This window comes from Acidovorax sp. SDU_ACID1 (assembly GCF_045291395.1).
Taxonomy (GTDB): domain Bacteria; phylum Pseudomonadota; class Gammaproteobacteria; order Burkholderiales; family Burkholderiaceae_C; genus MR-S7.
This window is the reverse complement of record NZ_CP152342.1, coordinates 4,648,552-4,705,064: the sequence shown is the minus strand read 5'-3', so window position 1 is coordinate 4,705,064 and position 56,513 is coordinate 4,648,552. Positions and strand designations below refer to the sequence as shown.

47 protein-coding genes and 2 pseudogenes (2 of these 49 only partly in view) are annotated in these 56,513 nt (G+C 71.4%); 15 read left to right on the top strand and 34 right to left on the bottom strand.

What is annotated here, in order from left to right:
- The 20 genes and pseudogenes from bcsA (AAG689_RS22940) to AAG689_RS22845 form a co-directional block, all read right to left on the bottom strand.
- A protein-coding gene (gene bcsA / locus AAG689_RS22940; RefSeq protein WP_020228840.1) for a UDP-forming cellulose synthase catalytic subunit crosses the window boundary here: on the bottom strand, positions 1-1,346 show its 5' portion. It extends 865 nt beyond the left edge of the window; only the first 1,346 of its 2,211 coding nucleotides appear in the window; it begins with the start codon at positions 1,344-1,346; its stop codon lies beyond the left edge, outside the window.
- 2 nt (positions 1,347-1,348) lie between these two features.
- Positions 1,349-2,128 carry a cellulose biosynthesis protein BcsQ gene (gene bcsQ / locus AAG689_RS22935; protein ID WP_406623933.1) on the bottom strand — a complete coding sequence of 260 codons (780 nt, stop codon included), beginning with the start codon at positions 2,126-2,128 and terminating at the stop codon, positions 1,349-1,351.
- Positions 2,125-2,700, bottom strand: coding sequence for a cellulose biosynthesis protein BcsP (gene bcsP / locus AAG689_RS22930; RefSeq protein WP_406623932.1), 576 nt, complete (start codon positions 2,698-2,700; stop codon positions 2,125-2,127). The genes bcsQ and bcsP overlap by 4 nt, the downstream gene beginning before the upstream one ends.
- 20 nt (positions 2,701-2,720) lie before the next feature.
- The gene (gene bcsD / locus AAG689_RS22925) at positions 2,721-3,212 is read right to left on the bottom strand and encodes a cellulose biosynthesis protein BcsD (protein ID WP_406623931.1); all 492 of its coding nucleotides are present in this window, start codon (positions 3,210-3,212) and stop codon (positions 2,721-2,723) included.
- Positions 3,213-3,410: 198 nt separating this feature from the next.
- Complete coding sequence (gene bcsG, locus AAG689_RS22920; protein ID WP_406623930.1) at positions 3,411-4,976, bottom strand: cellulose biosynthesis protein BcsG; 1,566 nt, start codon at positions 4,974-4,976, stop codon at positions 3,411-3,413.
- 77 nt (positions 4,977-5,053) lie between these two features.
- Positions 5,054-7,627, bottom strand: coding sequence for a UDP-forming cellulose synthase catalytic subunit (bcsA, locus tag AAG689_RS22915; protein ID WP_406623929.1), 2,574 nt, complete (start codon positions 7,625-7,627; stop codon positions 5,054-5,056).
- The gene (locus tag AAG689_RS22910) at positions 7,624-8,331 is read right to left on the bottom strand and encodes a cellulose synthase operon protein YhjQ/BcsQ (RefSeq protein WP_406623928.1); all 708 of its coding nucleotides are present in this window, start codon (positions 8,329-8,331) and stop codon (positions 7,624-7,626) included. Before AAG689_RS22910 ends, bcsA (AAG689_RS22915) begins: the two co-directional genes overlap by 4 nt.
- A gap of 36 nt (positions 8,332-8,367) precedes the next feature.
- Complete coding sequence (locus tag AAG689_RS22905) at positions 8,368-8,511, bottom strand: hypothetical protein (RefSeq protein ID WP_406623927.1); 144 nt, start codon at positions 8,509-8,511, stop codon at positions 8,368-8,370.
- Positions 8,508-10,265 carry a BcsE family c-di-GMP-binding protein gene (locus AAG689_RS22900; RefSeq protein WP_406623926.1) on the bottom strand — a complete coding sequence of 586 codons (1,758 nt, stop codon included), beginning with the start codon at positions 10,263-10,265 and terminating at the stop codon, positions 8,508-8,510. The genes AAG689_RS22905 and AAG689_RS22900 overlap by 4 nt, the downstream gene beginning before the upstream one ends.
- A gap of 52 nt (positions 10,266-10,317) precedes the next feature.
- Positions 10,318-11,244 carry a cellulose synthase subunit BcsC-related outer membrane protein gene (locus AAG689_RS22895; RefSeq protein WP_406623925.1) on the bottom strand — a complete coding sequence of 309 codons (927 nt, stop codon included), beginning with the start codon at positions 11,242-11,244 and terminating at the stop codon, positions 10,318-10,320.
- Positions 11,245-11,747: 503 nt separating this feature from the next.
- Positions 11,748-13,994 (bottom strand): annotated as a pseudogene (locus tag AAG689_RS22890) (tetratricopeptide repeat protein); the annotation flags it as partial.
- Positions 13,995-14,113: 119 nt separating this feature from the next.
- Complete coding sequence (bcsZ, locus tag AAG689_RS22885) at positions 14,114-15,262, bottom strand: cellulose synthase complex periplasmic endoglucanase BcsZ (RefSeq protein ID WP_406623924.1); 1,149 nt, start codon at positions 15,260-15,262, stop codon at positions 14,114-14,116.
- Positions 15,255-17,567 carry a cellulose biosynthesis cyclic di-GMP-binding regulatory protein BcsB gene (gene bcsB / locus AAG689_RS22880; RefSeq protein ID WP_406623923.1) on the bottom strand — a complete coding sequence of 771 codons (2,313 nt, stop codon included), beginning with the start codon at positions 17,565-17,567 and terminating at the stop codon, positions 15,255-15,257. Before bcsB ends, bcsZ begins: the two co-directional genes overlap by 8 nt.
- A 243-nt stretch (positions 17,568-17,810) precedes the next feature.
- Positions 17,811-19,472 (bottom strand): L-lactate permease, encoded by a 1,662-nt coding sequence (locus AAG689_RS22875; protein ID WP_024001285.1) that lies wholly within the window; start codon positions 19,470-19,472, stop codon positions 17,811-17,813.
- Positions 19,473-19,666: 194 nt separating this feature from the next.
- Positions 19,667-20,494: a LysR substrate-binding domain-containing protein gene (locus AAG689_RS22870; RefSeq protein ID WP_406623922.1), complete on the bottom strand. Its 828-nt coding sequence runs from the start codon at positions 20,492-20,494 to the stop codon at positions 19,667-19,669.
- Between the two features lie 77 nt (positions 20,495-20,571).
- Positions 20,572-21,693 (bottom strand): tRNA 2-thiouridine(34) synthase MnmA, encoded by a 1,122-nt coding sequence (gene mnmA, locus AAG689_RS22865; protein WP_406623921.1) that lies wholly within the window; start codon positions 21,691-21,693, stop codon positions 20,572-20,574.
- A 108-nt stretch (positions 21,694-21,801) separates the two neighbouring features.
- On the bottom strand, positions 21,802-22,614 hold the full coding sequence (locus AAG689_RS22860) for an SDR family NAD(P)-dependent oxidoreductase (RefSeq protein ID WP_406623920.1): 813 nt from the start codon (positions 22,612-22,614) through the stop codon (positions 21,802-21,804).
- Complete coding sequence (locus tag AAG689_RS22855; protein ID WP_406623919.1) at positions 22,611-23,393, bottom strand: citryl-CoA lyase; 783 nt, start codon at positions 23,391-23,393, stop codon at positions 22,611-22,613. The genes AAG689_RS22860 and AAG689_RS22855 overlap by 4 nt, the downstream gene beginning before the upstream one ends.
- Before the next feature lie 17 nt (positions 23,394-23,410).
- Positions 23,411-24,901, bottom strand: coding sequence for a class I adenylate-forming enzyme family protein (locus AAG689_RS22850; protein ID WP_406623918.1), 1,491 nt, complete (start codon positions 24,899-24,901; stop codon positions 23,411-23,413).
- A 16-nt stretch (positions 24,902-24,917) separates the two neighbouring features.
- Positions 24,918-25,913: a Bug family tripartite tricarboxylate transporter substrate binding protein gene (locus AAG689_RS22845; RefSeq protein ID WP_406623917.1), complete on the bottom strand. Its 996-nt coding sequence runs from the start codon at positions 25,911-25,913 to the stop codon at positions 24,918-24,920.
- An 83-nt stretch (positions 25,914-25,996) separates the two neighbouring features.
- Between AAG689_RS22845 and AAG689_RS22840 the strand changes: the two genes are divergently transcribed.
- From AAG689_RS22840 to AAG689_RS22820, 5 genes and pseudogenes are all read left to right on the top strand, one after another.
- Positions 25,997-26,803 carry an IclR family transcriptional regulator gene (locus AAG689_RS22840; RefSeq protein ID WP_406623916.1) on the top strand — a complete coding sequence of 269 codons (807 nt, stop codon included), beginning with the start codon at positions 25,997-25,999 and terminating at the stop codon, positions 26,801-26,803.
- Positions 26,804-26,818: 15 nt separating this feature from the next.
- On the top strand, positions 26,819-27,790 hold the full coding sequence (locus AAG689_RS22835) for a LysR substrate-binding domain-containing protein (protein ID WP_406623915.1): 972 nt from the start codon (positions 26,819-26,821) through the stop codon (positions 27,788-27,790).
- Between the two features lie 131 nt (positions 27,791-27,921).
- Positions 27,922-29,376, top strand: coding sequence for an FAD-dependent tricarballylate dehydrogenase TcuA (gene tcuA / locus AAG689_RS22830; RefSeq protein ID WP_406623914.1), 1,455 nt, complete (start codon positions 27,922-27,924; stop codon positions 29,374-29,376).
- Complete coding sequence (tcuB, locus tag AAG689_RS22825) at positions 29,363-30,535, top strand: tricarballylate utilization 4Fe-4S protein TcuB (protein ID WP_406623913.1); 1,173 nt, start codon at positions 29,363-29,365, stop codon at positions 30,533-30,535. Before tcuA ends, tcuB begins: the two co-directional genes overlap by 14 nt.
- Positions 30,536-30,621: 86 nt before the next feature.
- A pseudogene (locus AAG689_RS22820) lies at positions 30,622-31,598 on the top strand (Bug family tripartite tricarboxylate transporter substrate binding protein).
- Here the strand turns inward: AAG689_RS22820 and AAG689_RS22815 are convergent.
- A complete protein-coding gene (locus tag AAG689_RS22815) occupies positions 31,585-33,435 on the bottom strand; it encodes a CocE/NonD family hydrolase (RefSeq protein ID WP_406623912.1) in 1,851 nt (616 codons plus the stop codon). The pseudogene AAG689_RS22820 and the gene AAG689_RS22815 overlap by 14 nt on opposite strands.
- Before the next feature lie 3 nt (positions 33,436-33,438).
- Complete coding sequence (locus AAG689_RS22810; protein WP_406623911.1) at positions 33,439-34,416, bottom strand: Bug family tripartite tricarboxylate transporter substrate binding protein; 978 nt, start codon at positions 34,414-34,416, stop codon at positions 33,439-33,441.
- 186 nt (positions 34,417-34,602) lie between these two features.
- Here AAG689_RS22810 and AAG689_RS22805 point away from each other — a divergent pair, with 186 nt between their 5' ends.
- Positions 34,603-35,568 carry a LysR family transcriptional regulator gene (locus tag AAG689_RS22805; protein WP_406623910.1) on the top strand — a complete coding sequence of 322 codons (966 nt, stop codon included), beginning with the start codon at positions 34,603-34,605 and terminating at the stop codon, positions 35,566-35,568.
- On the opposite strand, the gene AAG689_RS22800 is transcribed toward AAG689_RS22805, so the two are convergent.
- Entirely contained in the window at positions 35,525-36,028 is a 504-nt protein-coding gene (locus tag AAG689_RS22800; protein ID WP_406623909.1) for an NUDIX hydrolase, read from the bottom strand. The two genes, AAG689_RS22805 and AAG689_RS22800, sit on opposite strands and share 44 nt — an antisense overlap.
- 149 nt (positions 36,029-36,177) lie before the next feature.
- Here AAG689_RS22800 and AAG689_RS22795 point away from each other — a divergent pair, with 149 nt between their 5' ends.
- The 7 genes from AAG689_RS22795 to AAG689_RS22765 all read left to right on the top strand — a co-directional run bounded on the left by AAG689_RS22795 (position 36,178) and on the right by AAG689_RS22765 (position 43,243).
- Positions 36,178-36,342, top strand: coding sequence for a hypothetical protein (locus AAG689_RS22795; protein ID WP_406623908.1), 165 nt, complete (start codon positions 36,178-36,180; stop codon positions 36,340-36,342).
- 5 nt (positions 36,343-36,347) lie between these two features.
- Positions 36,348-38,261 carry a ligand-gated channel protein gene (locus AAG689_RS22790; RefSeq protein ID WP_406623907.1) on the top strand — a complete coding sequence of 638 codons (1,914 nt, stop codon included), beginning with the start codon at positions 36,348-36,350 and terminating at the stop codon, positions 38,259-38,261.
- A gap of 4 nt (positions 38,262-38,265) precedes the next feature.
- Positions 38,266-39,162, top strand: coding sequence for an ABC transporter substrate-binding protein (locus AAG689_RS22785; RefSeq protein WP_406623906.1), 897 nt, complete (start codon positions 38,266-38,268; stop codon positions 39,160-39,162).
- A gap of 138 nt (positions 39,163-39,300) precedes the next feature.
- On the top strand, positions 39,301-39,672 hold the full coding sequence (locus AAG689_RS22780) for a hypothetical protein (protein ID WP_406623905.1): 372 nt from the start codon (positions 39,301-39,303) through the stop codon (positions 39,670-39,672).
- A 79-nt stretch (positions 39,673-39,751) separates the two neighbouring features.
- Entirely contained in the window at positions 39,752-41,794 is a 2,043-nt protein-coding gene (locus AAG689_RS22775; RefSeq protein ID WP_406623904.1) for a TonB-dependent copper receptor, read from the top strand.
- A gap of 110 nt (positions 41,795-41,904) precedes the next feature.
- Positions 41,905-42,315, top strand: coding sequence for a PaaI family thioesterase (locus AAG689_RS22770; RefSeq protein ID WP_406623903.1), 411 nt, complete (start codon positions 41,905-41,907; stop codon positions 42,313-42,315).
- Between the two features lie 49 nt (positions 42,316-42,364).
- Positions 42,365-43,243: an IclR family transcriptional regulator gene (locus tag AAG689_RS22765; RefSeq protein ID WP_406623902.1), complete on the top strand. Its 879-nt coding sequence runs from the start codon at positions 42,365-42,367 to the stop codon at positions 43,241-43,243.
- Between the two features lie 27 nt (positions 43,244-43,270).
- Here AAG689_RS22765 and AAG689_RS22760 read toward each other — a convergent pair whose 3' ends face one another.
- The 11 genes from AAG689_RS22760 to AAG689_RS22710 all read right to left on the bottom strand — a co-directional run bounded on the left by AAG689_RS22760 (position 43,271) and on the right by AAG689_RS22710 (position 54,712).
- On the bottom strand, positions 43,271-44,254 hold the full coding sequence (locus AAG689_RS22760; protein ID WP_406623901.1) for a Bug family tripartite tricarboxylate transporter substrate binding protein: 984 nt from the start codon (positions 44,252-44,254) through the stop codon (positions 43,271-43,273).
- Between the two features lie 20 nt (positions 44,255-44,274).
- A complete protein-coding gene (locus AAG689_RS22755) occupies positions 44,275-45,480 on the bottom strand; it encodes a CaiB/BaiF CoA transferase family protein (RefSeq protein ID WP_406623900.1) in 1,206 nt (401 codons plus the stop codon).
- Positions 45,480-46,619, bottom strand: a complete 1,140-nt coding sequence (locus AAG689_RS22750) for a MaoC family dehydratase N-terminal domain-containing protein (RefSeq protein WP_406623899.1) — start codon at positions 46,617-46,619, stop codon at positions 45,480-45,482. Before AAG689_RS22750 ends, AAG689_RS22755 begins: the two co-directional genes overlap by 1 nt.
- A 43-nt stretch (positions 46,620-46,662) precedes the next feature.
- On the bottom strand, positions 46,663-48,210 hold the full coding sequence (locus tag AAG689_RS22745; RefSeq protein WP_406623898.1) for an acyl-CoA synthetase: 1,548 nt from the start codon (positions 48,208-48,210) through the stop codon (positions 46,663-46,665).
- A 175-nt stretch (positions 48,211-48,385) separates the two neighbouring features.
- Positions 48,386-48,844, bottom strand: a complete 459-nt coding sequence (locus AAG689_RS22740) for a GNAT family N-acetyltransferase (protein WP_406626391.1) — start codon at positions 48,842-48,844, stop codon at positions 48,386-48,388.
- Positions 48,845-48,879: 35 nt separating this feature from the next.
- Positions 48,880-49,587 (bottom strand): riboflavin synthase subunit alpha, encoded by a 708-nt coding sequence (locus AAG689_RS22735; RefSeq protein WP_406623897.1) that lies wholly within the window; start codon positions 49,585-49,587, stop codon positions 48,880-48,882.
- Positions 49,588-49,634: 47 nt separating this feature from the next.
- Positions 49,635-50,480, bottom strand: a complete 846-nt coding sequence (locus AAG689_RS22730; protein ID WP_406623896.1) for an enoyl-CoA hydratase/isomerase family protein — start codon at positions 50,478-50,480, stop codon at positions 49,635-49,637.
- Complete coding sequence (locus AAG689_RS22725) at positions 50,477-51,568, bottom strand: NAD(P)H-dependent flavin oxidoreductase (RefSeq protein ID WP_406623895.1); 1,092 nt, start codon at positions 51,566-51,568, stop codon at positions 50,477-50,479. Before AAG689_RS22725 ends, AAG689_RS22730 begins: the two co-directional genes overlap by 4 nt.
- A 163-nt stretch (positions 51,569-51,731) precedes the next feature.
- Positions 51,732-52,703, bottom strand: coding sequence for a tripartite tricarboxylate transporter substrate binding protein (locus AAG689_RS22720; RefSeq protein WP_406623894.1), 972 nt, complete (start codon positions 52,701-52,703; stop codon positions 51,732-51,734).
- Positions 52,704-52,729: 26 nt separating this feature from the next.
- Entirely contained in the window at positions 52,730-53,884 is a 1,155-nt protein-coding gene (locus AAG689_RS22715) for an acyl-CoA dehydrogenase family protein (protein WP_020230496.1), read from the bottom strand.
- Positions 53,885-53,902: 18 nt separating this feature from the next.
- Positions 53,903-54,712, bottom strand: coding sequence for an IclR family transcriptional regulator (locus AAG689_RS22710; RefSeq protein ID WP_406623893.1), 810 nt, complete (start codon positions 54,710-54,712; stop codon positions 53,903-53,905).
- Positions 54,713-54,868: 156 nt separating this feature from the next.
- On the opposite strand from AAG689_RS22710, the gene AAG689_RS22705 reads away from it, so the two are divergent.
- A complete protein-coding gene (locus tag AAG689_RS22705) occupies positions 54,869-56,080 on the top strand; it encodes a CaiB/BaiF CoA transferase family protein (protein ID WP_406623892.1) in 1,212 nt (403 codons plus the stop codon).
- 179 nt (positions 56,081-56,259) lie between these two features.
- On the top strand, positions 56,260-56,513 hold the beginning of the coding sequence (locus tag AAG689_RS22700) for a YhdH/YhfP family quinone oxidoreductase (protein WP_406623891.1). Its footprint extends 748 nt past the window's final position; only the first 254 of its 1,002 coding nucleotides appear in the window; its start codon is at positions 56,260-56,262; its stop codon lies off the right edge, out of view.

The window sequence follows — 56,513 nt, the reverse complement described above, 5'->3', positions numbered from 1 at the left end:
GTGGCCTGGAACACGTGGGCGCTGAAGAACAGGTAGGCCAGCGGCGCCGTGAGGAACACCAGCCGCGGCAGCCCGTAGAAGAAGTGCAGCATGGCGTTGAAGTAGCACAGGCGCTGGCCCAGCTTCAGGCCCGGGCCGAACAGCGGGTTGTCCACGCGGCAGATCTGCGCCATGCCGCGCGCCCAGCGGATGCGCTGACCCACGTGGGCCGAGAGGCTTTCCGTGGCCAGGCCCGCGGCCTGGGGCAGCTCCAGGTAGGCGGTGTTGTAGCCGTGGCGGCTCAATTTCAGCGCGGTGTGCGCGTCCTCGGTCACGGTCTCCACGGCCACGCCGCCCACCTCCAGCAGCGGCGCGCGCTTAATGATGGCGCACGAGCCGCAGAAGAACGCGGCGTTCCACAGGTCGTTGCCGTCCTGCACGATGCCGTAGAACAGCTCGCCCTCGTTGGGCATGACGTGGAAGGTGTCCAGGTTCTTCTCGAACGGGTCGGGCGAGAAGAAGTGGTGCGGCGTCTGCAGCATCGCGAGCTTGGGATCGCGGATGAACCAGCCCATGCAGATCTGCAGGAAGGAGCGCGTGGGGATGTGGTCGCAGTCGAAGATGGCGACGTAGTCCGAGCCGGTCACGGCCAGCGCGGCGTTGATGTTGCCCGCCTTGGCGTGGGCGTTGTTGTCGCGCGTGAGGTAGCCCACGCCGAGTTCCTCGCAGAAGTCGCGGAATTCCTCGCGGCGGCCGTCGTCGAGCACGTACACGTGCAGCCGGTCCTCGGGCCAGTCCATCTGCATGGCCGAGAACACGGTCTGCTTGACCACTTCCAGCGGCTCGTTGTAGGTGGGGATGAACACGTCCACGCTGGGCCAGGTGTCCACGTCCTGCGGCATGGGCACGGGCCGGCGCTGCAGCGGCCAGGCGGTCTGGAAATAGCCGATGAGCAGCACCAGGAAGGCGTACAGCTCGGCCAGCAGCAGGCCGAAGCCGAAGCAGGCATCGACCCAGTTGGTGAAGCCCACCGTGTCGGTCACGCGCCAGTACATGTAGCGTGAAGAAGCGGAGATCGACAGCACGATCATGGCCAGCGTGGTCAGCCGCCCAGGCGTGCGAGACAGCAGCAGCGCGGCCCCGAAGCTGCCCGCCGAGAAGAGCAGCTGCCCCGTCAGGTCCAGCGGCACGCTCACCACCAGGGCGAACAGCAGCGCCGCGCCCACCACGGCCACCACCCGCGCCAGCGGGTGGTTCCACAGGGGCTGGTCGGCGATGCGGTGCACGCGCATGCGCCAGCGCGCCTCGAAGCTGCGCGGGTTGCGGTCCGCGATCTCGTCGGCGACGGTCTTGTGGTCGGTGGCCATGGCTACACCTCCGCGCCTGCCTGGGCGCGCATGCGCGCGGCCACGAAGGCGGCGCAGGCCAGGATGTCATGGCTGGCCTGGCTGTGCGCCCCGTGGTCCAGCACGCTCATGCCCAGCGCCAGCGACTCGGGCACGGCCTCGTCGGCATGGATGGAGCCCGCGAAGCGCGGCCCCACGGCCTCGCGCAGCACGCGCAGGATGTCCTGCGAGAGCTGGCGCGCGGAGTTCACCTGGTTCAGCAGGTAGAACGTGTCCACGAAGTCGGGGCGCGGCGCGCAGTGCGTCTGCACCAGCCGCTGCATGAGCGGCAGCGTGGCGTAGGAAGCGGCGTCCGCCAGCATCACCACCATCACCCAGTGGGCGATGCCCAGGGCCTGGCGGCCGTAGGCGGACGGGCCGGGCGGCGTGTCCAGCAGCACCAGCGCGTCGTCCGGCAACTGCAGCGCCTGCAGGTGGTCGAGCAGCCAGCGCGGGCGGGCGGCGATCTGCGCCTCCAGCGCCGCCAGGTCGTATTCGGTCACCGCGCCGAAGGGCAGCACGTACAGGCCCGGCTGGCGTTCGAAGCAGGCGTCGCGCCAGTCCTGCCCGGACAGGCTGGCGCGCGACAGGCCGCGCAGTTCCTGCGGGCCCAGGCCCAGGTGCAGCGCGAGGGCGTTCTGCGGGTCCAGGTCGACGGCGAGCACGGTGCGGCCCGTCTGCCGGGCCAGGGCCACGGCCAGGTTCTCGGTCACGGTGGTCTTGCCGACCCCGCCCTTGGCCGATGCGATGGTCAGGATCTTCATGGGCGGTTTCTCGTGCCCAGCAGCCGGGCGAAGACTTGCTGCAGGCCGGCCGACGGCGCAGCCTCGGGCTGGGCCGGCCGCGCCAGGCGCGACAGCGGCGACGGGTTCTGGAGCGCCGGGCCGCCCACGGGGGCTGCCGCAGCGGGCGGCTGCGCCGGCGCAGGTGGCGGGACGGGAACCGGCGCCACCACGGGCGCAGGCGCCGCGACGGGGGCGGGCGGTGCGGCATGGCCCCACAGCGGCGGGGCCGGGGGCGCGCTGGGCGCCACCACCGGCGGCACGGCCTGCACCGCGGCGTGCAGGGGGCCCGTGGGTTCCACGGGCCCGCGCGGCGGCTCGGGCTGCAGGAGCGGCGCGGGCCGCTGGGCGGCATGCCATTCCTGCGGCGCCGTTCCCGGCGCCTCGCCGGGGTGCACCGGCGGTACGCCGGCGGACAGGTCCCCCAGCGCGGAAATCAGCGGCCAGCGCTCGCGCGCCTGCTGGGCGTCGCGCGTGCGCGTGAGCTCGCGGTATGTATCGGGCCTGCCGCCGAACTCCTGGTACAGATGTGCGATGTCTTCAGGCTGTTGCATGAGATGCCCTTTCTTGCCGGTCACGCGGCCGCGGCCAGGCGCAGCCGGGCCGTGCCCAGGGCGTCGGCCGCGGCGGCGACCTCCACCCGCAGCCCGGCCCCGCCCGCCGCATCGAACCACTGCTGGTACGCCCCCTGCAGGAACCCCGTGGCCCAGGGCGCGTGCGGCTCGCCGAACGCGGCCGCCAGCGGCGAGAAGCGGTGGGTGATTTCCATGCCGGACGGGCTCTGCCCGAGCTCCGCCACGCCCCAGCCGAGCGCGTTCCACACATGGTTCATGGCGTCCTGCAGGCCCTGCACGGTGTCGCTCGCGGGCAACGGATGCTCGGCGGCGAAGCGCATGCCGATGCGCGCCATGAGCGTGGCCAGCTCCTGCGGCGGCAGGGCGGAGACGAATTCCTCCGCCAGCGCGGCCAGGAAACCGCGCCACTGGCGGGAGCACTGCAGGCGATGGATGTAGGCGGGCTCCATGGAGCTGGACAGCTCGCCCGCAACGGTGGATGAAGTGGTCATGACGGCGTTCGGCTGCAAATGGCACGCCTGGAAAGCCGGCGTGACCATGGTTTCCAATTACTTTAATTTAAACATACATGTAACAAAATAGTTTTTCCCTATTTAATCTTCAACAACCTTCAAGTAAATGCAGCTTGCAAAAAACGCAACAGGCGCCTTGGCGCCTGTTGCGTGCGGTGACTGTACGGGACGGGTCCGCTAGGGTGTGTAGGACACCCAGACACCCTTGTCCGTGCGCATGCGGTAGCGGCCCGCGGCGTCGCGCAGCACCACCATCTCGCCGTTCTCGGCCTCGAAGGCGGTGGTTTCCAGCCGGGCCATGCGCTCGGCCAGCGGACGGGCGCCGGGTGCATAGGGGCTGTCGCGCAGCAGGTCGCCCAGCAGGGCGTTGATGCCGAAGTAGCTCACGGGCTGGTCCACCACCACGGGATCGTGGCCGGCACCGGCGGGCAGGCCCACGATCTTCATGGCGGCGGGCGCGATGGTGATGCGCGGGCTGGGGATTTCGCGCATGCCCGAGATCTGCAGCTTGTCGCCGCGCAGCGCTGCGCCGTGCTCGGGCACGAGCAGCACGACCACGGGGCGGCCGGCGCGCTCCAGCCCGCTGATGAACTGGTCGAAGTCGGCCAGCAGCTTGGACAGGCGCGGCTTGTAGGTGTCTACGCTGGAGCGCGAGGCCAGGCCGGGCACGCGGTTGCCGTCGTGCAGGGAGATGGTGTTGTAGTACAGCGCCTCGGGCCTGGCGCCTGCCGGCGCGCTCTGGCGGGCGCGGCTCCAGCGCTCCAGCAGCGCGAGGTCGCTGTAAATGGGCGTGCCGTCGAAGCTGTGCATGTGGACGGGCGCGCCCTCGGGCGAGGCGATGCGCCCGGCCAGCCCGCCCTGGTTCTGCAGCATCTTGGCGAAGTCGTCGAAGTGCCCGTCGTGGTTGAGCAGCGCATGCGTCTCGTAGCCCAGCCGCTCCAGGCTGGGGAAGACGTAGCAGGCCGGGTCGGCGCCCTGGTAGAGCGCCTCGTGCGGCTCCTGGCCGCAGTTGCCGCGCAGCACGCGCAGCATGGCGGGGCCGCTGTAGCTGGCGGCGGTGTTGAACTGGGTGAAGACGGCGTCGAAGCGCTGCAGCAGCGGATGGTCGCGCATGCCGACCACGTCCAGGTCGTCCCACGACAGGGAGCACACATGCAGCATCACGATGTCGAACGCGGGCGGGGCGCCGGCAGGGGTCCAGTCCAGGCGGCGCTGGCGCTCGTGGGCGTAGAACGCCTGGAGCTGGGCATCGGGGTCCTGCGCGGCGGCGCCCGAGGCAACGGCGCCCGGCGTGGCCGCGGATGCAGCCGGCGGCGCGCCGCCGGCCTGGGGCGCGAGCGCCGCCGCCAGCGGCACGCTGAGGATGCCGCCCAGCGCGAAGGTGGAAAACCGGATGCGCCGCGCCAGTACGGCATAGGCGGCCACCAGCGCGGCCAGGCCCAGCACGGCCTGCCAGTTCCACAGGCGCGCGAGCAGCTCGCCCATGTAGTCCAGGCTGAAGGCCGCCAGGCCCTGGGAGAGCGAGAGCACCCGGCCCAGGGAGGGCAGGTAGGAGTCGTAGTACAGCAGCCCGATGGCCGCCGACCACGCCGCCGCATGCCGCAGCGCACGCAGGCCGCGCGCCGCGGGCGGTGGCGCCAGCAGCGCCAGGGCCAGCAGCAGGTTGGGCAGCCAGTGGAAGCCGATGTAGCCGGCGTAGTGCAGCCCGACCTTGGCGAGAAAGTAGAAGCTCCAGTAACTCATGGTTCTATGGTTTTGATAGCTGCTTGCGCTTGCTTTGCATGGATTTCGCTATGTTTTCTCTATGAGACCGGCTTGCATCAAGCGCTGGCAGCTATGGTTTTCTTGCGTCGCATTGCCCGCTCGCGCACCGCCTGCAGCAGGGCGCGGCCCAGCGTGCGGTAGCCGCGCAGGCCCAGGCTGGCGATCTCCTGCAGGCCCAGCAGGGGGCGGTCCACGTCCTGCGTGCGGTTCCAGTGCGTCCAGGAATCGGGCCGCGCGAAGGTGCACTGGACCATCTCGATCTGCTGGTCGCGCGTGAGCGGGCCGTACTGCACGCCGATGGCGCCCTGCCCCTTGTCGAGCACGATTTCGGCGGGCAGGGCGCATTCGGTGCCGTCCCACCACAGGCCCACGTGCACCGGCTGCCCCGCCGCCAGGGGCGCCGCCCCGTCCACCTGCAGGCCCAGGCCGTTCATGGAGAAGTCGGTGCAGGTGGCGCGCAGCACGCGGCCGTCGTCCAGGTAGAGCACGGCGGGCAGGTGCGCGTCCACGCGGTGCATGCGCCGCACCTGGCGCGATTCGGACGCCACGCCCATGGCCGCGCCCAGCATGAGCAGGCTGTAGGCCGTCCAGACCAGGTTGAGCACCACGGTGGCGGGCTCGTCGGCGTTCCACCACAGCAGGCGCGCCAGGCCCGCCACGAAGGCGGCGGAGTTGAGCAGCACCAGCACGGCGTAGGGCAGCGAGGTGGTCCAGTCGAAATACGCGCGCTCCACCAGGCCGCCCTTGGCGGTGACGTTGAACTTGCCCAGCTTGGGGTTGATCATCGCCAGCGTGGTGGGCAGGGCCACGTACCAGGCGAGCACGGTCTCGTAGACCTCGGCCCAGAAGGTGTGGCGGTACTTGCCCTGCACGTGCGCGTTGGCGATGTTCGACTGCAGGATGTAAGGCAGCACGTACAGCGCCAGCAACGCGGCCTGCGCATGGATGATGTGCAGGTGGAAGAACAGGTAGGCCATGGGCGCGGTGAAGAACACCAGCCGCGGCAGACCGAAGAAGAAGTGCAGCATGGCGTTGCCGTAGCAGATGCGCTGCCACAGCGTGAGGCCCTTGCCGAGGAACGGGTTGTCGGTGCGGAAGATCTGCGCCATGCCGCGCGCCCAGCGGATGCGCTGGCCCACGTGGGCCGAGAGGCTTTCCGTCGCCAGGCCGGCGGCCTGCGCCTCGTTGATGTAGGCCGTGGTGTAGCCGCGCCGGTGCAGCTTGAGCGCGGTGTGGGCGTCCTCGGTGACGGTCTCCACGGCGATGCCGCCCACCTCCATGAGCGGCGCGCGGCGGATCACCGCGCATGAGCCGCAGAAGAACGTGGCGTTCCAGAAGTCGTTGCCGTCCTGCACCAGCCCGTAGAACAGCGCTCCCTCGTTGGGCACACGGCGGAAGGTGCCCAGGTTGCGCTCGAACGGGTCGGGCGAGAAGAAGTGGTGCGGCGTCTGCAGCATGGCGCAGCGCGCGTCGCGCTGGAACCAGCCCACGCAGGTCTTGAGGAAGGAGCGCGTGGGGATGTGGTCGCAGTCGAAGATGGCCACCAGCTCGCCCTGCGTCATGCCCAGCGCGTTGTTCAGGTTGCCGGCCTTGGCATGGCGGTTGTCGGCGCGGGCGATGTAGTGCACGCCCACCTCGGCCGCGAAGGCGCGGAACGCCTCGCGGCGGCCGTCGTCCAGCAGGTAGACGCGCAGCTTGTCCTTCGGCCAGTCCATCGCCATCGCCGCCAGCACCGTGGGGCGCACCACGTCCAGCGACTCGTTGTAGGTGGGAATGAACACGTCCACGCTCGGCCACTCCAGCGGCGCGCCCTGCAGCGGGACGCTCTGGCGCTGCAGCGGCCAGGCGGTCTGGACGAAGCCCAGCACCACCACCAGCCAGGTGTAGGCCTCGGCCGCCAGCAGGCCGTAGCCCAGGAAGGCCTCCACGGCCGAGTCGAACTGCAGCGTGTTGGTCATGCGCCACCACGCATAGCGGCCCATGGCCGTGAGGCTGATGGTGGCCAGCGCCAGCGACGGAAAGCGCCCCGGCAGCTTGCGCAGCACCATGGACAGCATCCACGCCAGCAGCAGGAAGACGAGCTGGCCGAACCCGTTGAACGGCGTGGTCATGACCACCGCCGCCGCGGCCAGCGCTACGCCCAGCACCAGCCAGCGCATGCCCGGCACGGCCAGCACGGGCCTCAGCGCGCGGTCGGTGGCCCGGCCGAAGGCGGCGGCCGTGCCGTTGCGTTCCAGCCGTGCGGCCAGCCGCTCCAGCGCGCGCACAGCCCAGCGCAGCGGCGCCAGGGCCAGCCACAGCACGGCAGATGCGGCGCGCCACAGGGCCGCCAGCGCCCAGGCCAGCCCGCCCCCCAGCGCCGCGAGCCACGCGGGCAGGGCCCATGCCCAGGGCATGGGCGGCTTGACGAACAGCCGCCACGGCCACAGCCACCACGGCGCGCCGGGCGGCATGCCCAGCCTGGCGGCCGCCCACGCCGCCGGGTCCGGCACCTGCGCGGGCGCCAGGGCGGCCCAGGGCGCCTGCGCGGAGGGCTTGACGAACAGCCGCAGCAGCCAGCACGGCCAGCGCCGGGGCTCGGCCACCTGCAGCCGGTTGGCCAGCCAGGTCAGCGCGGCGTGCAGGCTCACGGCGCCGCTCCGTCCAGGCCGCAGGCCTGCGCGATCCAGTCGGCCAGGCCCTGCAGGTCGTGCGCGGCCTGCGACTGCGGCGCGTGCTGGTGCACGCACAGCGCCTGGGCCAGCGCCTGTTGCACGTGCTCGTCGGCATGCAGCGGATAGGGAATCAGGTGGTCCTGCCACTGCGCGCGCAGCGTGTGCAGCGCCTCGCGGCGCGCGGCGCTGCGCGGGTCCGCGCCCGTGAGCGCGACGGCCCAGCGCACGCCGGCGGGGAGCTGGGCAATGGCGTCCCGCAGCGCGTCCTGCAGCCGCAGCGAGCGCACCGAGGCGTCGACCACCAGCACCGCCAGGCTGGCGCACTGCGCGGCCTGCAGCGCCAGCGGCGCGGGCAGCGGCGGCGTGTCGAGCACCAGGGCGCTGCCCGGGGGCAGGTCCAGGCCCGCGATCTGCGCCTGCAGCCAGCCGGGCGCGTGAAGGGCGGCCTCCGCGCTACCGCTCCATGCGCCATGGGGCAGCAGCCGCACGCCGGCGGAATTCTCCAGCGCGCAGTCGCCCCACCACCGGCCCTGGGCCGGGTGCCAGCCGCTGGCGGGCGGCGCCTGCAGGCCCAGGTGCAGGCCCAGCGCGTTCTGCGGACTCAGGTCGATGGCCAGGGTGGGCTGGCCGCGCTGCGCCAGCAGCGTGGCCACGTGGGCGGCCAGCGTGGTGCGGCCCACGCCGCCCAGGGGGAGAGGAAGGCGATGCGGTGCATGTCAACCCTCCTCGCGTTCCTGGCCGGGGCGGTAGGGCCGCAGGTAGCGCAGGCGGCGTGGCACGCGGGCGGTCCACAGCCACCAGCACGCCCCGGCGCCGGCCGCGCCGGCGAGCAGGCAGAGCAGCCAGCCGATCGGGCTCATGCGGCCATCTCCTCACGCACGGGACGCCGCCCGATGGGGCGCGCGCTGACCTGCACCGCCGCGGCGCCGCGGTGCGGCGCTTCCTCCAGCACGGCAACCACGACGGGCAGCAGCGCGGCGCCCCCGCCCGCCCCGGCGGCGGGCTGCGCCTCGCGCGGCGCAGGCGCGGCGATGGGCTCCAGCAGCGGCCCGTAGTCGGGCAGGCGCGCCGCCGCGCCGCGCAAGCGCTCCAGCATGAGGGCCATGCCGCCCGCGGTGGCATCCTGCGCCTGGGACGAGAACAGCGCGCCCAGGGGCAGCGTGAACAGGTGCGACAAGGCCAGGTCGAGGTCGGACTCGCGGCAGGCGAACAGGAAGACGCAGAGGCCCTGCGCGTCGGCCGTGACCAGGTCGCCGTCGCGCTGCACACGGCAGGCGCGCAGGGCGTCCAGGTGGGCCACCGTCGGCAGCAGTTGCAGCCGCACCAGGCAGTGGGACAGGCCCGCGGCTTCGGTGCGCGCCAGCATGTCGCCGGCGAGCTGCACGAAGCGCGCGGGCCGCTGGTAGCCGCGCGCGGCGGCGGGCATGCATGCGGCCAGGGTCTGCGCGCAGTCGCTTCCGATGGCGCCGGCATAGACGAGGTGGCGGCCGTCCTCGATGAGCTTCTGCAGGCGCGCGAACCCCACCTCGCGGTAGACGACGCTGGTCACGCCCAGGCGCAGCAGCGCCTGCTCGCTGTGCGCGCGCAGCTTGGCTTCGGTCTCGCGCACGATGATCTTCAGGCTGCGCGGGCGCGTCTGCCGCAGGCGGTGCACGAGCGCGGCCACGGCCGCAAACTGCTCCGGCACGCCCGCGTCGATCAGCACCGTGGCGCCCGCCGCGCCGCGCGCGGCCTCCTCCAGCGCCGCGAGGGAGTCGGCGATCTGCCACGTCGCGGGCACGCCGCGCTGGCCCGCGACGCTGGCCCGCGTGGCGTGGACGGCGAACTGGTCCGGCGCGTCCGCCAGCACGGGCTGCGCTCCCAGGGAGAAGCTGCCGTCGTAGCACAGCCGCCCGCCGTCCCGGCGCAGGTCGTAGCGGGCGTCGAACACGGCGCCCTGGCCGCCGTCCCAGCGGTACAGCGTGAGCACCGGCCGCCCGGAGAGCGTGCCCAGCTCGGCCACGTGGCGGAAGGCAGCCTGTGCGCGCACCGCCGCGCCCAGGTTGTTGCCGCCCTCTGCCTGCGCGCGGTGCAGGGGCAGCAGCAGCGCCACGGGCCGGCGCCGCGCGGCGCTCCAGCGGCGCCACTGGCCCGCCAGGCGCTGCAGCTCGGCGACCGTGGCGCCCGCCAGCATGGCATGGGCATCCAGCACGCACAGGCTGGTGTGCGGCCCGAGCCCGTTACGCGCCAGCTCCTGGGCGAGCGCGCCCAGGCCGTCCTGGCGCAGCTGTGCCTGGGCCTCGGGCGGCAGCAGCCAGGTGCGCAGGCGCCCGGCGGCATGCGCCTGCGCCAGCGTGGGCACGCGCAGCAGCGCGTCGATGTCGCCGGCCTGGGCGGCCAGCGCCAGCACCGGCCCGGCAGCCAGCAGGTCGGCCACCAGGGCGGGCGGCCAGTCCTGCCAGCAGGCCTCGTCCTGCACCAGCAGCGCAGCGGGCGCGCCTGCCGGCAGGCGGCCCACGCCGTGGGGCAGGCCGTCCACACCCAGCCCGGCAGGCCGGGCCGTGCGCCGGGGGCCGCTGCGCAGGCCGTGCCACCAGGAGCGCAGCAGGGCGGTGACGGAGGATGGTTTATTCATAAAAAACGGTGCTAACGCTTACCAATCAAGCGCAGGCAGCTCCTTTTTTGCATCAAAAACTGGAATAGGGTTGCACGGGGCGCGGGCGGTTCTCCAGCGGCGCGCGCACGGGGTCCAGCGCGAACCGGAGGTACAGCGCCAGCGTGGTGGGGGCGTAATAGGCCGAGCGGTCGAGCGACAGCTGCGCGCCCAGCGCCCAGTTCGGCGTGGCCTGGTATTCCACGGCCGCGCGCAGCGAGCGGCCGAAGCCCGAGCTGCCGCCGCCCGCATAGACCGGCGCGTGGCCCTGCGCCGCGGCCTGCGCCTGCAGCGCGGGGGAGCCGGGGTAATAGTCCGACGCGCGGCTGGCGCTGCGCGAGACGGACACGGAGCCGCGCAGCAGCCACGTGAACGCGCCCTTGCGCCCGCCCCACTCCACCGGCAGGCTCAGGGACAGGTAGCGGCGCGGGCTGTAGTAGCCGCCGTGGCCCCAGGTGAATTCGGACAGGTCGCGCGCGTAGCTCCACCACGACAGCGCCGCGCCCACGTTCACCGTCTGGTGCGGCGTGCGCAGCACGTCGCGGTCGATCGCCGCGCGCAGCTGCAGGCGGGTGTTGCCGCGCACGTTGCGGCCTTGCAGCAGCGCGTAGCCGGCGCTCAGCGACGTGCCGTAGCCCGCCCACGGGCGCGAGACGCGGCCCGACACGCCCGTGGCGACCACGCCGCCCCAGGCCTGCCCGGTGATGGGGTCGCGCACGCCCGCATAGGACAGCAGGCTGCCCGTGAGCGGGCGGCGCGAGAGTTCGGCGCGCCAGCTGAAGTCCTCGCGCCACTCGCTGCGCGCGATGCCGCCCACGAGGTTGGTCACGGGCATGCCGATGCCGACGGCCCCCACGTCCCACTCGACGCCGCGGCCGCGGTAGCCGAAGCCCACGTTGGCGCCGTCGCCGCGCGGCGTGCCCGGTGCGGCCGGGTAGGCGGCCTCGGGCCACGCGGCCACCTGCCCGTAGCCGGCGGCGTCCTGCGCCGAGGGGGCAGCGGGCCGGCGTCGAGCCGCACCTGGTCCACGTGCAGGAAATGGTGGCCGTCGTAGCCCCGGGGCATCCAGGCGACGGCGGGGATCTCCCAGCCGCGCAGGGTGGAGATGCCCGCGGTGGAATTCTTCTGCAGCCGCTCCATGCCCACCTCCACCCAGGCCTGGCGGCGCGCCTCGATGGCGTGGATGTCCTGCGCGATCCTGCCCTGCTCTTGCGGATTCGTTTCCAGCGCCTGCGCCTGGCGGAAGTAGGCGAGCGCCGGGGCGTAGGCGTCTTCGGCACGCTCCAGCCGGGCCGCGTGCAGCAGCACGCTGGTGTCCTGCGGGAAGCGCTGCAGCAGCTGCTGCGCCAGGGCGCGCGCCTCGTCCATGGCGGGCACGCGCTGCCACAGGCGCAGCAGGGCGAGCTGCGCGCCGGCATCGCGCGCGTCCAGATGCTGCCGCAGCCATTGCGCCTGCGCGCGCGCCTGGGCCGCCTGCCCCTGGCGCGCCAGCGCATCGCCCAGGGCCAGGCGCACGCCGGCGTCGTCGCCTTGCGACTCCAGCGCCTGCGCCAGCTGCCGCGCGGCGCCCGCATAGTCCTGCGCCGCGAGCAGCAGGCGGCCACGGAAGGCAGGTGCATCGCCGCCGTACAGGGGCGACCGGGCCAGGCGCAGGGCCTCGGCGCGGTCGCCAGCGGCCACGGCGGCTTCCACGCGGCGTTCCAGATGGGCCGCCTGCAGCGCGGACAGGCGCGCCGCCTGCGCGGGCGTCCAGCCCGGCTCGGCCAGCAGGGCGGGCAGCAACTCGGCCAGGGGGCCGTCCATGGCGGCGCGGCCTATCGCGGCCCGGCCTGTCAAGGCGGCGTGCTCCAGCCGCGCCTCGGGCGTGGCCGGGGCGCGGGCGGCCAGGCGGTCGAACACGGCCACGCCCTGCGCGCCCTCGCCGCGCTGGAACCAGGCGTTGGCGACGGTGAAAAGCAGGTCGGCATCGTCGCCCGCCTGGCGCTCGGCCTGGGCCAGCAGCGGCCCGGCCTGCGCCGCGTCGCTGCCGGCGGCGCGGGCCACGGTGGCGCGCACGGTGGCCGAGCGCAGCAGCGCGCGCATGGAATCGCTGCGCTGCTCGGGGGAGACGTGCTCCAGGTCGGCCAGCGCGCCCGCGTCGTCGTCGGTGGCGCTGCGGATCAAGGCGCGGGCGTAGCGCATGTCGGCCTCGTCCCCTTGGAGGGCGATGCCCTCGTCCATGGCGTCCAGCGCCTCGCGCGGCTGGCCCAGCTGCAGGTACACGCGCGCCAGGCGGTGGCGCAGCCAGGGGTCGCGCGGCGTGAGCGCCACGGCGTCTTCCAGCAGGCGCAGCGCGGTGCCGGGGTGCCCGGCCGTGCGCTGCGCCTCGGCCTGTTCGGCCAGCAGGTCCGCGCGCACGGCTGCAAGCTGCGGCGCGCGGTCCGGACGGCTGCGCTGGGCCGCCTCCAGCAGGGCCAGGGCCTGCGGCGCGCGGCCCGCGCGGGCGTGCAGCGCGGCCAGGCCGCGCAGGGCGTCCAGGTGGGCGGGGTCGGCGGCCAGGGCCCGCTCGTAGAGCGCCTGGGCCTGCGCCGGGTCGTCCTGCCGGGCGCGGATGCCTGCCAGCGTGGCTAGGGCTTCGGCATGGGCGGGCTCCAGGGCCACGGCCTGCTGGGCCTGCCGGGCGGCTTCCTCCAGGCGGCCTGCCTGCGCGGCATCGTCCGCCTGGCGCAGCAGGCCCCAGAAGTGGGCCGTGGCTTGCAGCCCCTGCCACCGCGCCTGCGGGGACAGGCTTTGCGCCTGGGCGAACAGCGCCCGGGCTTCTTCGTGGCGGCCCTGGCGCAGGCGCACCAGGCCGAGGCCGCCCAGGCTGGCGGCATCGCGCGGGCGCAGCGCCAGCGCCGCCTGCCACTGCTGCTCGGCCTGTGCGAGGTCGCCCGCGTCCAGCGCGCGCTGGCCGGCGGCCTGTGCGAGGCGCGCGGGGTCGCGCGCCCAGCGCTCGGCCTGCGCCACGGCCTGCCGTGCGGCGCCCCACTGTTCAGCCATGGGCCGGTCGTCGGGGTAGCGCTGCAGGTAGGCCTGCAGCCGGGGCGCGGCGGCCGCGCCCTCCAGCCGGCCCAGTGCGCGGCGCCACAGGTCGCGCAGGCGGTGCGGGTTGGCGGCAGGGTCGTCGGCCAGCGCCTCGCAGGCGCGGACCAGCGCGAGGGCGCTGGCGCCCTGGGCGGCCTGCATTTCGAGCTGGGCGAGGCGGTAGTCGGCATCGCCCGTGCGCTGATAGAGCTGGTGCAGGACCGATGCGGCCTGGGGCGCCGTGCGCGCGTCGTTGCCCATGACCTGCCAGTATTCGGCCGCCAGGCCGCCGATGGCGGGCGGGCCGTCGGGAAAGAGGGCGCGCGCCAGTGCACGCGCCTGGCGGATGCTGTCGGGCGGGTGCCCTGCACGCACGCGTTCGAGCGTCTCGGCCTTGCGGTTCATCTGCGCGAGCAGGCGCATCTGGCCGAGCTTTTCGCGGTCCGGCCCGTGCACGCGCACCAGGGTGGCCAGGTCTGCCGTGGCACTGTGGCCGGGATGGCGCGCGCGCAGCTGCGCCAGGATGCGCTGCGCCTCGTCGGCCCGGTTGCCGCGCAGGGCGATGTCGCCCAGCAGGGCCAGCGCGGGAGGCGCGTCGGGGTCGAGCGCCAGCAGCTTGTCCACGCTCTGGCGCGCCAGGTCCAGCCGGTTCCTGGAGGCCCACATCTGGGCGTTGCGCAGCAGCGCCTCCTGCCCCGCATCCGTGCCGTCGGCCAGCGCGGGGACGATGGGGAGGGCCAGGGCCGAGGAGAGCGCGGCGACGGCCAGGCCCTTGCACGGCCGCTTCATGGCCCGGCCTTCCAGCGGGGCAGCAGGCGCCCGTCGGCGTCGAAGCGGTAGGCGCCGTCCATCCAGCCCTGGCCGAAGAGCGCCAGGCATTGCTCGTAATAGGCATCCGGGCGCGGCGGGCGCGCTTCCAGCCGCAGCTGCTGCACCCGCAGCGCGTCGGCCTCGCCGCTGGCCTGCAGGAAAGGCAGCAGCGCCGCGGAAAAGCCCGGGGGCGCGGGGCCGCCGGCCTGGCCGGTCAGGATGTCGATGGACTCCGGCGGATGACCGCGCTCGCGCACGAAGCGCGCCATGGGGGCCAACGCCCGCAGCAGCGGCCCGCGGCCCTCGGCCCGGGGGTGGAGCGTGCCCGCCCAGAGGTAGACGCGGATGGCGTTGTAGGCGCCCTGGCCCTTGTCCTTGCCTTCGGCCTCCACCTGGAAGCCCTGGCCGGCATAGACGGTCCAGTCGGGGCTGAAGCCCTGGGGCGCGGATTCGACCATCACCCGCAGGGAGCTGGCCGCGAGCTGCTTCCAGACCGGCTGGCCGGTGGCGCCGGCCAGTCCGTGCAGGAGCTGCAGCGGCAGGTAGCTCGGGTTCAGGCGCCAGGGCCCGCCTTCAGGGGCGAAGCCGCGCGGCGCGGGCAGCAACGTGGGGCCCAGGCCCGGCAGGTCGGCGGTTTCCTCGCGCACGATGCGCGCCGCCAGCACGGCGCCCAGCGCGCGGTAGCGCCGGTCGTTCCACAGCCGGCCGGCCTCGGCCAGCGCATAGGCGATCCACAGGTCGGCGTCGGAGGCGGCGTTGTCGTCGATCACGCCCCAGGTGGCGTCGGGGCGCTTGCCCCAGAGCCAGGCAGGCAGGCGGGTGGTGAGGTCGCCCGCGCAGAGGTTGTCTTCCGTCCAGCGCAGGATGCGTTCAAAGCGCTCGCGGTCGCCCGCGAGCAGTGCGAAGAACAGCGCATAGGCCTGCGCCTCGGAATAGGTCTGGCCCTGCGCGTCCGAGGTCACGCGGCCGCCGCTGCCCACGAACTGGCGGTGGAACGCCTCCCAGGCCGGCCAGACGGGTGCCGTGCCCGCGTCGGCCCAGGCCTGCGCGGCCCAGCCCGCGGCCGCGCCCGCCGCGCCCCGCAGCACGGCGCGGCGCGTGGGCCTGCCGGCGCCGTCAGTCATCGCCGCCCTCCAGCCTGCGGCGGGCCAGGGAGCGCAGCGCCCCGTACACCAGCAGGGTCAGCAGCAGGCCGGCGGCAATGCCCAGCAGCGCCAGCGCCACCGGGTGGCTGTGCAGGTGGAACCACAGGCGCTTGTACCAGGGCAGGTCGCCCACGTAGTACACGGGCTGGATGCGGAAGCTCTCCACCGCCTCCCCGCGCAGCAGCCCCAGGTCGCCCTGCAGCAGCTGCACCTTGCCGGGGTCGTTCAGGCCCTGGGCGATCCAGCCCATGCTGCGCGCGTCGCTGGCCGTCAGGCCCACGATGCTGCGCCCCTCCTGCAGCGGGGACTGCAGGCCCACCACCGCCGCGAGCGGGCCGTCGCCCTCCAGCGTGGCGCGGCCGTCACCGGCCGTGGCGGGGCTGCCGCCGCCCAGGCGGAACAGCTCGAAGAAGGCGTTCACGCCCCGCTCCAGCGGCTGCACGGAGCGCTTGCCGGCCTCGACCAGCGCCGGCAGGCCGCTGCGCCAGCGGGCCAGCAGGCCGTCGCGGTCGCCCACGGAGACGAGCAGGATGTCGGTGTCCCAGGCCTGCTCGATCTGCGCCGCGTGCAGCAGCTGGAAGCGCGTGCCCGCGTAGCCGGTGGCCGCCGCCATGCGGCCCACGGCCGTGAGGTAGGCCTCCACGTCGGCGCCGGTGGGCTGGTTGGGCAGCACCACCGAGGTCTGGCCCAGGTCGGCGTATTTGGTGAAGGGGTAGCCGCTGTTGGCGAATGCGGCCAGGTTGGGCATGGCCATGTAGTGGTCGAAGCCCGTCATGTCGATGCTGGACTGCGGGTCGAGGGCTGCGCGCAGCTCCACCGGCTGGGTGGAGCGGCAGCGCCCCAGGTCCGCGGGCGGGATGTTGAAGGCGAACTGCAGCCGGTTGTCGCCGCCCACCATGAAGGCCGGGATCTTCATGTCCGAGCGCACCAGCCCGCCGCCATCCTGCGCGAGCGGCAGCAGGATCTTGCTCTTGCGGGCCTCGCTGTCGCCGCTGGCCTGCAGCGGGTAGGCCTTGACGAACTGGTCGTTGATGGAGACGTTCAGCGAGCCCCGGTCCGACAGGTTGGTGGGGGTGTAGCGGTAGAACAGGTTCAGCGGCACGCCGCTGGCGTTCCACGTGAACAGGTCCGGGGCCATGCGCGCGTTGACCTGGATGGTGCCGCTCAGCACGGTGCCGCGCAGCTGCAGGTCGGTGGGCCGCTCCACCAGTTCGCCGAGCTGCACGGGGCGCTCGGTGGTCAGCCAGCGCGGGGCGTCGTAGGCCTTGCGCGGCGGGGGCAGCTCCAGCCCGGTCACGCGCATGCTCTGGCCCGACAGGGCGGCCTTGCCCAGCGCGAGCGCGGCGGCGGCGGCCTGCACCTGTGCATCGTCCTTGCCCAGCACCAGCAGCAGCCGCGCGCCCGGCACCTGGGGGTGCGCCGCCATGGACAGCGTGGGCTGCTCCACCGGCGGCATGTCCTTGAGGAAGCCGGGGCGGCGGTCGTTGGTGGCGATCACCACGGCATGGCCGGGCGGCAGCGCGTCCTGGAATACCGGGAAGCGGTTGCCCCGGTAGGACGCCAGCACCCCCAGCCAGCTGGCCACCGCGCCCGCCGCCTTGAGCTGGCCCAGGCTAGGCTGCGCCGCGTAGACGAAAGGCACCTCCACGGGGCGGCTGTCGCGCGGGTCGAAGAACGGGGCGGGCAGCAGGGCCAGGTCGCCGCGCCCCTGCAGCGGGCGCAGCGCCAGGTCCAGAACGCTCTCGTGGCTGATCTCCGCCCACAGGCTCGAATGGCTGGGATCTTCGCAGTCGAGCGTGTAGTGGCCCACGAACTGGAACGACAGCTGGTTGTAGTCCGTGAAATAGGCGGGGGGAATGTCCACGTCCACCGCCTGAGGCTGGCCCAGCCGCTCCTTGGGCAGGGCGATGGTGCGCACGAGCTGGTCGTTGAGCAGCACCTTGAGGTGCGACAGGTCGGCCAGCAGCGCGGGAGACAGCGTGAACACCAGCCGCAGCCGCGCGGACTCCACCATCTCGTCACGCCGGATGCCCAGTCCCACGCCCGACCAGCTCTCCACGCCGCGCAGGCGCATGGCGCCGCCCAGGCCCAGGTCCTTCAGACGCGGGCTCCAGCGGCGCAGGGCCTGCGGCTCGGCGGCCGGCGTTTCGGCGGCAGCGGCCACGGCCGGGGGCTTGCGGGGCACGGGCGGCTTCTGTGCCCACGCCAGGGATTGGCTCCCCCCCAGGGCCCCGAGGGCCAGCAGCCAAGCGGCGGGCTTGAGAAGGGGGGTGTTCAAGGTCATGGCTGTTTTCGTGGGAGGAAAAAAGGGGCTTGCAAGACCCCGCAACGCAACTGCCACAAAAGTGTAATGACGATGAAACAAATCAATAGAATTTAGCTATGTAACATCAACAAACCATGACAAAGATTGACAAAATGCGTTGTTTCCAAAGCAAGACGGGCGCCCCGAAGGCGCCCGTCTTGCTTTGGTTGCGATAGCTGCCAGCGCTTGCCTGGCAAGCGCTGGAGGCCAAAAACACGCTGATCAGTGCACGACCATGAGCGTGAACGGCCAGACGTAGGCCTGCATCGTCACGTACAGGCCCACCAGGCAGGCCAGCGCGATGGAGTGGAAGAACACGTAGCGCAGGATGTCGCCCTCGTGGTTGAACCAGCGCGTGGCGGTGGAGGCCACGACGATGGACTGCGCGTCGATCATCTTGCCCATCACGCCACCCGAGCTGTTGGCCGCGCCCATGAGGTTGGGCGAGAGGTGCAGCTGCTCGGCCGCCACCTTCTGCATGCCGCCGAACAGCACGTTCGACGCCGTGTCCGAACCCGTGAGCGCCACACCCAGCCAGCCCATCAGCGTGCCGAAGAAGGGGTAGAGCACGCCGGTGTTGGCGAACGCCAGGCCCAGCGTGGTGTCGGTGCCGGAGTAGCGCGTGAGCGTGCCCAGCGCCAGCATCAGCACGATGGTGAGCAGCGAATACTTCACCAGCCACAGCGTCTTGAAGAAGGTGCGCACGATGGCCACCGGGTTGTACTTCATGACCAGCGCGCTCACGATGGCCGACAGCAGGATGCCCGTGCCGGTGGCCGACAGCAGGTTCAGCGTGTAGACCGCGCCTTCCTTGGTGGGCTGGGGCACCACGGGCGGCACCTTCTCGATCATGTTGTGCAGGCCGTCCATGGGGAAAGCAGGCGCGAAGATGCCGTTGAGCCACGCCTTGACCGAAGGCAGGCCCCAGATGAAGACGAACACCGACAGGATCACCCAGGGCGTCCAGGCGGCCACCAGGGCCTGGGTGCTGTGCCGCTTGGGCGGCTGCGCGGGCTTGGCGTCGGCCGCGCTGGGATCGTGGCCGCGCAGCGAGGGCGAGGTCCACACCTTCTTGGGCTGCCACACGCGCAGGAAGGCCACCAGGCAGACCATGGAGACGATGGCGGCGATGATGTCCACCAGTTCCGGCCCGATGAAGTTCGACACCAGGTACTGCGGCACCGCGAACGACACGCCCGTCACGAGGATGGCGGGCCAGATCTCCCACATGCCCTTGCGGCCCGCGAAGGCCCAGATGAGCCAGAACGGCACCAGCAGCGAGAAGAAGGGCAGCTGGCGGCCGATCATGGCCGTCACTTCCATCAAGTCGTAGCCGTGCACCTTGGCCAGCGTGATCACCGGCGTACCCAGGGCACCGAAGGCCACGGGCGCCGTGTTGGCGATCAGCGACAGGCCCGAGGCGGCCAGCGGCGAGAAGCCCAGGCCGATCAGGATGGCGGCCGTCACGGCCACCGGCGTGCCGAAGCCGGCCGCGCCCTCGAAGAACGCGCCGAAGCAGAACGCGATCAGCAGCAGTTGGATGCGCCGGTCTTCGGTGATACCCGAGAGCGAATCCTGCAGCACGGCGAAGCTGCCGTTCTGCTCGGTGAGCTGGTGCAGGAAGATGATGTTCAGCACGATCCAGCCGATGGGCAGCAGCCCGGTGAATCCACCGAAGAGCGCCGCCCGGCCCGCCATGTCGGCCGGCATGCCGTAGGCGAAGACGGCCACGAGCAGGGCCGCGATGAGCCCCATGCCCGCCGCGATGTGCGCCTTGATGTGGAAGAAGCCCAGCGCCGCGAGCATCACCACCACCGGTATCGCCGCGAGCGCGGTGGAGATGACCATGTTCCCGAACGGGTCGTAAATTTGTTGCCAGGCCATATGCCCTGTCTCCGTGTTGTTGTCCAGATCTTGGAGGAATGTGCGCAAGCCGGCGGCAGGAAAGCCGCTCGCCGAGTGCGGGTGAGACTGTAGAAAGGTCGTCGCCCGCGCAGCGTGAAAAATGCTACCCCTGCACGTGAAGCATTTTCACGCCGCAGCGCCGCCGTGGCGGGCGGACCTGCAACCTGCGGTAACTACGCGGCGTCCGGCACGGCCAGCGCGAGCGGCAGCCAGTCCACGAAGGCCGCGCATTCCCAGCGCTCGAGCGCACCCGGTCGCCAGCACAGGTAGTAGTCGTGCGGCGAAGGCACGCTGCGCGGCGACAGCCGCACGAGCCGGCCGCTGTCGAGCCACGCCCGCCCCAGGCGCAGGCGCAGCAGCGCCACGCCGAAGCCGGCCACGGCCGCGTCCCACACCAGGCCCAGGTCGTTGAACTGGCTGCCCACCGTGGGCTCGGGCTGCGTGATGCCGCAGGCCCTGAACCAGGTGCGCCAGGGCTCCAGCGGCGAGCGGATCAGGCGCGCGCGCGCCACCGCCTCGTCGGAGGAGAAGTCGCCCAGCGCGCCCGCCTCGCCCAGGTATTCCGGGCTGCAGACGGGGCAGACCTCGTCGCCCAGCAGGTGCATGGACTCGCGCTCGGGGAAATGGCCGGAGCCGAAGCGCAGCTCGATGTCGGCCTCCTCGGCCATCACGTTGTGCACGGGGATCGTCACCTGCAGCATCAGCTCGATGTCCGGATAGGTCTCGCGGAAGCGCGCGATCCGCGGCAGCAGCAGTTCGCGCGAAAACGTGGGCGTGACCGCCACGCGCAGCCGCGCGGCGCTGGGCGCCGGCGTCGCTCCCGGCAGCTGCTGCAGTGCGGCGATGGCCTCGCGCACCCGCGCGATGTAGGCCGCGCCCGCCGGGCTCAGGCTGAAATCGCCGCGCGCGAACAGCTTCACGCCGAGCAGCACCTCCATCTGCCGGATGCGGTGGCTCACGGCGCTGGGCGTCACGTTCAGCTCGTGCGCCGCCAGCGTCACGCTGCGCAGCCGCGCCAGCGCCTCGAAGGCCAGCAGGCCCTGGATCGGCAGGGATGCGCGGCGCGGACATCGGAGCCCTAGGCGTCGGCCGACGCGATCACGCCGCCGCCCAGGCAGACCTCGCCGTCGTAGAGCACGGCGGACTGCCCCGGCGTCACCGCCCACTGGGCCTCGGAGAACCGCAGCGCGAAGGCCTTGGCCCCATGCGCGCCGAAGGTGCAGGCCGCGTCCTGCTGGCGGTAGCGCGTCTTGGCGGCCAGCGCGGTGACCGCGGGCGGCATGCCCGCCACCCAGCTCGCGTCGCCCGCCACCAGCGTGTGCGACAGCAGCCAGGGGTGGTCGTGCCCCTGCACCACGCGCAAGGTGTTGGTCTCCAGCTCCTTGCGCGCCACGAACCACGGCGCGTGGTCGCCCGCGCCGCGCTGGGCGCCCTTCTCCTTGACCCCGCCGATCCCCAGGCCCTGGCGCTGGCCCAGCGTGTAGAACGACAGGCCCATGTGCTGGCCCAGCGTGCGCCCCCGGTCGTCGAGGATGGGGCCGGGCTCTCGGGAGATGTAGCGGTTGAGGAACTCGCGGAACGGCCGCTCGCCGATGAAGCAGATGCCGGTCGAATCCTTCTTCTTCGCGTTGGGCAGCCGGATCTCCTCGGCGATGCGGCGCACCTCGGTCTTGTGCAGCTCGCCCACCGGAAACAGCGTCTTGGAGAGCTGCGCCTGGTTGAGGCGGTGCAGGAAGTAGCTCTGGTCCTTGGCCGGGTCCAGCCCCTTGAGCAGCTCGAACAGGCCGGTCTGCGGGTTCTGGCGAACCCGCGCGTAGTGGCCCGTGGCGACCTTCCCGGCGCCCAGGCGCATCGCGTGGTCCAGGAAGGCCTTGAACTTGATCTCGGCGTTGCACAGCACGTCGGGGTTGGGCGTGCGGCCCGCCTGGTATTCGCGCAGGAACTCGGCGAACACGCGGTCCTTGTAATCGGCCGCGAAGTTCACGTGCTCGATCTCGATGCCGATCACGTCGGCCACGGCGGCGGCGTCCACGAAGTCGATGTTGGACGAGCAGTATTCGCTGTCGTCGTCATCCTCCCAGTTCTTCATGAAGATGCCGACGACCTCGTGGCCCTGCTGCTTGAGCAGATGGGCCGTGACGGCCGAATCCACGCCGCCGGAGAGTCCCACGACGACGCGGTGCTTGGAGGATGCAGTCATGGGCCGGGATTGTATTTTTCAGCCGCGGCCCTTCGCCCGTGCAGGGAGAACGGAAATATCGAAAACAATAGCTGCCAGCGCTTTCTGGATAAGCGCTGGAGACCATTTTCATGTGTATTTTCCGGTCAGCCCGCCATCCACCACCAGTTCGGTGCCCGTGACGTAGGCCGCCGCGTCGCTGGCCAGGAAGGCGCAGGCGTGCGCCACGTCCCAGGCCGTGCCCATGCGGCCCAGGGGCACCTGGCGGGCGCGGGCGGCGCGGGCTTCCTCCAGGTTCTCGGAGAACATCTTCGCCACCGTCTGGGCGATGCGCGGCGTGTCGATGAGCCCCGGCACCACCGTGTTGGCGCGCACGCCCTGCGCCGCGTACTGCTGCGCCACCATGCGCGTGAACTGCGCCACGGCTGCCTTGGTCACGCTGTAGGCCAGGTGCGGGTAGCCCACGTAGCGCATGCCCGCCACGGACGAGATGGCGGTGATGGCGCCGCGCCCGCGCGCCAGCATGTCCGGCAGCACCTGCTGCGTGGCCAGCAGCAGGCTGCGCACGTTCACGGCGTGGATGCGGTCGAGGTCCTCGGCGCTGGTTTCCAGCGGGCCGCCGGTCTTGCCGATGCCCACGTTGTGGTGCAGCACGTCGATGGGGCCGAAGCGCGCGCGGGCCTCGGCGAAGAGGCGCTGCACGTCGGCCTCCTGCGCCACGTCGCCCACGAAGACCCCGGCCTCGCCGCCCTCGGCGCGGATCAGCTCGCACGTCTCCTCAGCCGAGGCGGCGTCGCGGTCGGCCACGCAGACGCGCGCGCCCTGGCGCGCATAGGTCACGCTGGCCGCGCGGCCGATGCTCCAGCCGGGGCCAGCCGAGCCGCCGCCGGCGACGAAGACCACGCGGCCCGTGAGATCGGTCGGCAGTGCCGGCGGCGTCATCGCGCGCCGCCTTCGCCCACGTAGGGAATGGCGTGCTCCACCGTGTCCCAGATGAAGCGGCCCGAGGGGCTTTGCTGCTCCTCCACGATGTGCGCCACCAGGCCCGCCGCACGCGAGATCACGGCGAAGCCGCGCATCACGTTGGTGGGCACGCCGATCTCGCCCAGCAGCGCGGCGACGGCGCCCGTGGCGTTGATGGTGATGGGCCGGCCCCAGGCCGCATCCACGGCCTTGGACAGCGTTTCCAGCGCACGCACGTGGCGCCCGGCCAGGTCGGGTTCGGCGCGGGCGAGTTCCAGCAGCTTGTAGGCGCGCGGGTCCACGGGCTTGTGCAGGTGGTGGCCGAAGCCGGGCATGGCCTGCTTGCCCTCGCGGTGCTGGCGCGCGATGGCTTGGGCCTCCGCCTGCGGGTCGTCGGCGGCGAGGATGCGGTCGAGCAGGCGCGAGCAGTTTTCCATGGTGCCGACGAAGGAGCTGCCCACGGCCAGCAGGCCGGCGCTGACGGCGCCCTGCAGGTTCTCGGGCGCACTCATGTAGATCAGGCGCGTGGCGATGGCGCTGGGCGTGAGGCCGTGCTCCATGAGCACGATGAGCACCACGTCGGTGATGCGCAGGTCCACGGGGCGCGGCGTGCGGCCCATGATCTGCATCAGCATGACCTCGGTGAAGGTCTTCTGGCCCATCAGGTCTTCGACCAGATCGGCGTCGCGGTAGTGCAGGCTGGTGAGCGTGTGCGTGCACAGGCGGGTGACGGGAGCGTCGTTGCGGATGGATGGCATGGCGTTTTTCTCCAGGTTCAGGGGGTGGCCAGCGCGAGGTCGCGCACGGCGGACTTGAGCACCTTGCCCACAGGCGAGCGCGGCAGGCTGGCGTGGAAATGGATGCGCTTGGGCGTCTGCACGGGCCCGAGCCGCTCGCGCACGAAGGCGATCAGCTCGGCCTCCGTCGCCTGCCGGCCGGGGCGCAGCTGCACGGCGGCCTGCACGGTTTCGCCCCACTTGTCGTCGGGGATGCCGAACACCGCGCACTCGTGCACGGCCGGGTGCTGGCCCAGTGCGTTCTCCACGTCCACGGGATAGACGTTGAAGCCGCCGGTGATGACCATGTCCTTGAGCCGGTCCTTCAGGTAGAGGTAGCCGCGCGCGTCGATCAGGCCCCGGTCGCCCGTGTGCAGCCAGCCGCCGACCAGGGTCTCTGCGGTCTTGCCGGGCAGGCGCCAGTAGCCGGTCATGAGCAGGTCGCCGCGCGCCACCACCTCGCCCACCTCGCCTGCGGGCAGCAGGCGCCCGTCGGGCGCCATGATGGCCACGTCGCTGAACCAGGTGGTGCGGCCCACGGCGGCCAGGTTGCGCTCGTCCTCGAAGTCCTCGGGAAGCAGCACGGTCAGGATCTGCGGCGCCTCGGTCTGGCCGTAGGTCGTGCCCAGCACGGGGCCGAAGAAGGCGCGCACCTCGCGGATCTTCTCGGCCGGCATGGGTGCGCCGCCGTAGATCAGGCGGCGCAGGTGCGGAAACTGAGCGCGGCTCGCGCCCGGCAGCGCCATGAGCATGTAGACCAGCGTGGGCGGCATGAAGCACACGGTGCCGCCCTGGTCGCGGAAAGCCGCGCGCACGGCCTCCGCGCCACTGCCGCGCAGCAGCACGTGGCAGCCGCCCTGCGCCAGGATCGGCAGGATGTAGGTGGAAGTGCCGTGCGTGATGGGCGCGGCCACCACGTAGCGCTCGTGCTCGTCGAAGCCCCAGGCGTGGATCTGGTTGGCGATGTTGGCCATCCACGCGCGGTAGGGCTGCATGACGCCCTTGGGCAGGCCCGTGGTGCCGCCCGTGAACTTGATGGCCTGCGTGGCGTCCTGGGGCAGGTCGAACACCGGTTGGGGCGCGTGCGCATGCCGCACGGCCAGCTCTGCCAGCGCACCGCGCTCGCAGGCCAGGCGCGCGCCCGGCGCGCCCTCGAGCAAGGCTTCGCTTTCGGCATCCAGCACGAGGATGCTGGGCTCGGTCACGTCGATGATGCGGCGGATCTCGGGACGCGTGCTCTTGGGATTGAGCGGCACCCACACCTTGCCGCAGGCCAGCACGGCCAGCAGCATGGCGATGTGGGCCGCGCTGTTGTGCGCGCAGATGCCCACACGGCTGCCGGGCGCGGGGTCGAGCGCCAGCAGCGCCTGGGAGACCGCGCGCACCTGGGCGGCCAGTGCGGCGTAGGTGATGGCGCCCTCGGGCGCGTCGATGGCGGTGCGTTCGGGCCAGCGCTGGGTGGCCCGCCAGAAAAAATCGATGGGGTACATGGAAACCTTGCAGGAGTTACTGGGCCTGTGCCCCGGAGGCCTTCACCACCTCGCGCCAAGTCTTGATTTCTGAAAGCGTCAGCGCCTGCAGTTGCTCCGGCGTGCTCGACTCGGGCGTGGCGGCGTTCTCCTCCAGCCGCTGGCGCACGTCGGCACTGGCCAGCGCCTTGTTCAGCGCGGCGTTCAACTGGTCCACCACGGCGCGGGGCGTGCCCTTGGGCGCCACCAGCGAGAACCAGCCCTGCACGTCGAAATTCGGGTAGCCCAGTTCGCCCAGCGTGGGCACATCGGGCAGCAGCGTGGAGCGCCGGGCGCTGGTGACGGCGATCGCGCGCAGCTTGCCCGCGCGCACGTGCGGCAGCGCCGAGGGGATGTTGTCGAACATCGAATCCACCTGCCCGCCCAGCAGGTCGGTCACGGCCGGAGCGCTGCCCCGGTAGGGCACGTGCAGCATGTTCAGGCCCGAGCGCATCTTGAACATCTCCCCCGACAGGTGAATGGAAGAGCCGCTGCCCGAGGAGGCGAAGGTGATGCCGTCCTTCGATACCTTGGCGTACCGCACGTAGTCGTCCAGGCTCTTGATCGGCAGGTTCGGATTGACCACGAGCACGTTGGTGATCTTGGCGATCAGGCCGATGGGCTCGAAATCCTTGGCCGGGTCGTAGCCCAGCTTGGCGTAGAGCGACGCATTGATGGTGTTGCCGATGGTGAAGACGTAGAGCGTGTAGCCATCGGCGGGCGCGCGCGCCACGATCTCCGCGCCCACGTTGCCATTGGCGCCCGCCCGGTTGTCCACCACCACGGGCTGGCCCAGCTGTTCGCCGAGTTTGGGAGCGATGATGCGCGCCACCACGTCGGTGGCCCCGCCTGCGGAAAAGCCCACGACGAGCCTGATGGGTTTTTGCGGCCAGGCGGCCGGCGCCTGCTGCGCGAAGGCCATCCCGGGAATGAGGGCAACGCCGGAGATGGCCGCCCAGGCCGCGCGGCGGGTAAAGGTAGTGCGATGTGTCATGGTGTCTCCTTGGTTTGGGGCTGCACCCGGGCAAGGGCCTCGGGCACACTGCGCTTTTGCGATCGACCCAGAAATTCTTTCGAATGCCCAGCACACCGACCAATCGAAACGTCCGCCCATCGGACGTTCCGGACACCAGTCCAGACGCCGGCAGCCGCACCCTGCGGCGGGGGCTGCAGGTGCTCGACGCCGTGGCTGCCAGCGGCTCCGAAGGCGCGCGCGTGGTCGATCTGTGCAGCGCCGTGGGCCTGGAGCGCGCCACCGTGCACCGCCTGCTCGCCACGCTGCGCGAGGCCGGCTACGTGGTCGCGCAGGGGCGCTTCCGCTACGTGCCCGGGCCGCGCCTGGGGCTGGCCGCCCAGGTCGGCCACATGCCCAACCTGGCCGTGCGGCTGCAGCCGGTGCTGGAGCGCGTGAGCGTGGCCTGCGGCGACGCGGCCTTCGCCATCGTGCGCGAGGGGGCGCTGTCGCACTGCCTCGCACGGCAGGTGGGCAGCCACCCGGTGCAGGTGCTCGTGATCCAGCCCGGCACGCGCCAGCCGCTGGGCGTGGGCGCAGCGGGGCTGGCGCTGCTGTCGGCGCTGCCCGACGCGCAGGTCGAAGCCATCATGGCCGCCAACGCCGCCGAGCTGCCGCGCTACGGCGGCATGACGCCCGAGCGCATGCGCCTGCTGGTGCGCGCCACGCGCGAGCGCGGCTGGTCCATCATCGGCAACCACGCCACGCGCAACGTGCTGGCCGTGGGCATGGCCGTGCGCGACGCGCGCGGCGAGCCCGTGGCGGGCATCAGCGTGGCGACCACGCTGGCGCGCATGCCGCGCGAGCGCCAGCAGTGGATGGCGCGCGAAATCCGCAAAGCCATCCAAGCCCTTCTGCCGGGCGGACTCTGATTCGGGAAGAACACCATGGAACTGCGACAGCTGCGCTACTTCGTCCACGTCGTCGAACGCGGCTCCATGAGCCGCGCGGCGCTGGAGCTGGACATGGTGCAGTCCGCCCTGAGCCAGCAGATCACGCGGCTGGAGGGCGAGCTGGCCACGCGCCTGCTGCACCGCACGCCGCGCGGCGTGGCGCCCACCGAGGCCGGCGTGGCCTTCTACCGCGAGGCGCAGCTGACGCTGCGCCATGCCGAGCAGGCCGTGCGCGCGGCCCAGCAGGCGCGGCTGTCGGGCAGCGTGAGCGTGGGGCTGGCGCCCACCACCTCGGCGGTGCTGGGCCTCCCGCTGATGCGCGCGATGCGCGAGCGCTATCCGGACGTGCGGCTGCACATGGTCGAGGGCATGTCCGGCCACCTCACGGCCATGCTCAACGCGCGCGAGCTGGACCTGGCCGTGCTGTTCGACACTCGGCTGCACCCCGGCGGGCAGACCGGCGGCGGGCGTACCGGCGGCGGGCGGCACTGGGAGATCCTGCCGCTGCTGGAGGAAGACCTGTTCCTGATCCGCGGCCACGGCGCGCCGGCCCTGCCGGCCACCGTGACCGCGCAGGATCTGGCCGACGAGCCGCTGATCCTGCCCACCGGGCCCCACGGCCTGCGCAGCACGCTGGACACCGCCTTCGCCCGCGCCCGCGTGGCGCCGCGCGTGGTGCTGGAGGTGGATTCGCTCGCCATGGTGATGGCCGCCGTGGACGCGGGCCTGGGCTCCACGCTGCAGCCCTGGGCCGCCATGGGCCGCTACCCGGACGCGGCCCAGCGCTTTCGCGCCGCGCGCCTGGAGGGCGAGCCAGCCCGGCGCGTGAACCTGCTGTGCAGTCTGTCGGACGACGAGCTTTCGCCCGCCGCGCTGGCCGCGCGCGTGGTACTGGCCGACTGCGTGCGCGCGCTGGTCGAGGCCGGCCAGTGGGTGGGCACCACGCTCATCCCCGCGCCGAACTGATCGCTGGGCCGCCTCCGGCCCCGTAGCCATCAGTCTTCGTGATACCCCCATGACCGGGGGCCGCTGCACGCGCGCGGGTGCGCTGCCTACAGTCGCGCCACCCCGATCCCCCACGAAACCTAGGAGAGCCCATGGACCCCGATGTCCTGGTCATCGGCGGCGGCAACGCGGCCCTGTGCGCAGCGCTCATGGCGCGCGAGGCCGGCGCCAGCGTGCTGCTGCTCGAATCCGCGCCGCGCGCCTGGCGCGGCGGCAATTCCGCCCACACGCGCAACCTGCGCTGCATGCACGACGCGCCGCAGGACGTGCTGGTCGAGGCCTATCCCGAAGAGGAGTTCTGGCAGGACCTGCTGAAAGTCACCGGCGGCATCACCAACGAACACCTCGCGCGCCTGGTGATCCGCCATTCCTCGGCCTGCCGCACCTGGATGCGGCGGCACGGCGTGCGCTTCCAGCCGCCGCTGTCGGGCGCGCTGCACGTGGCGCGCACCAACGCCTTCTTCATGGGCGGCGGCAAGGCGCTGGTCAATGCCTACTACCGCAGCGCCGAAGCCCTCGGCGTGCAGGTGCGCTACGAAGCCCCCGTGGAGCGCATCGAGATCGACAACGGCCGCTTCGTCGCCGCGCACCTCCAGGGCGGCGAGCGCATCACGGCCAGGACCTGCGTGCTCGCGGCCGGCGGCTTCGAATCCAACCGCGACTGGCTGCGCGAGGCCTGGGGCCAGAACGCGCGCGGCGAGTGGCCCTCGGACAACTTCCTGATCCGCGGCACGGCCTTCAACCAGGGCGTGCTGCTGCGCCACCTGCTGGGTGACCACGGCGCCGACCGCATCGGCGACCCCACACAGGCGCACATGGTGGCCATCGACGCGCGCGCGCCGCTCTACGACGGCGGCATCTGCACGCGCATCGACTGCGTGTCGCTCGGCGTGGTGGTGAACCGCGACGCCGAGCGCTTCTACGACGAGGGCGAGGACTTCTGGCCCAAGCGCTACGCGATCTGGGGGCGCCTGGTGGCGCAGCAGCCCGGGCAGATCGGCTACTCCATCATCGACAGCAAGGCCATCGGCCGCTTCATGCCGCCCGTGTTCCCGGGCGTCAAGGCCGACACCCTGCCCGAACTCGCACAGAAGCTCGGCCTGCCGGTCGAGACCTTCATGCGCACGCTGGACAGCTACAACGCCGCCTGCCGCGTGGGCACCTTCGACCACACCGCGCTGGACGACTGCCATACCGAGGGCGTGACGCCCGCCAAGACGCACTGGGCACGCCCCATCGACACGGCGCCCTTCTACGGCTACGCGCTCAAGCCCGGCGTCACCTTCACCTACCTGGGCCTGGAGACCGACGACACGGCCGCCGTGCGATTCAAAGGCGCGGCCAGCCCCAACCTGTTCGTGGCCGGCGAAATGATGGCCGGCAACGTGCTCGGCAAGGGCTACACCGCCGGCGTGGGCATGAGTATCGGCACGGCCTTCGGCCGCATCGCGGGCGCCAACGCGGCATTGGCATCGAAACAGGCTCCAGCGCAGACCCTGCAAGCGCTGGTAGCTACCGAAATGGAAGCACAACATGCAAACGCTTGAGGCCCTTGCCCGCGACGCCCGGGCCCTGGCGATGGGCGAGATGGCGGCACCCTCGGCCGCCGAGGCCGAGGTGGCCCGCCAGCTCCAGATCTGCAACGCCTGCCGCTACTGCGAGGGTTTTTGCGCCGTGTTCCCCGCAATGACGCGCCGGCTCGAATTCCCCAAGGCCGACGTGCACTTCCTGGCCAACCTGTGCCACAACTGCGGCGCCTGCCTGCACGCCTGCCAGTACGCGCCGCCGCACGAATTCGCGGTCAACGTGCCGCAGGCCATGGCCCAGGTGCGCGGCCAGACCTACCACGACTACGCCTGGCCACCCGCCCTGGGACAGTTGTACAAGCGCAACGGCCTCACGCTCTCGCTCGCGCTGGCGGCCGGGCTGGCGCTGTTCCTCGTGCTGGCCGTGGCGCTGAAAGGCTCGCTCTGGAGCGCGCCGGGCGCCGACTTCTACGCCCTGTTCCCGCACAACCTGCTCGTGGGCCTGTTCGCGCCGGTGTTCCTGTTCGCCGTGCTCGCGCTGGCGCTGGGCGTGCGGCGCTTCTGGCGCGACATCACGCCCGTGACCAGCGGCGCGCCGCTGCAGGCCCCCGCCTCGGTGGAGGCCACGCACGACGTGCTGCGGCTCAAATACCTCGACGGCGGCCACGGCGACGGCTGCCCCAACGAGGACGACGCCTACACCCTCTCGCGCCGCCGCTGCCACCACCTGACGTTCTACGGCTTTCTGCTGTGCTTCGCGGCGACCAGCGTGGCGACGCTCTACCACTACCTGTTCGACCTGCCCGCGCCCTACGACCTGCCCAGCCTGCCGAAGCTGCTGGGCGCGGTGGGCGGCGTGATGCTCACCATCGGCACGGCGGGCCTGTGGCGCCTCAACCTGCGCCGCGACCCGGCCCACGGCGACGCGGCGCAAAAGCCCATGGACCGGGGCTTCATCGCGCTGCTGTTCCTCATCGCCACCAGCGGCCTGGCCCTGTGGGCCGCGCGCGGCACCGGCGCCATGGCGCTGCTGCTGTGCCTGCACCTGGGCGCGGTGATGGCGCTGTTCGCCACGCTGCCCTACGGCAAGTTCGCCCACGGCATCTTCCGCACGGCGGCGCTGCTGCGCCACCACACCGAGCGGCGCCAGCCCAACCCCATCGGCCTGGGCAGCGACTGAGCCATCTCAAAAAGATAGCTGCTAGCGCTTGCCCTCTATGCGCTAGAGCCCGATTTCACTTAAAACGTCCGCGAAGGAGCCTCACGATGAAAAAACGCACCCTGATCCAGGCCGCCGCTGCGGCGGCCGCTTCCCTGGCCTTCGCCGGCCCGGCGATGGCCCAGGACTTCCCCCGGCCAAGCCCGTCACGCTGGTCGTCGGCTTCGCGGCCGGCGGCGCGGCCGATGCGGCGGCGCGCCTGATCGCCAAGAAGCTCGGCGAGAACATCGGCCAGTCCGTGGTGGTGGAGAACAAAGGCGGGGCTGGCGGCAACATCGCCCACCAGCAGGTGGCCGCCGGCGTGGCCGACGGCACGGTGCTGCTGCTGGGCTCCGTGGGGCCGCTGACCATCGCGCCGCACCTCATGAAGCTGGCCTACGACCCGTTCAAGGACCTGGCGCCCATCTCCGGCGGCGTGTACTTCCCCAACGTGCTCGTGGTCCACAAGGGCGCGGGCGCGAAGACGCTGGCCGAGTTCGTGCAGTTGTCCAAGAAGAAGCCCGGCAGCGTGGATTTCGCCTCGACCGGCGCGGGCTCGGCCTCGCACCTGGCGGGCGAGCTGTTCAACCAGCGCGCGGGCATCGACATGGTGCACGTGCCCTACAAAGGCGGCGCGCCCGCGCTGCAGGACCTGCTGGGCGAGCGCGTGACCAGCTACTTCGCCGCGCCGCCCACGGCCATGCCGCACGTGGAGACGGGCAAGCTGATCCCGCTGGCCACCACGGGCCTGACGCGGCCGGCCTACCTGCCCAATATCCCCACGGTGGCGGAGTCGGGCTTCCCGGGCTTCGAGGCGCTCAACTGGTACTCGTTCATGGCCTCGGGCAAGACGCCCGCGCCGCTGCTCGACCGCTGGAACGTGGAGATCGTCAAGGTGCTGAACGACCCCGGCGTGAAGGACGCGCTGAACAAGCACGGCCTGTCGCCCCACCCCACGACGCGCAAGGAGTTCGCCACCTTCATGAAGAAGGAGTACGACCAGTGGGGCGCGATCGTGAAGGAGCGCAAGATCACGGCCCAGTGACCGCCGCAGCGACGGGCAGCCGCAGCACGCAGCCATCGGCCCCACCGAGCCGCAGCGTGTAGCGCGGCGGCCGGCCGTGCGGCACCTGCTGGAAGTGCTCGGCGTCCGCGCCCGAGAGCGACAGCTTCAGGCGGCTGCCGGCCGAGAGCCGCCAGCCGATGGGCAGCAACGGGATCTGCACGGTTTCCAGCTCCCCGGGCACCATGCGCCGCGCGCTGGCGCGCGAGAAGTCGCGGAAGGGCCACACGGTGCGGTAACGCTCGGGCGCCTCGCGCGTGGCGCGGTGGGCCAGGCGCAGGCAGCCTTCGGTGATGTAGACCAGATTGCCGCCCTCTTCCAGCTCGGACAGGTAGGCGAACAGGGCCCCGTCGCCCTCGCTGCAGGCCACGTTCAGCTCCAGCAGCGGGTGCCCCGCCAGCTCCATGTCGTGCGGCAGCGGGTCGGAGAGAAAGGAGCACATCTGCGCCTCGTGCGCGGCCCAGTCCTGGTAGTAGTCCACGATGGCCTGCGCGGCCAGCCGCTCGAAGCGCGTGTGGCGCCCGCTGGACACGGCGAACCGGGTCTGGAACTGGGCGGTCTGCGCCTCCTGCAGCGCCTGCGGGCGCAGCGCGCCGCCCGGCTGCAGGTGCCACTGCGTGGGCGCGGCGGCCGGCGGCCACTGGGCGCTGCCGCGCCATGCCTCGGCATGGGTGCAGAAGTAGTGCACGGGCTGCTCGGCCTGCAGCCCCGTGTCCAGCCCCGCCAGGTGGTGGTCGAAGAAGCGCAGCACCTCGGACAGGATGGAGAACTGCGGCGCGCTGGCCCCGGGCGTGCGCCAGGGCGATCCGTTGGTGCGCGCGCCGTGGTCCCACGGCCCCAGCAGCAGGCGGTCGTGCGGGCCCCGCAGCGTGAGGAAGCGGGAGACGGAGCCGTGCACGAAGGCGCTGCCGTCGTACCAGCCCGAGACCGAGTACACCGCCACCTTGCCGGCCACCTCCTTCAGGTACCAGTAGGGGCTGCAGGCGCCGCTGTGCAGCGCGGGGTCGTGCAGGCTGCCTTCCTCGCGGAACGCCATCTCGGGCGCCATGTCGCGCAGCAGGAAGCTGTCCTGGTGCTCCTCGATGGCCTGCCGCACCAGCGCGCCCTGCGGGTCGTCGTCCACGGGCGCGGGGCCGGCGTAGCGCGGGTCGCTGAAGTAGGCATAGGCCTTGAGCGCGTCGCGCCGGTCCCAGTCCAGCGCGCGGATGAGGTCGTCGTAGTGCGCGGTGACGGTCTTGCAGGCGATCCCGCCGGGGAACACGTGGTCGCTGTAGGTGTCGGACACCGCGAACAGCGGCGCGATGGCCTTGACCGCCGGGTGCCCCGTGCTGCCCAGGAAGCACGAGGCCGCGCCCAGGTAGGAAATGCCGGTGGCACCGATGCTGCCGTTGCACCAGGGCTGCTGCGCGATCCACTGCGCCAGCGCCAGGTAGTCGCCGCGCTCGGTGGGCGAGCGGAACGCGTCGCGCCGCCCGAAGCTGGCGCCGCTGCCGCGCACGTCCATCACGACCAGCGCGTAGCCCCGGGGCACGAAGAAGTCGCGATAGATGGCGATGTTGGGCGCGGGCTCGGCGCCCGGCGCGCTCACCTGGAAGCGCCGGTAGTACGGCGTCATGACGGCGATCACCGGGAACGAGGGGGGCGGCGCGGCGGCGCCGCTGCCCTCGGGCAGGTACCAGTCCAGCGCCAGCCGGCAGCCGTCGGGCATCGTCAGGTACTGCGAGCGCGGCGCGCCCGTCGCCCAGCGCGCTGGGCGCCGAGCGGCGTATTCGCTCGGCGGCACCACCCAGGCCTGGCCGTTCGTGTCGTGGTCGGACATGGGTCAGTCCAGGCTGATGTTGAGGGACTTGATCAGCTCGCCCCAGACCTTGGCCTCCTGCACGGCACGCGCCTTGATCTGCTCGCTGGTGCCGGGGATGGGGAACAGGAACTGCTCGTTCAGCCGCCGCTTGTTCGTCTCGTCGTCCAGGAAGGCCATCACGGCGCCGGAGAGCTTCCTGACCACGTCGGCCGGCAGGCCCGCCGGGCCCACCAGCGCGTACCAGCCGGGCAGCGCGGGCATCTGCGGCGCCAGCTCCTTGACCAGCGGAATCGCGGGCATGCGGCTGGAGCGGCTGTCGCCCGACTGCGCGAGCGCGACCACGGTGCCGGCCTCGTACTGCGGCAGGGCGGTGACCGTGGTGACGCACATCAGGTCGGTCTCGCCGGAGACGACGGACATCAGCGCCGGGCCGGAGCCCTTGTAGGGAATGTGGCGCAGGTCCAGCTTCAGGTCGCGGGCGATCTTCTCCATGTACAGGTGCGTGGAATTGCCCAGGCCGCCGCTGGCGTAGGTCAGCCGCCCGGGTTCCGCCTGGGCCTTCTTCACGAAGTCCGCCCAGCTGCGGATGCCGCTTTGCTTGCTGGCGACCACCATGAAGCTCGCGTCCGCGACGGGCGCGATGTAGGTGAAGTCGTTGAGCGCGTCGTACGGCACCTTCTTGTAGAGGTGCTGGTTGAAACTCGCCAGGGAAACGCTGGTGAGGAAAATGGAATATCCGTCGGGCTTTTCCTTGGCGACGATGGACGATGCCAAAATGCCATTGGCGCCCGGCTTGTTATCGACGACCACCGACGCATTCAGGTGTTTCGAGAGAAAATCCGCGAGCTGGCGGCCCGTGGCATCCGCGCCCGAGCCCGGCCCCTGCGGGATCACCAGCCGGATGGGGCGCGACGGATAGTCCTGTGCCCAGGCCTGGTGCACCCCGGCGGCGGCCGCGAGCATGACGAGCGCGCGGCGCTGAATCCCCTTGTTCTCCATATTCCTTGCCTTTATCAAAATGATTCGCACATAACCGCCGCACGGTATTCGCCCGGAATTTAGAAATACCCATCACGAAAATACTTGCCGCGGCTCCGGCCGCAGCCGGAGACATATGGCCCATTATTTCCACTGTCCCTGCGCGGGGCCACTGAAATTAATTGCTGCTGGTATTAGGTTTTGCTCATGAGCGATCTGGCGGACGGATTCACCTGGGCGCGCCGGCTCAAGGTGCGGCACCTGGAGTCGCTGCTGGTGCTGGAGCAGGCCGGCACCCTGACCGAGGCCGCCGTGCGGCTGCACATGACGCAGTCGGCCATGTCGCACTGGCTGGCCGAGATGGAAAGCCTGGTCGGCGCGCCGCTGGTGGTGCGCGGCGGGCGCCGGCTGGAGCTGACGCCCGCGGGCCAGCTGATGAAGCGGCTGGCGATCAGCGTGCTGGGCGACGTGTCCCGCGCGGGCCAGGCGCTGAACGCCTCCGCCCGGGGCAAGACCACGCGCCTGCACGTGGGCAGCGTGTGGTCCGGCGTGGCGCGGGTGCTGCCCATGGCGGTCACGCATTTCCAGCGCCTGCACCCGGAGGTGTCCGTCACCGTGACCGAGCAGCCCGTGGGAACGCTGCTGGAGCGCCTGGCGCGCCGGGACCTGGACGTGGTGCTCGGCACCATCGACGCGCGCACCTACCACTCGGGCCTGCAGTACGAGACCCTCTTCGAGGATGACATCTGCGTGGTCGTCGGCCGGGGCAGCCCGCTCTGGGGCGACACCGGCCTGCACCCGCTGGGCTCGCTGGTGCACGAGCAGTGGATCGTGCCGCCCAAGGGCACGACCATGCGCGGCCAGTGGGACTCGGCCCTGATCGACGCGGGCGCCCCCTGGCTGCAGCCCAAGGTGGAGACCGCCGCCATCACCACGCTGCTGACGCTGCTGCACAGCGGCAACTACATCGGCGTGTGCTCGGAAGAGATGACGCGCTACCAGTCGGCGCACGCGATGGTGCACAAGGTGGCCATCGACCGCGTGATCCGGTTCGGCGCGGTGGGCGTCGTCTGGAACAAGGACCTGTACTCGGAAACCATCGAGGCCTTCGTCCAGATCGCCCGGGAGATCAGCCGCCCCGGTGGGACCGGGCCGGCGGCTGCAGCACGCTAGCGTCGGTGTGGATCAGCGCCAGCGGCGCACGCCGGCCGGCCAGGTAATCCAGGATGCACTGCAGCACCAGCGGGCTGCGGTGGCGGTCGGCGCTGGCGCGCAGCTCGGCCAGCGTCATCCACACAGTGCGCACGATGCCGTCGTCCAGGCCGCGCCAGGCATGGTGCGCACCCACCTGGCCGGTGAACGCGAAGCGCAGGTAGGTGATGTCGTCGCCCGTGCGCGTGCGGGTGAAGCGGTTCAGGTACACGCCCACCAGCGCCGTGGGCTCGAAGTCGTAGGCCGTCTCCTCCAGCACCTCGCGCGCGCAGGCGGCGATGGGCGATTCGCCTGGGTCCAGATGCCCCGCGGGGTTGTTCAGGCGCAGGCCGTCGGCGGTGTCTTCCTCCACGAGCAGGAAGCGGCCCTCGCGTTCGACGATGGCGGCCACGGTGACGTTGGGTTTCCAGCGGTTGGGCATGGCCGCGATTATCGCCAGCCCCGGTGACGGCCGCTTTCCCGACTTTACAAAACTATAATAAGAATGATTCGCAATATTAAATTCATAACAGCGCGAACGCCTGCGCGGCCCTGCGGCCGCCCGTGATTCTTCTTTCGAGGGCTTTTCCCATGCAATCCATTGCTACCGCCGTGGCGGTGCGCGGCACCGCCGCGCGCGCCATTTCCTTCTCCAACGACGCCCGCGCGCCGCGCCGCGCGCGCTCGCCCTGTCCCTGGCAGCCGCGGGCCTGCTGGCCGCCGGCGCCGCGCAGGCCCAGACCGAGGCCACGCTGAACACCGTGGTGGTGACCGCCTCCGGCTTCGAGCAGGCGGTGGAGGACGCGCCCGCCTCGATCACCGTGATCCCGCGCGCCGAGCTGGAGAAGAAGACCTATAAGGACGTGACCGACGCGCTCAAGGACGTGCCCGGCGTGGTCGTCACGGGCGGCGGCAGCTCCAGCGACATCAGCATCCGCGGCATGGCGTCCGCCTACACCATGCTGCTGGTGGACGGCCGCCGGCAGAACTCGCGCGAGACGCGCCCCAACAGCGACGGCCCCGGCATCGAGCAGGGCTGGCTGCCGCCGATCGAGGCGATCGAGCGCATCGAGGTGGTGCGCGGGCCGATGTCCTCGCTCTACGGCTCCGACGCGATGGGCGGCGTGGTGAACATCATCACGCGCAAGGTGCCCCAGGCGTGGACGGGCTCGGTGCGGCTGGAGACGCAGCAGCAGGAGGCGTCGAAATCGGGCGACATCTACCAGACCAACTTCTTCCTGGGCGGCCCGGTCCAGACGGACCTGCTGGGCCTGCAGGTCTACGGCCAGAAGTCGCGCCGCAACGAGGACAGGTTCCTCAACGGCTTCAACGAGCAGGACACGACCTCGGGCACCGTCAAGCTGAGCCTGACGCCCAACAAGGACCACGACATCACGTTCGAACTGGGCCGCACACTGCAGGACCGCATCTCCACGCCCGGCAAGAGCATGGCGCTGGAGACCTGCCGCAGCGGGCGCTGCACGCCCAACACCGCGTCGGCCAGCGGCTACGACAAGACGCTCTACAGCCTCTCGCACGTGGGCCGCTGGGCCGTGGGCACGTCGAGCACCTACCTGCAGCAGGAGGAGGTGGACAACCCCGGCCGCAGCATGAACATCAAGAACACCGAGTTCAACAGCCAGATCACGATGCCGCTGGGCAACCACCTGACGACGCTGGGCATCTCGTACAAGAACGAGAAGCTCGGCGACAAGGGCAACCAGCTCGTCACCGCCAACCCCATCGACACGCTGGAGCGCTACCAGTGGGCGCTGTTCGCCGAGAACGAGTGGAGCATGACCGAGCGCTTCGCGCTCACCGCCGGCCTGCGCCTGAACCGCGACGAGAACTACGGCACGCACTGGACGCCGCGCCTGTACGGCGTGTGGAAGGCCACCGACCAGCTCAGCGTCAAGGGCGGCGTCTCCACCGGCTTCAAGGCGCCCAGCCTGCGCGCGGCCGTAGCCGACTGGGGCCAGATCACCGGCGGCGGAGGCGACCCGGCCGTGATCGTGGGCAACCCCAACCTCAAGCCCGAGAAGAGCACCAGCCAGGAGATCGGCGTGGTCTGGGACAACCGGCGCGACCTCAGCGCCAGCCTGACGGTGTTCAACACCGACTTCAAGGACAAGATCACCGAACAGCGCCGCTGCGTGGACTCGGGCAGCAACGGCGCCAGCATCTCGGCGGGCAACTGCACCATCAACGGCACGGCCTACAAGTTCATCAGCGACCGCATCAACGTGGACGAGGCCAACATGCGCGGCATCGAGGCCACGACGACCTGGAGCGCCACCGACGCCGTGCGCCTGGCCGCCAACTACACCTACACGCACTCCGAGCAAAAGAGCGGCGCCTTCCAGGGCCAGCCGCTCAACAAGATGCCCAGGCACATGCTCAACGCCACGGCCGACTGGCGCGCTACGGCGCAGATGAATGTGTGGAGCCGCGCGAACTTCCGCGGCAAGACCTCCGACTACCTGAGCCGCACCTCCATGGCCAAGGGCACGCCCTCGTACACCTTCGTGGACGTGGGCCTGAACTACGACTTCTCCAAGCAGGTCAAGCTCGGCGCGGGCATCTACAACCTGCTCGACAAGCACGTGACCGACGAGTCCTACGGCGCCGTGTACGACGACCGCCGCTACTGGGTCAGCCTCACGGTGGGGTTCTGACGCGATGCGCCCCGCCCTCCTCACCCGCCGCGCCTTCGCCCTGGGCGCGCCGCTGCTGCTGGGCGCGGGCGGCGCGCAGGCCGCCGCGCCCCGCCGCGCGGTGGTCTACGACCTGGGCGCGCTGGACATCTTCCACGCCCTGGGCCTGCCCGTGGCGGGCGTGCCCCGGGCGCAGCTGCCCGCCTACCTCGCGGGCTATGCGGCCCGCGCCGAGCCGGCCGGCAGCCTGTTCGAGCCCGACTACGACGCGTTGAGCCGCCTGCGGCCCGACCTCGTCATCGTCGGCGGACGCTCGGCCGCGCGCCGCGACACGCTCGCGAAGATCGCGCCCACGCTGGACATGGGCGTGCGCCCGCAACACCTCGTGGAAGACGTGTCGCGCAACATCGACGCCATCGCCCGCCTCTACGGCAGGCAGGCCCAGGGCCGCGCGCTGGTGCGCAGGATCGAGGCCGAGGCCGCCGCGCTGCGCCGGCAGGCCGCGCGCGCCGCGCCGGGCCTGCTGCTCCTGCAGATCAACCAGACCCTCGTGCCGCAGGCGCCGGGCGGGCGCTTCGGCTTCCTGTTCGATGTGCTGGGCGCACGCTCGGCCATCGCCGCCCAGGACGTGCCGCCGCGCGGCACGCCCTACACCTTCGACGACATGGCCCGGCTCGACCCCGCGTGGATCTACGTGATCGACCGCAACACCGCCACCGGCCAGGCCGCGGGCGGCGGCGCCATCGTGCCAGCGCAGCAGGTGTTCGACCACCCGCAGGTCAAGGCCACGCGCGCGGGCCGCAAGGGGCAGGTGGTGTTCCTCGACCCCAAGGGCTGGTACCTGATGGGCAGCAGCGGGCCGACGGCGCTGCTGAACAACATCGCGCAGCTACGGCAGGCGTACACGGCCGCGGGGCTTTGAAGGATGCTCCCAAAAACATAGCTGCTTGCGCTTGCTCCTCCATGATTTCCATGTGATTTGATCCTGGATCAAAGGAATAGCAAGCGCAAGCAGCTCCTCTTTTGGAAGCGCCGCCATTTGCGGCGAGAATCCACGCCCATGCTGGAACGCCTGCGCCACCGCCGCCACCTGGGCACCGCCGTGCTCGCGGCGTTCGTGCTGGCCTGGCTCGCGGCGCTGTTCGCGGGCGTGCCCACCCGTATGGCGCTGGCGCAGCTCCAGCCCGCCGACGTGTGCGCCACCGCGCCGCACACCGGGCACGACGCCCCGGCCGCCGAGCACGCCCACCACCTCGACCCCGGCTGTCTGCTGTGCGTGGCGCTCGCCACGCCGCCCGCCCTGCGGCTCGCGGCCGCGCGTCCACCCGCGCCGCCGGCGCACCTGGCGCGCCCCAGCCCCGCCGCGCCCCTGCCTGCCTGGCGCGCCCAGGCCCCGCTGCCCGCGCGCGGGCCGCCCTCCTTCCACGCCTGACGGTTCCTCCCCGCGCCCAGTGCGGCGCGGTTCCCTTGTGCTTGCCTGAACGCAGCCGCGTTCGGGCGTGGATGCTTTCATGACCCCTACCCTCTCGCATGCGGGCGCGCGCGCCTGCCCCACCCTCTGCGCACTGCTGCTGGCCGGCCCCGCGCTGGCCCTTGATAACGCATTGCCCGATGTCGTCGTCACCGCCGTGCACGACCACTCGCCCGTCCACGTCGTGGCCGACCCCAAGCAGCCGCGCCAGCCCGTGCCGGCCAGCGACGCGGCCGACTACCTCAAGACCATTCCCGGCTTCTCGGCCATCCGCAGCGGCGGCTCCAACAGCGACCCGGTGTTCCGCGGCCAGTTCGGCTCGCGCCTGCCGCTGCTCACCAACGGCGCGCAGATGCTGGGCGCCTGCCCCGCGCGCATGGATGCGCCCAGCTCCTACATCTCGCCGGACACCTTCGACGCGCTCACCGTCATCAAGGGGCCGCAGACCGTCGTCTGGGGGCCGGGGGCTTCGGCCGGCGTGGTGCGCTTCGACCGCGAGCGGCCCGACTTCAGCGAGGGCAACGTGCGCTTCAGCGCCAGCCTGCTCGGCGCCAGCGCCGGCCGCAACGACCAGACCGCCGATCTGCAGGCCGGCAGCGACCGCATGTACGTGCGCGCCACGGCCAATCACTCCCACAGCCAGGACTACCGTGACGGCCAGGGCCGCCGCGTGCCCTCGGCCTGGGACAAGTGGAACACCGACGTGGCCCTGGGCTTCACGCCCGACGCCCACACCCTGCTGGAGCTGAGCGCCGGCGTCGGCGACGGCCAGGCCCGCTACGGCGGCCGGGGCATGGACGGCAGCCAGTTCCGCCGCGACAGCTGGGGCCTGCGCTTCGAGCAGCACCACATCACGCCCTGGCTCGCCAAGCTGGAGGCGCAGCTCTACCGCAACGAGGCCGACCACGTGATGGACAACTTCACGCTGCGCACCCCGCCCGCCACCGGCATGATGGCCGGCGGCATGGCCAGCAACGTGCGGCGCACGACCACCGGGGGGCGCGTGGCCGCCACCTTGCAGCCGGCCGAGGCGCTGTCGCTGGTGGCGGGGCTGGACTTCCTGCGCAGCCCGCACGACAAGCGCAGCGGCACGCCCAGCCAGCCCTACGGCGCCCAGCCCTGGCAGCGCGACGCGAAGTTCTCCGGCCTGGGCGCGTTCGCCGAACTGGCCTGGCAGGCGCGCGAGGACACGCGCTGGGCCGGCGGCCTGCGCCTGGACCGAGCCGAGGCCTGGCGCTACGCTGCCGGCGGCGGCATGGGCGGCATGGGCGGCATGGGCGGCATGGCCCCAATGGCGACGGCCGAGCACCGCGCGCGCCACGCCCTGCCCGGCGGCTTCGTGCGCTGGGAGCGCACGCTGGCGCCGCAAGGCGCCTCCGTCTACGCGGGCCTGGGGCACGTGCAGCGCTTCCCCGACTACTGGGAACTGATCTCCCCCGCCAACAGCGCCGCCGCCTTCGCCACGCTGCAGCCCGAGAAGACCACGCAGCTCGACGTGGGCGCGCGCTGGCAGGGCGAGGGCTGGCAGCTCTGGGGCTCGGCCTACCTGGGGCAGGTGCGGGACTACATCCTGTTCGACTACCAGGGCATGGCCGGCGCGCGGGTGCGCAACGTGGATGCGCGCACCGCCGGGCTGGAGCTGGGCGGCAGCCGGCGCCTGGACGCGGCCTGGACGCTGCAAGGCACGCTGGCCTACGCCTGGGGCCGCAACACCACCGACGGCCGCCCGCTGCCGCAGATGCCCCCGCTCGAAGCCCGCCTGGGCCTGGACTACGCGCAGGGCCCCTGGAGCGCGGGCGCACTGTGGCGCGTGGCCGCCGCGCAGCGCCGCCATGCCGACGGCCAGGGCAACGTGGTGGGCCAGGACCTGGGCGCCAGCGCCGGCTTCGGCGTGTTCTCGCTCAACGCGGGCTACCGCGTGAACCGGCGCCTCAAGCTCGCGGCCGGTGTGGACAACCTGTTCGACAAGACCTATGCCGAGCACCTGAACCTGGCGGGCAACGCCGGCTTCGGCTACCCCGGCAGCGTGCGCATCCACGAGCCCGGGCGCACGCTCTGGCTGCGCGCGGACGTGGCGTTCTAGGCCCGCGCCGCCGGGGCCAGGCTGTGCAATGAGTTTTTGTATATATACAAAATTATTTCATTGATACACTCATTGCACACCCGGAAGCCACCCCGCCACGGAGCACGGAAATGACCCCTGAGGAGCTTGTCCAACAGCACTGGAAACGGCGCGAGCTGCCGGGCTTCATGGGCCGGGCGGGCCCCCTGTGGACGCGGCGCGACGGCGACGCATGGACCTACGCCCTCCTCGCGGAGGAAGCCCACCTCAACCCCGCCGGCGTGGTGCACGGCGGCGCCCTGGCCACCCTGGTGGACCACGCCATCAGCAGCGTGGCCTGGGAGGCCTGCGCCCGCCAGCCCTGCCTGACGCTGCAGCTCGACACGCACTTCATCGGCCCGGTGCGCGCGGGCCAGCTGGCGCAGGCGCGCGCGCAGGTGGTGCGGCGCACCGGCACGCTGGTGTTCATGCGCGGCGAGGTGGCGGTGGAAGGCAGTCCCGTGCTCGCCGCGCAGGCCCTCATGAAGGTGCTGGCGCCGTGACGGGCCGCACCCGCGCTCTAAGATGGGCGGTGTCCCGCCGCCCCGGGCCATGACGGCCGCCACCGCCAGCTGGCTGGGGCCCCTGGGGCGGCTCCACTCTCCCAGCTCCGCCATGCCCGCAAAGAAACAGGCCAAGACCACCGACAAGAGCCCTGCGGCCGGCCGCACGGTGCGCGTGCGCCCCGTGCCCGCCGTCAGCCGCTCCATCGCCATCCTGCGGCTGCTGGGCCGCGTCGGCCAGCCCCTGGGCGTGAAGGCCATCGCCGACGAACTGGCGCTGGTGCCCAGCACCTGCCTGCACATCCTGCGCGTGCTGGTGGCCGAGGAGCTGGTCACCTGGGACGCGGCCACCAAGCGCTACGCGCTGGGCAACGGCATGATCAGCCTGGCGCGCAGCGTGCTGGACCGCAGCGGCTTCCCGCAGCTCATCCAGCCTGCGCTCGACCGGCTGGCCGGGCGCTTCGGGGTCACGGCCATGGGCGTGGAGGTAGCGGCCAAGGGATCGGCGGTAGTGCTGGCGCTGTCGCACTCGAACCAGCCGTTCCGCGTGCACACGGACGTGGGCAGCCGCTTCGACACGCTGGTCAGCGCCACCGGCCGGCTCATCGCGGCGCACGGCGGCGACAGCGCGGCGGAGCTGCGCAAGCGCTTCGCGCAGATCCCCTGGGACAAGGCGCCGCGCTTCGAGGCCTGGAAGAAGGAAGTGGAGCTGGCCCGCACGCAGGGCTTCAGCGTCGACCGGGACAACTTCATGGCCGGCCTGACGGTGGTCGCCGTGCCCGTCTTCGTGGCGGGCGGGCGGCTGGCCTACACCGTGGTGGTGGTGGGCCTGAGCAGCCAGCTCACGACCGTGGCCACCGATCTGCTGGCGCAGGAGATGATGCGCGAGGCGCGGGAGATTTCCGGACTGCTGGTGGAAGGGGTCTGACGGGCGGGAGCCGCCCGCCGGGCGCGGTCAATCCGCACGGATGCCTGCCGCCTGGATCAGCGGCCCCCACTTCCTGCGCTCGGCACGCGCGAACTCGGCAAGCTGCGCCGGCGTGCCCCCTGCGGGCTCGAAGCCCAGCTCCAGCAGCTTCTGGCGCGTCTCGGGCCGCGCCAGCGCCTTGTTGAGCGCGGCGTTCAGGGCGGCGACCACGGCGGGCGGCGTGCCCTTGGGCGCGTAGAGCGCATTCCAGGCGATCACCTCGAAGCCCTCGATGCCCTGCTCCGCGACCGGCCTGGCGCCCGGCACCAGGCCGCTGGGCTGGGCCGAGGTGACGCCGATGGCCTTCACCTTGCCCGCGGCCAGGTGGGGGCGCAAGGCCGTGGGCGTGTCCACGATCACGGGCAGCTGGCCGCCGAGCACGTCGGTCATGGCGTTGCCCGAGCCCTTGTAGGGCACGCCGAACAGGGCCACGCCGGTGCGCTCCTTGAGCAGCTCCACCACCAGGCGCGCCGTGGTGCTGGGCATGGCGATGTCGGCCGAGCCGGGCTTGCGCTTGACGGCCTCCAGCAACCCCGCCGCCGAGGCGAAGGGCACGCCGCTGTTGACCGCCACGACCATGGGGAACGTGCCCACCAGGCCGATGGGCTCGAAGTCCTTCTCCGCGTCGAACGGCACCTTGGCATAGAGGAACTGGTTGAGCACGTGGGTGGCGTTGGTGCCCATGGTGAGCGTGTAGCCGTCGGGCGGAGCCAGGGCCGCGATCTCGGTGCCGAGGTTGCCGCCCGCGCCGGGGCGGTTGTCGATCACGAAGGCCTGGCCGAGGTCCTTGGCCATCAGGTCGGCGATGTAGCGGGTGGCGATGTCCGTGCCCTGGCCCGCCGCATACGCGACGACGACCTTGACGGGCTTGCCGGGATAGGCCGGCGGCGCGGCCTGGGGGCCTTGGGCATGGATGGGCGTACCGGCGAGAACGCAGAGGGCGGCCGCGCATGAAGCGACGAACTGGCGCATGGTTTTTGTCTCCTGGGTCGTTATCTTGAATCAATGGGCGGGCAGGGGCACCGCGCCGCTGGCGTGCAGGGCCTCGCGCTGCGGCTCCGTGAAGCCCAGCTCGCCCAGCACCTCGCCCGCGTGCTGGGCGAAGGCGGGGGCGGGGCGCCCGGCGCACCGGGCGTTCCGGCCAGGCGCATGGGTGCGCGCAGGCCGGTGTAGCTGCCGGCGCGCACGAGCATCTGCCGGTGCGCGCAGTGCGGGTGCGCCAGCGCTTGTGGCACCGAGAGGACGGGCCCGGCGGGCACGCCCGAGCGCATCAGCGCATCGCACAGCGGGCCGCAGTCGCGCCCGGCGATGGCCGCCTCGATGGCCGAGCGCAGCGCCGCGCGGTGCGCCAGCCGCGCGGTGTTGGAGGCGAAGCGCGCGTCGGCAAGCAAGGCCTCCAGGCCCACATGGCTGCAGAAGCGCCGGAACTGCCCGTCGTTGAGGATGCCGATGAACAGCTCGCCATCGCGCGCGCGGAACTTGTCGTAGGGCGCGATGTTGGGGTGCGCGCTGCCCAGCAGCGCCGGGCTTTGCTGCGAGGCGAACCAGTTCGACGCGTGCGGCAGCAGCAGGCTCAGCGCCGTGTCGTACAGCGTGGCCTCGACGCGCTGGCCCTGGCCGCTGGCGCCGCGCGCGAGCAGCGCCATCAGGATGCCCGACAGCGCCACGTAGCCCGTGAGGTGATCCACCACGGGGATGCCCACGCGGGTCGCGCCCGTCGCGGCGTCGCCGTTGATGCTCATCACGCCGCACAGGGCCTGCAGCACGGCGTCGTAGCCGGGCAGGCCGCCCAATGGGCCGTCTGCGCCAAAGCCGCTCACGCTGCAATAGACCAGCCGGGGGTAGCGCGCCGCCAGCGCCTGCTCATAGCCCAGACCCCAGCGCTCCATGGTGCCGGGCAGGAAGTTCTCGATGAGCACGTCCGCATCGGCCAGCAGCCGGTGCAGCACCTCCTGCCCGCCGGGCGTGGACAGATCCAGGCTGATGGAGCGCTTGCCCCGGTTGAGCGCCGAGAAGTAGGCCGCATGGCCGTCCAGGTCGAACGGCGGGCCGAGCTGGCGGGTCTCGTCCCCGCCGGGCGGCTCCACCTTGACGACCCGCGCGCCATGGTCGGCCAGCATCTGGGTGCACAGCGGGCCCGCGAGCACGCGGGTCAGGTCCACCACTTTCAGGCCGTGCAGCGCGGCGTTCATGGCCATCAGCTGCGCGAGGGCAGGACGACCACGCCGCCGCCCACGACCGACAGTTCGTCGTCCTGGTTGCGCGCCTCCTGCTCGATCTCGACCATGTGCTGGCCGTTTTCGATGAACTTGCGCTTCACCCGGCCCTTGATGAACAGCATGTCGCCCTCGGGGTTGTGGCGGCGGATCTTGCAGCTCGCCTTGTGCAGGAAGCCCGTGTCGCCCATCCAGTTGGTCAGGTGGTGCGTGAGCCACGAGGTGCGCTCCGGACCGTAGTCGTAGGCGCCGGGCGCGCCGACTTCGAGCGCGAAGTCTTCCTCCCAGTGCACGCGCTCGGGGCAGTCCGGGATGCCGAAGCGGTTCTTGATGCCCACGCCCGGGTGCTGGTCGATGAGCTTCCACGCGAGCTTGTTGGCGCGGATGTACAGGCCACCCCAGCCTTGCGCATAGGCGATGAAGCCGGTCACCGTCATCGGGCCCTTGAACATGGTAGGCAGCTCCTCGCCTTCCTTCACGTCCTCCCAGTAGCGCGGCGTGGCGCCGCGCACTTCCTCGTTGCGGTAGAGCTTGTAGGCCTCGCCCAGTTCCTCGTCGGTGTAGCGGCGCGGTTCGCGCGCGCGCACCTCCTGGTACTTGGTGCCCTGCTCGCGCGCATGGTCGCGCTCGGTGCGGAAGCACCAGCTGTCGGCCTCGGCCACCTTGTCGCCGGTCTGGTTGAAGAAGTCCACGTGGTAGATCTGCTGCACGGCGCGACCGGCGAAGCGCGTCTGGTGCTCGATCAGGTCCTTCAGGTGCGCCTCGGTGTGGATCGCATCGTTGCGGCGGATGGGCTTGTGCCAGGTCCAGTCCGCGCCCGACCACATGGCATGCACGCCCGGCAGGCCGCCCACGTACCCCGAGACGATGCGGCTGGTGGCGAACAGAAAGCTCGGCAGCGCCACGATGCCGCCGTAGTGCGTCTTGGCCGCGTAGTCGGGGTCGCACCACAGCGGGTTGTCGTCGCCGATGCCGTGGGCGTAGTGGCGGATGTTGTCGCGCGTGGCCTCGTAGCACCAGGGCTCGATGGTGTTGCCGATCTTCTGGCCAAGGCGCTGGCGCAGTTCGTCGAGGCCGCTTTCCGTGATCTTGGGGAAGCTGCGCTGGGTGGTCGTGGACATGTTTGTCTCCTGTGAGGGTGGTGGGTGAACGAAAGGGGTCGGGTCAGTGCGCGGCGGCTTCGCGCTCGCGCAGCACCTTGCGGTGCACCTTGCCGGCGGGGGTCTTGGGCAGTTCGGGCACGAAGGCCACGTGGCGCGGGTATTCATGCTGGCTGAGCTTGGAGCGCACCAGGTCCTGGATTTCCTGCACGAACGGCTCGCCGGGCTGGCGGTGGGTGACGACGAAGGCCTTGACGACCTGGCCGCGCACCTCGTCGGGCACGCCGATGGCCGCGGCTTCGAGCACGTCGGCGTGCAGCAGGATGGCGTTCTCGATCTCCACCGCGCTCATGGTCCAGCCGGCGGAGATGATCACGTCGTCGGCGCGGCCCGCGTGGAAGTAGTAGCCGTCTTCGTCGACGCGGCCCAGGTCCTTGGTGGGAACCCATTCGCCCCTGCGCAGCACCATGAGCTGGCCCGTGGCGCCCGGCGGGCAGGGCCGGCCTTCGGCATCGTGCACCTCGATGCGCGTGCCCGGCACCGGCTTGCCGAGCGAGCCGCGCTTGACGGGGAAATCGGGCGCGCCGGGGTAGCTCGCCAGCACCACGCCGATCTCGGTGGTGCCGTACATGCTGCAGACCTCCAGCCCGAAGGTCTTGCGCACGAAGTCGGCCGTGTCGTCGTCGATGGGCTCGCCGGTGAATGAGAGCTTGTCGAAGCCGTAGGTGTAGTCGCCCGCCTTGCCGCAGTTCTTCATCATGCGGTAGTGCGTGGCGGCGGCCGACATGTTGGTGAAGCGGTGCACGGACAGCGCCTGCAGCAGCCGTTCCGGGTTGAAGCGCCCGCTGTACGCGCCCACCGTGAGCCCCATGCCCAGCGGCGCCAGCGTGCCGTGCCACAGGCCGTGCCCCCATGCGGGCGACGAGGGGCAGAAGAACCGGTCGCCCGGCCGCAGGCCCGTGCCGTAGAGCGCAGCCACCGTGAGCGTGACCAGCGCCTTGTGCGTGTGCTTCACGGCGTCGGGCAGTTCGCGCGTGGTGCCCGAGGTGTACTGGAACACCGCCAGGTCGTCGGCCCTCGTCTGCACCGCGTAGTGCGCAGGCAGCGCCTGCAGGCCGGCGTGGAAGGCGTCGTCATAGACCAGCACCGGCACCTGCGTCACGGCAGTGGCGACGGGCTGCTTCTCGGCGTTCGTGACGATCAGCGCGGGCTGGCAGTCATCCACGCGCAGGCGGATGCCGTCGGGGCCGAACAGCGTGAACAGCGGCACGGCGATGGCGCCGCGCTTGATGACGCCGAACATCGCCGTGTAGAAGGCGCGCGAGGGGTCGAGCATGATCGCCACGCGCTGCCCCGGCTGGATGCCGCGCGGCTCCAGCCAGTGCGCGAAGCGCGACGAATCCTCGGCCAGCGCGCGGTAGGTGATGACCTCGTCGGTGCCGTCCGCGTGGGCCACGACCAGCGCGTCGCGGCCGCTATCAGCATGCCGGTCCACGCATTCGTGGGCGATGTTCAGGCGCTCGCGGTCGCCATCGAAAAGCTCCCAGAGTTTCTCGGCCGAGAAATGCGCCTGGGCGTCCGCATAGCTCTGGTAATCGGTGAGTCGGGGCATGGGGTGCGTGTCTCCTTTGAGGTGCACCCAGTTTCGGAATCCGACGAATAATTGTCAAATACAACTTCTTATTGTCTATATACAATCAATATTCGTGCGCCATTGCTCCTTCCATGGCACGGAGAATTTGAATCAAATCGGCCTCCAGCGCTTATGCAGCAAGCGCAAGCAGCTACTATTTCAGTAGCTTCATCGCCATGTAGACGGCGTCCGAGCCATAGCCCACGAGGCGCTGCCACTGCGCCGTGTCGTGCAGCGCCCAGGGTGCATAGCCGTGGCGCGCCCAGTAGCCCTGCGCGCCCTGCACGGCCACCAGGGCGCTGTGGCGCAGGCCCTCGCCGCGCGCGCCGTGCAGCAGCGGCGCGAGCAATGCACGCGCAATGCCCTGGTCCGCGCATGCGGGCAGCACGGCCATGTCGTGCACGTAGAGCGTGTTGGGCGCATCCACGGCCTCGAAGTCGCCGCGCAGCGGCGTGACCTTGCCGAGCAGCGAGCGGTAGGCCGCGAGATAGCCCACGATGCGGCCGCCCTGCTCCGCCGCCAGCGAGCAGTTCGCGGGGCTGGCCAGCCGCCGCGCGAAGACCTCGGCGCTCTCGACGAAGCCTTCGCCGTAGCAGGCCCGCTGCACCTCCATCAGGCCTGGCAGGTCGCGCGGATCAAGGGTTCGGATCAAGGCTTGGGCAACGGCGGTGGCTGCACGAAGTCTTCGAGCGACAAGCCCTTTTCCTTCAGCAGCGCCTCCAGTACGGGCTGCAGGCGCCCCAGGCTTTCCTGCACGGCCTCGCGCACCGTATCGACCACCACCTGGGTGCTGCGCTCGATCTCGATGTTGAGCGCATCGCCCACCTGCTTGCCCTCGAACACCGTGGCGCGGCGCGTCTCGGGGATCAGCCAGACCTCGAACCAGCCCTCGGCACGGTCCACCTCGGCCACCGTGAGGCTCGCGCCGTGGATGGCGATGTAGCCCTTGGCGAAGACGTAGCGGCGAAACGCCTCGGGCACGGCCACGCGCCAGACGAGGTTGTTGTCGAACTCGCGGCGTTGTACGAGCGTGCCGGTGAAATCGATGTGGCCCGACAGCGGGTGGCCGCCGATCTCCGCGCCATCCTTGGCCGCGCGCTCCACGTTCACGCGGTCGCCCTCGCGCAAGCGGCCCAGCGTGGTGATGTTCAGGCTCTGCTGCATCACGTCGAACACGGCCTGCGTGGGCGAGAGGATCTCGGCCACCGTGAGGCACACACCGTCCGTGGACACGCTGGCGCCGATGGCGAGGTCTTCGCAGAAGCCCTCGGGAAAGTCGATGGTGAACGTGCGCAGGCCCGCGCGGTCGGTGATGGCGGCGATGCCCGCCGTGGCTTGGACGATGCCTGTGAACATGGCTGGATGGGGAGGAGACGAGGCCCCGGGATTCTGCCACCCGCGGATCAGGGCGCCGCGGCATCCTCCAGCGCCAGCCCGTCCCGGTCCCAGTCGTAGCGCAGCGGCTGGCGGGCGGTGAAGCGCATCACCGCGTCCGCATGGTAGGCCGATGCCATGGCGATGGCCTGGGACTGCGCCTCCATGGCCGACACCGCGGCGTAGCCGGTCTCGAAGCTGCCCAGCAGGATGGCCTTGCTCATGGCCAGCGCCTCTGCGGGCGCCTGCAGGAACTGCGCGGCCATGCGCTGCCCCGACTCGGCCAGCGATGGCGATGGGACGACCGCGTGCACGATGCCCAGCCGGTGCGCCTCCCGCGCGCCGAGCGTGCGCCCGGTGAGCAGGAGGTCGCGCGAGGCGGCCAGCCCCACCACGCGCGGCAGCAGGTGGTGGGCGCCGAAGTCCGGCACGGCGCCCACGCGCGCGAACGACATGCAGAACCGCGCCGCATCGCTGGCCAGCACGAAATCGGCATGCAGGGCCAGGCTGAAGCCCGCGCCCACGGCGGGCCCGTCGACCTCGGCGATGACCACGGCGCGCAGCGCCAGCAGCCTGCGCAGCCACACCGAGGCCGCGGCGATGCGCCGGCGGGTCGCGGCGGCGGCGTCCGGCCCGGGCTCCAGCACGCGCTGCTTCATCTCCGCCAAGTCGCCGCCGGCGCAGAAGCTGCCGCCCGCGCCACGCAAGCGCAGCACGCGGACGCTGTCGTCGGCCTCCACCCGGTCGAGCATGTCGACATAGTCCTGGCGAAGTTCCGAGGACAGCGGGTTTCTCGCCTCCGGGCGGTTGTGCACCAGCTCGGCGATGCCGCCGTGGACCGTGAGCACGGAGGCCCGCAAGGCGTGGACCGTCATGCGACGAAGCCGTTCAGGCGCTGCCAGGCCGCCTGCATCTCGGACACCAGCTGCGCCATCTGCGCGGCCACCGTGGTTTCGTTCCGGATGCCGAAGACGCTCTGGCCCGCCGCCTCGTAGATCAGCGCGGCATCGCCGTGCTCGTGGATGGAGACGAACACGTCGCCGGTCAGCGCCTGCTGGTAGGGCATGCCCAGCGGCGCGGGCGCCTGGGGCTCCTCCCAGGCGTCGATCCACGCACTGCGCACCACGCGGCAGGGCTTGCCGCTGTGGGCACGCGAGATCACCGTGTCGTCGCTGCCGCTGTCGATCAGGCGCTGCAGCAGCGCGGGAGGCGTGTGGTTCTCGCGCGCAGCCATCCACAGCGTGCCCAGCCAAGCGCCCTGCGCGCCGGCGCCGATGCAGCCCAGCACCTGGGCGCCCGTGGCGATGCCGCCCGCAGCCAGCACCGGCCGGCCCTGCGCGGCCTCCACGATCTGCGGCAGCAGCGACAGCGTGCCGATCGGCCCCGTGTGCCCGCCCGCGTCGTAGCCCTGCGCCACGAGCACGTCCACGCCCATGTCCAGCGCCTTGCGCGCATGCCGCACGTTCCCCACGAGCGACATGGTGAGCTTGCCGCGCTGGCGCGCCTGCGCGATGAGCCCGGCGCGCAGGCCGATGGCCGTGACCACCGCGCGGGCGTTCGATGCCAGCACGGCGTCGATCTGCGCCTGGAAAAGCGCCTCGGAGCGCGCATGCATGGTGAAAAAACTCGGCGCATGAGGCGGCTGCACGGCGAAGCGCGCGCGCAGGCCCTCCACGAACGCCACGTGTTCGGGCGGCAGCGCTGCCTTCAGGTCGCTCGGGTCGGCCTGCGCGGGCACCTTGGCGGGCAGCATGAGGTCGATGCCATAAGGCCGCCCGCCCAGGCGGCGCTCCACGTCCTCGACGATGGCCGGGATCTGCCCGGGTGCATCGCGCCCGAGCCCCAGCACCGGAAAACCTCCCGCCTCGGCGATGGCAACCACCACGTCGGGCTCGTGCGAGAAGCCGAAGATCGGGTGCCGGATGCCCAGGATGTCGCAGATGGGGGTGCGCAGCAAAGTCATCTCAGTTTTCCTCGGCGCTGCGCACCACCCGCGCCGCATGAAACTGGCGCGCCCCAGGCGCAGGCAGCCGCGCAAGGGCCGCCCCGCCGCGCTGGCTGCGTCCCCCTCCCACGCGCAGCGTGAGAGAGGGGAAGGCGCGAAGCGACTCAGGGGGTGTTTCATTTCAATTCGCCTCGATGCCGGCTTGCTTGATGACCTTTGCCCACTTGTCGTACTCCTTCGCGACGAAGGCATCGAACTGCGCGGGGGTCTGCAGCGCCAGCTCCATGCCCAGCGAGGCGAACTTGGCCTGCACGTCCGGCTGAGCCACCACCCGCTCGACATCCGCCGCCAGCTTCTGCAGCACCGGCGCGGGTGTGCTGGCGGGCGCCACCAGGCCGAACCAGGTGCCGACCTCGTAGTTGGGCAGGTTGGCCGATTCAGCCACCGTCGGCAGGTCCGGTATCGCGCTCGCACGCTTGGCCGTGGTGACGGCCAGCGCGCGCAGCTTGCCGGTCTTCACGTGCGGCATGGCGAGCGCCGCGGTCAGCGGCATCATGGCCACGCGGCCGCCCAGCAGGTCGTTGAGCGCGTCCGTCTGTCCCTTGTAGGGCACGTGGGTCAGCTTGATGTGGGCCTCCTGCGCCAGCAGCTCGCCCGACAAGTGGTTGGAGGTACCCAGGCCCGCCGTCGCATAGGTCAGCGGCGGGTCGCTCTTCTTGGCCAGCTCCACCAGCTGCGCCATGGTGGCGGCCTGCACGCTGGGGTGCACCACGACCACGTTGGGCACGATGCCGAAGCCGGCGATCGCCTTGAAGTCGCGCACGGGGTTCCAGCCCACCTTCTGCAGGCTGGGGCCCACGGCGTGGCTCGGGCTCACGAGCAGCAGGGTGTAGCCGTCGGCCGGGGCCTTGGCCACGAAGTCGGTGCCGATGGCGCCGCCCGCGCCGGTCTTGTTCTCCACGATGAACGGCTGGCCATTCATCGTGGAGAGCTTGTCCCCGACCAAGCGGGCCACCGAGTCCACGATGCCGCCGGCGGAGAATGGCACGATGATGCGCACGGGCTTGTTCGGATACGGCGCTTGCGCATGGGTCGCGGCCAGCGGGGCCGCGGCGAGGACGGCCGCGCAGGCCAGCGGGATGAACTTCTTCATGGTTGTCTCCTGAGTAGTGATGAGGGTCAAGCGGCCGCGGCGGCCAGGGTGCGTTTGGCGATGTTGGTCAGGTGGATCTGGCTGGTGCCTTCGTACAGGCGGAACAGGCGCACGTCGCGGTAGAAGCGCTCGGCCACGTTGTCGGCGATGTAGCCGCCGCCGCCGAAGAGCTGCACCGCGCGGTCGGCGACGCGGCCGCACATTTCCGAGGCGAACAGCTTGCACATGGAGGCTTCCATGGTCACGTCGATGCCGTCGTCGCGCTTGCGCGCGGTTTCCAGCACCAGCGCGCGCGCGGCGTGCACCTCGGTGTTGCTCTCGGCGATCATCTGCTGCACCAGCTGGAACTCGCCCACGGGCTGGCCGAACTGCCTGCGCGTCTGCGCGCGGCGCACCATTTCGTCCACCAGCCGTATCGCGGGGCCCACGCACAGGCCGGCCAGATTGATGCGCTGCTTGTTGAGGGCCTTCATCGCGGTCTTGAAGCCCTGCCCAGCCACGCCGCCGACGATGGCGCTTTCGTGCACCCGCACCTGGTCCAGTACCACCTCGCCCACGGGCGAGCCGTGCTGGCCCATCTTGCGGTAGGCCGCCGGCGTGCTCAGGCCGGGCGCGCCCCGCTCCACCAGGAAGGCCGTGACGCCGCGCGCGCCCTTGGACTGCGGGTCGGTGCGCGCGAACACCGTGAACAGGTTGGCGATGGGCGCGTTGGTGATGAAGCACTTGCGCCCGGTGATCACGTAGTGGTCGCCATCGCGCACCGCCAGGGTCTGCAGCGCCGTGGCGTCCGATCCCGCGTCGGGCTCGGTCAGGGCGAAGCAGCCGGTCACCTCGCCGCTGGCCAGCAGCGGCAGGTAGCGGCGCTTCTGCTCGGGCGTGCCATCCACCACCAGCGACTCGGACGCGATGCCCGTGTTGCCGCCGAAGCGCGCGCGGAAGGTGGTGGCGACCTGCGAGACCTCGATGTTCACCATCGCCAGTTCTTCCGTGGTGAGTCCGGCGCCGCCGTACTCCTCGGGGATGCTGTGCCCGAACAGGCCCAGCTCGCGCATGCGCTGCACCACGGGTTCGGGGATCTCGTCCGTCGCGTCCACTTGCGCCTCGATGGGCAGGCATTCGGTGCGCAAGAACGTGCGGATTTCCTGGAGCATGGCTTCCAGTTGCTTGGCGTCTCTGATCATGGTTTTCCTCGTAAGTGACTAGCGCAGCCCTTGGGCGATTTCGAGCTGATGAACGGCTTCCTTGAGCAGCGGCGCCACTTCCCGGCTCAGCCGCTCGCGCGGCGCCCGGTGCGCGGTGATCGTGCAGTTGAGCGCCAGCGGGGAGTCGCCCAACGTGCTGCGCACGGGCACCGCGATGGCGTGGATTTCCTTGCGCCAGTCGCCCTTCGAATGGCAGTAGCCGTGCGCGGCGAACCGCTTCCTGTCGGCCTCCCAGACCGGCCGGTACTGCTCGAACTCCGCACGGTTCTTCACCTTCAGGAAGTTCAGGATGGCCGTCTGCTCGCCAGCCGCGCACCCCAGGATGAGCGCACGCCCCATGGCGCAGGGCAGCAGCGGGCGGGTGGTGCCGATGTCCGGCAGGTGCTGGTTGGTGGAGTCCGCGCGCACGGAGTCGATGTAGACGAGCTGGTCGCGGTCGCGCACGCCCAGGTTGACGGTGCAGCCCGTCGTGCGCGCCAGTGACTCCATGAGCGGCTTGGCCAACTGGCGCACCTGCATGCTCGCGAGCAGGGGGTGCGCGAGCGACAGCACGCCCGGCCCCAGGCGGTATTTCTGCCCATGGGCATCGCGGCTCAGGTAGCCCAGCAGGGTGAGCGTGTACGTCAGCCGGGAGACCGTGGGCTTGGGCAGGCCGGTGCGGTCCGCGATCTCCCGGTTGCCCAGCAAGGGCGTGGCGGCCGTGAAGGCGCGCAGCACCTCCAGGCCGCGCGCCAGGTTCATCGAGAACTGGCGGTCGGCGGAGAGGTCATGCGGGTTGACGAGCCCGGGGAGAGGGATGGATTTCACGGTGCGAGTGTGCGATCAGGAGGCGCCATGATTCGGCGCGGCTCCGCGAGCGTCAACAGGATTGCGCCCCATGTTTCGCTGTGCAAACCATGGTCTTGCCGGGCACGGTGCGGGCTGGCACAAACGCAATCCCTTCACGCCTCTTCACGTGTTTGCATGACCTCTTCCTCCTCGACCACTGGCGCTTTGGCCGGCGTGCGCATCCTCGACATGGCCACCGTGCTGGCGGCTCCCAGCGGCGCCACGCTGTGCGCAGACCACGGCGCGGACGTGGTGAAACTGGAGCTGCCCGACGGCAGCGACGCGCTGCGCCACATGCAGCCCATCCGGGACGGTTCTCCGCTGTGGTGGAAGGTGGCCAACCGCGGCAAGCGCGGCATCACGCTGGATGTGCGCAAGCCGCGCGGGCGCGCGTTGCTGCTGTCCATGCTTCCCCACTTCGACGTGCTGGTGGAGAACTTCCGCAGCGGCAGCATGGACCGGTGGGGGCTGGACATCGCCACCCTGCACCAGGCCAACCCGCGCCTGGTCGTCGTGCGCCTCACGGGCTTCGGGCAGACCGGCCCGTACCGCGCCCGGGCGGGGTTCGCGCGCGTGTTCGAGGCCATGAGCGGCTTCACCAATCTCACGGGCGAGGCCGGCCGCTCTCCGCTGCACAGCAACTTTCCGGTGGGCGACGCGGTCGCGGGCGTGTTCTGCGCCTTTTCCATCGCCGCCGAGATCGCACGTCTGCGCGCAGACCCGCAAGCCCCCGGCTGCGAAGTGGACCTCTCCGCGACGGAGGCGCTGTTTCGCCTGCTGGACCCGCTGGCCGTGGAGCATGAGCAACTGGGGCAGGTGCGGCACGCCGTGGGCAACCGCACCACCTACACGGCGCCGTCCAACATGTACCAAAGCCAGGACGGCATCTACTTCTCGATGGTCGCGTCCTCGCAGGCGATCTTCGTGCGCCTGTGCGAGGCACTGGGCCGGCCCGAGTGGCTTGCGGATCCGCGCTTTTGCACCGCCACGCAGCGCATCACCCATCTGGACGCACTCGACAACGGCATCGCCGAGTGGTTCCGCCTGCGGCCGTTCGCGGACATCTCGGCCCTGCTGGAGCGGCACGAGATTCCCTTCAGCAAGGTCTACGACATCCGCGACATCGCGGCCGACCCGCACTTCCAGGCGCGCGGCGCCATCATCCGCCTGCCCGATCCGGATTACGGCAGCCTGCCCGCCCCCTGCATCGTGCCGCGCATCCCCGGCCGCGACCTGCCCACGCCGCGCACCGGCCCTGCCGTGGGAGAGCACAACGCGCAGGTGTATGCGCAGTTCGGGCTTTCCGATGCCGACCTGGCCGACCTGCGCGCCGAAGGCGTGATTTGAGAACGTGTGAACGAATCCGCCATGCCCGCTCGTCCCGCACAAACGCACGCCCTCGGCGTTGCAAATGCTCGTCATAGCCCGCGCTATGGCTGCGCTTTGCGCCTTGATGGCGCACGTTTGTGCGGCCCGCTCAGCCACGCCGGATTCATCCACACGTTCTGACCCCAAGGAGCCCACCCATGCACACCCCCTTCCACGCCCTCGTCGTGCGCCAGCAGGACGGACAGGCGCACGCGACCCTGGAAACCCTCACGGCCGACCAGTTGTCTCCCGGCGAGGTCACGCTGCGCACCCGCTATGCGGGCATGAACTACAAGGACTGCCTGTCCCTGCTGGGCAAGGCCCGCATCATCTCCAGCTATCCGCGCATACCGGGTATCGAGGCGGTCGGCGAGGTCATCGCCTCCGGCGACGCGGCTTTCCGCCCCGGCGA

Excerpts from the sequence above, each read along its gene's own strand:
- bcsQ (WP_406623933.1), bottom strand. The coding sequence starts at position 2,128 with ATGAAGATCCTGACCATCGCATCGGCCAAGGGCGGGGTCGGCAAGACC.
- bcsP (WP_406623932.1), bottom strand. The coding sequence starts at position 2,700 with ATGCAACAGCCTGAAGACATCGCACATCTGTACCAGGAGTTCGGCGGC.
- bcsD (WP_406623931.1), bottom strand. The coding sequence starts at position 3,212 with ATGACCACTTCATCCACCGTTGCGGGCGAGCTGTCCAGCTCCATGGAG.
- bcsG (WP_406623930.1), bottom strand. The coding sequence starts at position 4,976 with ATGAGTTACTGGAGCTTCTACTTTCTCGCCAAGGTCGGGCTGCACTAC.
- AAG689_RS22905 (WP_406623927.1), bottom strand. The coding sequence starts at position 8,511 with ATGAGCCCGATCGGCTGGCTGCTCTGCCTGCTCGCCGGCGCGGCCGGC.
- AAG689_RS22900 (WP_406623926.1), bottom strand. The coding sequence starts at position 10,265 with ATGAATAAACCATCCTCCGTCACCGCCCTGCTGCGCTCCTGGTGGCAC.
- bcsZ (WP_406623924.1), bottom strand. The coding sequence starts at position 15,262 with ATGACTGACGGCGCCGGCAGGCCCACGCGCCGCGCCGTGCTGCGGGGC.
- bcsB (WP_406623923.1), bottom strand. The coding sequence starts at position 17,567 with ATGACCTTGAACACCCCCCTTCTCAAGCCCGCCGCTTGGCTGCTGGCC.
- AAG689_RS22875 (WP_024001285.1), bottom strand. The coding sequence starts at position 19,472 with ATGGCCTGGCAACAAATTTACGACCCGTTCGGGAACATGGTCATCTCC.
- mnmA (WP_406623921.1), bottom strand. The coding sequence starts at position 21,693 with ATGACTGCATCCTCCAAGCACCGCGTCGTCGTGGGACTCTCCGGCGGC.
- AAG689_RS22860 (WP_406623920.1), bottom strand. The coding sequence starts at position 22,614 with ATGACGCCGCCGGCACTGCCGACCGATCTCACGGGCCGCGTGGTCTTC.
- AAG689_RS22855 (WP_406623919.1), bottom strand. The coding sequence starts at position 23,393 with ATGCCATCCATCCGCAACGACGCTCCCGTCACCCGCCTGTGCACGCAC.
- AAG689_RS22850 (WP_406623918.1), bottom strand. The coding sequence starts at position 24,901 with ATGTACCCCATCGATTTTTTCTGGCGGGCCACCCAGCGCTGGCCCGAA.
- AAG689_RS22845 (WP_406623917.1), bottom strand. The coding sequence starts at position 25,913 with ATGACACATCGCACTACCTTTACCCGCCGCGCGGCCTGGGCGGCCATC.
- AAG689_RS22840 (WP_406623916.1), top strand. The coding sequence starts at position 25,997 with ATGCCCAGCACACCGACCAATCGAAACGTCCGCCCATCGGACGTTCCG.
- AAG689_RS22835 (WP_406623915.1), top strand. The coding sequence starts at position 26,819 with ATGGAACTGCGACAGCTGCGCTACTTCGTCCACGTCGTCGAACGCGGC.
- tcuA (WP_406623914.1), top strand. The coding sequence starts at position 27,922 with ATGGACCCCGATGTCCTGGTCATCGGCGGCGGCAACGCGGCCCTGTGC.
- tcuB (WP_406623913.1), top strand. The coding sequence starts at position 29,363 with ATGCAAACGCTTGAGGCCCTTGCCCGCGACGCCCGGGCCCTGGCGATG.
- AAG689_RS22815 (WP_406623912.1), bottom strand. The coding sequence starts at position 33,435 with ATGTCCGACCACGACACGAACGGCCAGGCCTGGGTGGTGCCGCCGAGC.
- AAG689_RS22810 (WP_406623911.1), bottom strand. The coding sequence starts at position 34,416 with ATGGAGAACAAGGGGATTCAGCGCCGCGCGCTCGTCATGCTCGCGGCC.
- AAG689_RS22805 (WP_406623910.1), top strand. The coding sequence starts at position 34,603 with ATGAGCGATCTGGCGGACGGATTCACCTGGGCGCGCCGGCTCAAGGTG.
- AAG689_RS22800 (WP_406623909.1), bottom strand. The coding sequence starts at position 36,028 with ATGCCCAACCGCTGGAAACCCAACGTCACCGTGGCCGCCATCGTCGAA.
- AAG689_RS22795 (WP_406623908.1), top strand. The coding sequence starts at position 36,178 with ATGCAATCCATTGCTACCGCCGTGGCGGTGCGCGGCACCGCCGCGCGC.
- AAG689_RS22785 (WP_406623906.1), top strand. The coding sequence starts at position 38,266 with ATGCGCCCCGCCCTCCTCACCCGCCGCGCCTTCGCCCTGGGCGCGCCG.
- AAG689_RS22780 (WP_406623905.1), top strand. The coding sequence starts at position 39,301 with ATGCTGGAACGCCTGCGCCACCGCCGCCACCTGGGCACCGCCGTGCTC.
- AAG689_RS22775 (WP_406623904.1), top strand. The coding sequence starts at position 39,752 with ATGACCCCTACCCTCTCGCATGCGGGCGCGCGCGCCTGCCCCACCCTC.
- AAG689_RS22770 (WP_406623903.1), top strand. The coding sequence starts at position 41,905 with ATGACCCCTGAGGAGCTTGTCCAACAGCACTGGAAACGGCGCGAGCTG.
- AAG689_RS22765 (WP_406623902.1), top strand. The coding sequence starts at position 42,365 with ATGACGGCCGCCACCGCCAGCTGGCTGGGGCCCCTGGGGCGGCTCCAC.
- AAG689_RS22760 (WP_406623901.1), bottom strand. The coding sequence starts at position 44,254 with ATGCGCCAGTTCGTCGCTTCATGCGCGGCCGCCCTCTGCGTTCTCGCC.
- AAG689_RS22755 (WP_406623900.1), bottom strand. The coding sequence starts at position 45,480 with ATGGCCATGAACGCCGCGCTGCACGGCCTGAAAGTGGTGGACCTGACC.
- AAG689_RS22750 (WP_406623899.1), bottom strand. The coding sequence starts at position 46,619 with ATGTCCACGACCACCCAGCGCAGCTTCCCCAAGATCACGGAAAGCGGC.
- AAG689_RS22745 (WP_406623898.1), bottom strand. The coding sequence starts at position 48,210 with ATGCCCCGACTCACCGATTACCAGAGCTATGCGGACGCCCAGGCGCAT.
- AAG689_RS22740 (WP_406626391.1), bottom strand. The coding sequence starts at position 48,844 with ATGGAGGTGCAGCGGGCCTGCTACGGCGAAGGCTTCGTCGAGAGCGCC.
- AAG689_RS22735 (WP_406623897.1), bottom strand. The coding sequence starts at position 49,587 with ATGTTCACAGGCATCGTCCAAGCCACGGCGGGCATCGCCGCCATCACC.
- AAG689_RS22730 (WP_406623896.1), bottom strand. The coding sequence starts at position 50,480 with ATGACGGTCCACGCCTTGCGGGCCTCCGTGCTCACGGTCCACGGCGGC.
- AAG689_RS22725 (WP_406623895.1), bottom strand. The coding sequence starts at position 51,568 with ATGACTTTGCTGCGCACCCCCATCTGCGACATCCTGGGCATCCGGCAC.
- AAG689_RS22720 (WP_406623894.1), bottom strand. The coding sequence starts at position 52,703 with ATGAAGAAGTTCATCCCGCTGGCCTGCGCGGCCGTCCTCGCCGCGGCC.
- AAG689_RS22715 (WP_020230496.1), bottom strand. The coding sequence starts at position 53,884 with ATGATCAGAGACGCCAAGCAACTGGAAGCCATGCTCCAGGAAATCCGC.
- AAG689_RS22705 (WP_406623892.1), top strand. The coding sequence starts at position 54,869 with ATGACCTCTTCCTCCTCGACCACTGGCGCTTTGGCCGGCGTGCGCATC.